The organism is Streptomyces sp. NPDC057743 (assembly GCF_042798755.1).
Taxonomy (GTDB): Bacteria; Actinomycetota; Actinomycetes; order Streptomycetales; family Streptomycetaceae; genus Streptomyces.
Map to the genome: position 1 here is coordinate 1 of NZ_JBHVJX010000051.1, position 46,087 is coordinate 46,087.

General features: G+C 70.5%; 33 protein-coding genes and 3 pseudogenes. 19 read left to right on the forward strand and 17 right to left on the reverse strand.

What is annotated here, in order from left to right; all coding sequences use genetic code 11:
* The first annotated feature begins 788 nt into the window (after nucleotides 1-788).
* The 3 genes from ACFVFQ_RS34860 (at nucleotide 789) to ACFVFQ_RS34870 (ending at nucleotide 7,506) form a co-directional block, all read left to right on the forward strand.
* Nucleotides 789-2,822, forward strand: a complete 2,034-nt coding sequence (locus ACFVFQ_RS34860) for a UvrD-helicase domain-containing protein (protein WP_383423971.1) — start codon at nucleotides 789-791, stop codon at nucleotides 2,820-2,822.
* A gap of 1,760 nt (nucleotides 2,823-4,582) precedes the next feature.
* The gene (locus tag ACFVFQ_RS34865; RefSeq protein WP_383423974.1) at nucleotides 4,583-5,290 is read left to right on the forward strand and encodes an ABC transporter ATP-binding protein; all 708 of its coding nucleotides are present in this window, start codon (nucleotides 4,583-4,585) and stop codon (nucleotides 5,288-5,290) included.
* Complete coding sequence (locus ACFVFQ_RS34870) at nucleotides 5,287-7,506, forward strand: hypothetical protein (protein WP_383423977.1); 2,220 nt, start codon at nucleotides 5,287-5,289, stop codon at nucleotides 7,504-7,506. The genes ACFVFQ_RS34865 and ACFVFQ_RS34870 overlap by 4 nt, the downstream gene beginning before the upstream one ends.
* Nucleotides 7,507-7,831: 325 nt before the next feature.
* On the opposite strand, the gene ACFVFQ_RS34875 is transcribed toward ACFVFQ_RS34870, so the two are convergent.
* Together ACFVFQ_RS34875 and ACFVFQ_RS34880 are read right to left on the reverse strand one after the other, a co-directional pair.
* Entirely contained in the window at nucleotides 7,832-8,332 is a 501-nt protein-coding gene (locus tag ACFVFQ_RS34875) for a hypothetical protein (RefSeq protein WP_383423978.1), read from the reverse strand.
* Nucleotides 8,272-8,667 carry a hypothetical protein gene (locus tag ACFVFQ_RS34880; RefSeq protein WP_383423980.1) on the reverse strand — a complete coding sequence of 132 codons (396 nt, stop codon included), beginning with the start codon at nucleotides 8,665-8,667 and terminating at the stop codon, nucleotides 8,272-8,274. The genes ACFVFQ_RS34875 and ACFVFQ_RS34880 overlap by 61 nt, the downstream gene beginning before the upstream one ends.
* A 169-nt stretch (nucleotides 8,668-8,836) precedes the next feature.
* Here ACFVFQ_RS34880 and ACFVFQ_RS34885 point away from each other — a divergent pair.
* A pseudogene (locus ACFVFQ_RS34885) lies at nucleotides 8,837-8,908 on the forward strand.
* Nucleotides 8,909-9,040: 132 nt separating this feature from the next.
* On the opposite strand, the gene ACFVFQ_RS34890 reads toward ACFVFQ_RS34885, so the two are convergent.
* The 3 genes and pseudogenes from ACFVFQ_RS34890 to ACFVFQ_RS34900 form a co-directional block, all read right to left on the reverse strand.
* Nucleotides 9,041-10,561, reverse strand: coding sequence for an acyltransferase domain-containing protein (locus ACFVFQ_RS34890; RefSeq protein WP_383424045.1), 1,521 nt, complete (start codon nucleotides 10,559-10,561; stop codon nucleotides 9,041-9,043).
* Between the two features lie 77 nt (nucleotides 10,562-10,638).
* Nucleotides 10,639-11,070, reverse strand: a pseudogene (locus tag ACFVFQ_RS34895) (aminotransferase class I/II-fold pyridoxal phosphate-dependent enzyme); the annotation flags it as partial.
* Between the two features lie 316 nt (nucleotides 11,071-11,386).
* A complete protein-coding gene (locus ACFVFQ_RS34900; RefSeq protein WP_383423983.1) occupies nucleotides 11,387-11,737 on the reverse strand; it encodes an ArsR/SmtB family transcription factor in 351 nt (116 codons plus the stop codon).
* Between the two features lie 94 nt (nucleotides 11,738-11,831).
* On the opposite strand from ACFVFQ_RS34900, the gene ACFVFQ_RS34905 reads away from it, so the two are divergent.
* The 3 genes from ACFVFQ_RS34905 (at nucleotide 11,832) to ACFVFQ_RS34915 (ending at nucleotide 14,867) form a co-directional block, all read left to right on the forward strand.
* Nucleotides 11,832-13,034 (forward strand): MFS transporter, encoded by a 1,203-nt coding sequence (locus ACFVFQ_RS34905; protein WP_383423985.1) that lies wholly within the window; start codon nucleotides 11,832-11,834, stop codon nucleotides 13,032-13,034.
* 161 nt (nucleotides 13,035-13,195) lie between these two features.
* Nucleotides 13,196-13,711 (forward strand): GNAT family N-acetyltransferase, encoded by a 516-nt coding sequence (locus tag ACFVFQ_RS34910; RefSeq protein ID WP_383423987.1) that lies wholly within the window; start codon nucleotides 13,196-13,198, stop codon nucleotides 13,709-13,711.
* 82 nt (nucleotides 13,712-13,793) lie between these two features.
* Entirely contained in the window at nucleotides 13,794-14,867 is a 1,074-nt protein-coding gene (locus tag ACFVFQ_RS34915) for an oxidoreductase (protein ID WP_383423990.1), read from the forward strand.
* A 14-nt stretch (nucleotides 14,868-14,881) separates the two neighbouring features.
* Here the strand turns inward: ACFVFQ_RS34915 and ACFVFQ_RS34920 are convergent.
* Nucleotides 14,882-15,155 (reverse strand): annotated as a pseudogene (locus ACFVFQ_RS34920) (phosphoserine transaminase); the annotation flags it as partial.
* Between the two features lie 313 nt (nucleotides 15,156-15,468).
* Between ACFVFQ_RS34920 and ACFVFQ_RS34925 the strand changes: the two are divergent.
* Both ACFVFQ_RS34925 and serB read left to right on the forward strand, forming a co-directional pair.
* On the forward strand, nucleotides 15,469-16,440 hold the full coding sequence (locus ACFVFQ_RS34925; protein ID WP_383423993.1) for a LysR family transcriptional regulator: 972 nt from the start codon (nucleotides 15,469-15,471) through the stop codon (nucleotides 16,438-16,440).
* Between the two features lie 44 nt (nucleotides 16,441-16,484).
* Nucleotides 16,485-17,705: a phosphoserine phosphatase SerB gene (gene serB, locus ACFVFQ_RS34930; RefSeq protein WP_383423994.1), complete on the forward strand. Its 1,221-nt coding sequence runs from the start codon at nucleotides 16,485-16,487 to the stop codon at nucleotides 17,703-17,705.
* A gap of 108 nt (nucleotides 17,706-17,813) precedes the next feature.
* Here the strand turns inward: serB and ACFVFQ_RS34935 are convergent, their stop codons facing one another.
* From ACFVFQ_RS34935 to ACFVFQ_RS34955, 5 genes are all read right to left on the reverse strand, one after another.
* On the reverse strand, nucleotides 17,814-18,515 hold the full coding sequence (locus ACFVFQ_RS34935) for a hypothetical protein (RefSeq protein ID WP_383423997.1): 702 nt from the start codon (nucleotides 18,513-18,515) through the stop codon (nucleotides 17,814-17,816).
* A complete protein-coding gene (locus ACFVFQ_RS34940) occupies nucleotides 18,512-18,919 on the reverse strand; it encodes a hypothetical protein (protein ID WP_383423999.1) in 408 nt (135 codons plus the stop codon). The genes ACFVFQ_RS34935 and ACFVFQ_RS34940 overlap by 4 nt, the downstream gene beginning before the upstream one ends.
* 105 nt (nucleotides 18,920-19,024) lie before the next feature.
* On the reverse strand, nucleotides 19,025-21,337 hold the full coding sequence (locus tag ACFVFQ_RS34945) for a glycoside hydrolase domain-containing protein (protein WP_383424000.1): 2,313 nt from the start codon (nucleotides 21,335-21,337) through the stop codon (nucleotides 19,025-19,027).
* A gap of 188 nt (nucleotides 21,338-21,525) precedes the next feature.
* Nucleotides 21,526-21,726 carry an MbtH family protein gene (locus ACFVFQ_RS34950; RefSeq protein ID WP_383424002.1) on the reverse strand — a complete coding sequence of 67 codons (201 nt, stop codon included), beginning with the start codon at nucleotides 21,724-21,726 and terminating at the stop codon, nucleotides 21,526-21,528.
* A 53-nt stretch (nucleotides 21,727-21,779) separates the two neighbouring features.
* On the reverse strand, nucleotides 21,780-25,724 hold the full coding sequence (locus ACFVFQ_RS34955) for an amino acid adenylation domain-containing protein (RefSeq protein WP_383424005.1): 3,945 nt from the start codon (nucleotides 25,722-25,724) through the stop codon (nucleotides 21,780-21,782).
* A gap of 250 nt (nucleotides 25,725-25,974) precedes the next feature.
* Between ACFVFQ_RS34955 and ACFVFQ_RS34960 the strand changes: the two genes are divergently transcribed.
* On the forward strand, nucleotides 25,975-26,787 hold the full coding sequence (locus tag ACFVFQ_RS34960) for a BTAD domain-containing putative transcriptional regulator (protein WP_383424007.1): 813 nt from the start codon (nucleotides 25,975-25,977) through the stop codon (nucleotides 26,785-26,787).
* Nucleotides 26,788-26,838: 51 nt separating this feature from the next.
* On the opposite strand, the gene ACFVFQ_RS34965 is transcribed toward ACFVFQ_RS34960, so the two are convergent.
* A complete protein-coding gene (locus ACFVFQ_RS34965; protein ID WP_383424009.1) occupies nucleotides 26,839-27,603 on the reverse strand; it encodes a PIG-L deacetylase family protein in 765 nt (254 codons plus the stop codon).
* A 205-nt stretch (nucleotides 27,604-27,808) separates the two neighbouring features.
* On the opposite strand from ACFVFQ_RS34965, the gene ACFVFQ_RS34970 reads away from it, so the two are divergent.
* The 6 genes from ACFVFQ_RS34970 to ACFVFQ_RS34995 all read left to right on the forward strand — a co-directional run bounded on the left by ACFVFQ_RS34970 (nucleotide 27,809) and on the right by ACFVFQ_RS34995 (nucleotide 34,999).
* Entirely contained in the window at nucleotides 27,809-28,558 is a 750-nt protein-coding gene (locus ACFVFQ_RS34970) for a GntR family transcriptional regulator (RefSeq protein ID WP_383424013.1), read from the forward strand.
* Nucleotides 28,559-28,882: 324 nt separating this feature from the next.
* A complete protein-coding gene (locus ACFVFQ_RS34975) occupies nucleotides 28,883-30,562 on the forward strand; it encodes an APC family permease (RefSeq protein WP_383424016.1) in 1,680 nt (559 codons plus the stop codon).
* Nucleotides 30,563-30,815: 253 nt separating this feature from the next.
* Nucleotides 30,816-30,983 (forward strand): SPOR domain-containing protein, encoded by a 168-nt coding sequence (locus tag ACFVFQ_RS34980; protein ID WP_383424018.1) that lies wholly within the window; start codon nucleotides 30,816-30,818, stop codon nucleotides 30,981-30,983.
* Nucleotides 30,984-31,046: 63 nt separating this feature from the next.
* Nucleotides 31,047-31,475: a (deoxy)nucleoside triphosphate pyrophosphohydrolase gene (locus ACFVFQ_RS34985; RefSeq protein WP_037810643.1), complete on the forward strand. Its 429-nt coding sequence runs from the start codon at nucleotides 31,047-31,049 to the stop codon at nucleotides 31,473-31,475.
* Nucleotides 31,476-31,714: 239 nt separating this feature from the next.
* On the forward strand, nucleotides 31,715-32,176 hold the full coding sequence (locus tag ACFVFQ_RS34990; protein ID WP_383424021.1) for an ATP-binding protein: 462 nt from the start codon (nucleotides 31,715-31,717) through the stop codon (nucleotides 32,174-32,176).
* A gap of 171 nt (nucleotides 32,177-32,347) precedes the next feature.
* Complete coding sequence (locus tag ACFVFQ_RS34995; protein WP_383424047.1) at nucleotides 32,348-34,999, forward strand: SpoIIE family protein phosphatase; 2,652 nt, start codon at nucleotides 32,348-32,350, stop codon at nucleotides 34,997-34,999.
* A gap of 212 nt (nucleotides 35,000-35,211) precedes the next feature.
* Here ACFVFQ_RS34995 and ACFVFQ_RS35000 read toward each other — a convergent pair whose 3' ends face one another.
* From ACFVFQ_RS35000 to ACFVFQ_RS35020, 5 genes are all read right to left on the reverse strand, one after another.
* Nucleotides 35,212-36,603 (reverse strand): amidohydrolase family protein, encoded by a 1,392-nt coding sequence (locus ACFVFQ_RS35000; protein ID WP_383424023.1) that lies wholly within the window; start codon nucleotides 36,601-36,603, stop codon nucleotides 35,212-35,214.
* A 120-nt stretch (nucleotides 36,604-36,723) separates the two neighbouring features.
* Complete coding sequence (locus tag ACFVFQ_RS35005; protein WP_383424025.1) at nucleotides 36,724-37,521, reverse strand: succinate dehydrogenase/fumarate reductase iron-sulfur subunit; 798 nt, start codon at nucleotides 37,519-37,521, stop codon at nucleotides 36,724-36,726.
* Nucleotides 37,518-39,440, reverse strand: coding sequence for a fumarate reductase/succinate dehydrogenase flavoprotein subunit (locus tag ACFVFQ_RS35010; RefSeq protein WP_383424027.1), 1,923 nt, complete (start codon nucleotides 39,438-39,440; stop codon nucleotides 37,518-37,520). The genes ACFVFQ_RS35005 and ACFVFQ_RS35010 overlap by 4 nt, the downstream gene beginning before the upstream one ends.
* A 51-nt stretch (nucleotides 39,441-39,491) precedes the next feature.
* Complete coding sequence (locus tag ACFVFQ_RS35015; RefSeq protein WP_383424030.1) at nucleotides 39,492-40,319, reverse strand: hypothetical protein; 828 nt, start codon at nucleotides 40,317-40,319, stop codon at nucleotides 39,492-39,494.
* Nucleotides 40,320-40,337: 18 nt separating this feature from the next.
* Nucleotides 40,338-40,637: a hypothetical protein gene (locus ACFVFQ_RS35020; RefSeq protein ID WP_383424033.1), complete on the reverse strand. Its 300-nt coding sequence runs from the start codon at nucleotides 40,635-40,637 to the stop codon at nucleotides 40,338-40,340.
* 385 nt (nucleotides 40,638-41,022) lie between these two features.
* Between ACFVFQ_RS35020 and ACFVFQ_RS35025 the strand changes: the two genes are divergently transcribed.
* The 3 genes from ACFVFQ_RS35025 (at nucleotide 41,023) to ACFVFQ_RS35035 (ending at nucleotide 45,996) form a co-directional block, all read left to right on the forward strand.
* Nucleotides 41,023-43,404 (forward strand): ABC transporter family substrate-binding protein, encoded by a 2,382-nt coding sequence (locus ACFVFQ_RS35025; protein ID WP_383424035.1) that lies wholly within the window; start codon nucleotides 41,023-41,025, stop codon nucleotides 43,402-43,404.
* A gap of 186 nt (nucleotides 43,405-43,590) precedes the next feature.
* Nucleotides 43,591-45,498 (forward strand): translational GTPase TypA, encoded by a 1,908-nt coding sequence (gene typA, locus ACFVFQ_RS35030; RefSeq protein ID WP_383424037.1) that lies wholly within the window; start codon nucleotides 43,591-43,593, stop codon nucleotides 45,496-45,498.
* Between the two features lie 120 nt (nucleotides 45,499-45,618).
* A complete protein-coding gene (locus ACFVFQ_RS35035) occupies nucleotides 45,619-45,996 on the forward strand; it encodes an antibiotic biosynthesis monooxygenase family protein (protein ID WP_383424039.1) in 378 nt (125 codons plus the stop codon).
* Nucleotides 45,997-46,087: the final 91 nt, after the last annotated feature.

A 46,087-nucleotide genomic window follows, 5' to 3' on the forward strand; every position in this document is an offset into this window, starting at 1 on the left:
AAGGATCAGACGAAGGCCGCCCTCATGTCCGCTGAACTGCGAAAACGCTGATCAAGTTCGAGACACGTTCGAGACTGGGACTCAAAAAACAAGCTAAGTAAGCTGCAGTCGGTGCCAGATGGCGATCGGGCGCCCGCCCGTGTCGTGCTCGGGCGGGTCCGGGAGGGAGCCCGCGCGACTGCGGGCGATCCGGCGGGCGGTCCATGCGGCCGGGGTGTGTGCAGCACGTCGTCCGGCGGGGTGTGTCCCGCCTCTCTTCGGTCGTTCGGGCGGTTGATTTCGGCCGTGGCGAGGAGCGAGCGCTGCGTCATCTGGCCCGCCCAAATCTTCGTGTGCGCAAGCGGCATCGTCCCGCCCGCCAGGGCCCGGAACGACATCTCCCGGTGTACGTCGAAGAGCGGGCCGCCCGCGAGTATCTGCCAAGTAGGCGGTCGCCTCTCGGTGTTTGGGCACGAGCTCCCCAGGTCCGTCGGGGCTCGGCCCGGCCCCGGTGAGTTCGCGGCGTCGACGCCGGTGTCATCGTACTCGCGTTTCTCAACAGCGCACAGTTGCTTGCCTTGATCACTTCATCGAGGCGGAAAGCGCGTATGCCAGAGCATGCTGTCGCAGAGAGCTCGTGGCACGGTCGGTGAGTGTGTAGCAGGCATCTGTGGGGCTGGTATGCGCTCTGTCGCTCCCGCCGCTGACCGTCCTACGATCGTCACTTCGCGTATGACGGCGGGGGGCTGGACATGGCGGCAGGGGGATCGGCGTCGCGACGGGCGCAGGAGGCGCGGCGGCAGGAGCGGGTGCTGCGAGAGCAGTGGCGGGCGGCCTGTCAGCAGGCTCGCCAGTGGGAAGCGGCAAGTGAGGGCGAGCGAGGCGTTGTCGCCCAGCTGCTCGTGCTGACCGCGCGCGGATGGCGACTGCTCGTGGACCGGCGCTGGCCAGGAACTCGCACATCGAACGCGGACATGTTGCTGGTGGGACCCGGCGGTGTCTTCGTCATAGACGTAAAGAACTGGCGCTCTGCCCCAGAGGTCGCGGACGGAAAACTGTGCGCCGGAGGCGAGCCGCGGGACGACCAGGCAGTCAAGCTGCTTGCTGTCACGAAGGCTGTCGAGGGCGCGGTGGCATCCCTTGGTATGTCCCCCGTGGCAGTCCAGCCCCTGATGGTGTTCGCAGGGCAGCGCATCGATGCCGACCTTGGCAGGATACGACTCCTGGGTGAGCAGGAAACCGGTCCCTCACTGCTGTCACAGCGGCTCAGGCTACGGCCGGAGTCGGTCCGCGCCATCGCCGATCATCTGGAGCGGGTCTTCCCGGACTACGAAGGGGCGACGGTCACCCAGCAGGTGCTGCCGGCGTCGCAGCGACCCCAACACGATGCCTCTGATGGGCTGTTCGACCTGCAAGGGTTGCGCGACGCCGCCTTGGAGGAGGGGATGCGGGCGCCGATCGAGCAGTGGATGACCTTCCTGCACCCCGACCAGGTCGCGCTGGTGCGACGCAACTGGTCGGGCCCGGCACGCGTCAGCGGTCCGGCAGGTACCGGTAAGACAGTGGTTGCCCTGCACCGCGCCGCCTACCTGGCCAGGCGCACGACCGGCCGCATCCTGTACGTCACCTTCGCCAACAACCTGCCCCGCGTGCAGAGTACGTTTCTCAAGACCATGGCTCCGGCCGTCGCTGACCGGGTGACCTTTAGCAGCCTGCACTCCTGGGCGCAGGAGTTCTTGCAGGAGCGCGGCGTCCCGGTGAGGCTGCACGGTGACAAGGCGGAAACGGCCTTCAGCCTCGCCTGGAAGCACGTTGGGCGCGAGAGCCGTCTGGTCGAGATCGATCCGGCACCGGCCTACTGGCGTGAGGAGATCGACTACGTCATCAAGGGGCGTGGCCTCACTACGTTCGAGGAGTACGCGGCCGTCCCCAGGCGACGGCGGAAGGCCATCCTGCGCCGGGCCCACCGGCAAGCCGTGTGGGAGCTGTACGAGGCATACGAATCGTTGCGCGGCGAGCGTGGTGTGCATGACTTCAATGACGTCCTCTCGCTCGCCCTCACCGAAGCAACACGCCATCGTGACCGGCCTTTGTACGAGGCCGTCATCGTCGATGAGGTGCAGGACCTCACCCTTGTCGGAGTACGCCTGCTGCACGCGCTCGTTGGCGACGCGCCCAACGGCCTGCTGCTTGTCGGCGACGGCCAGCAGGCCGTGTACCCAGGCGGCTTCCGGCTCTCCGATGCGGGCATCGACATCCGCGGCGATCGCGGACAGGTCTTGCGCACCAACTACCGCAACAGCAAGCAGATCCTGGACACCGCCCTCACCGTCGTGGCCGACGACGCGTTCGAGGACCTTGACGGCCTGACCACGCCAGGCCGTCGCGACGTCGACCTCACTTACCACGATGGGCACGTGGCCCGGGTCGCCAGGCCCACGGTGGACGCTCACGACAAGGAACTCCTGGACGCCGTGCGGGCCCTGCCCGACGGTGCGCGCGCCGACACCGCGGTCCTGTGCCCCTCTATGCGGGCCATCGGCCACTACCAGCGCCTGCTCACCCAAGCGGCCATTCCGGTATGCCTGTTGGAGCACTACGACGGCCACGCCGTCGACGCGGTCAAGCTAGGCACCTACCGCAGGGCCAAGGGCCTGGAGTTCAAGAACGTCTTCCTGCCTCAGCACGACACGAAGCTCCCACGCGAGACGGTGGCTGACGCCGCCGACGGCACGAAAACGCCAGAGACGGCTCAGGAACGCGAGCAACTGCTGCGCAGCCAGCTCTTCGTGGCCATGACCCGGGCTCGCGACCTGCTCTGGCTCGGTAGCGTCACCGGGTAGGGGCGGGGCCAGCGCGGTACGCGCCCGGGCTCCGTTCTGTCGGAGTACGCGCCGCATCAGAGGGCGAGCTTCGAAGGTGTGCTGGGCCTCCGCGCGCGGTCCTACCTGGCTCACCGTGCAGTCTAGGTTCGCCGCAGCGGCCGTGCGGTCCCGTGGCGGGCGGGGCCGTGCCGGTGGTGTGCGGCGGGATACTGGGCAGTCACCTAAGAAGGGTGATCCCCAAGAGGCCAGCGGTGATGACCGAAGCAACTGTGACCATCGGGCACCATTTGGAGAATTCGTAACTTTCCCGCTTGATCCCTCTGCGCTGCTCGTCAAGGTATTTGAGATATGGCTTCCTGTAAGGGAGTAGACCAATCGTGAGGCCGTCCATACGAATGAATAAAGGACTAGCATGTGCTCGGCGCTCCAGTGCTGATATTGCATGCGGCCCACTATGATCAAGCCGATACAGCATCCAACGGAAACTGTGAAGCGCAGTGCCGTCGCCTTGCGCATCTTCACGTACTTATCTATGGCGAAGCAGAAGGTGAAAGTGGCAAAAGCTGCCATGAGAAGCAAGTAGGGGAAGGGGAGGCGAGCTAGTACGTCCGATCCTTTCGGAGGTGTGCCCAGGCTGACAGTGGGGGTGTCCCGCTGTCAGCCTGGGGCGTTCTTTGCGGCATGCCTGTCTGGTTCGAGCGACCTGCAGCCCGAACAAGCCTGTGACCGGCGATGTGAGATCGTGCGCGAACCCCGTGATTATTGCGCCGATCTCGGTGCCCTTCGTGACTTCCCGAAGTCGGCCAAAGCTTCAATCTATTTGGGTCGATTGAAGGGAAGCGGGCCTAGTTCGAAGCTGCTTCCGATGGATTCTCTGAATTCGCGACTATTCATTCCGTAGCCACGTCCAGTGAAAAGGGCGTTGAGTCCGGCAAAGCCGCCAGGGGGGGGCAAATCCAGGGGGCGTGCGGAGTCGAGATGGAGGGCGGGATGAAGGGGAGTCCTGGCGAGCCGGCTGCACCGGAAGAGCTGGCCCGCTTTGAGGCCGAGTTGGCGCGGTGCAAGAAGGTTCGTAGAGCCGCCACGGCTGCACTGTGGTGCGCGGCTTCCGGGGCGCTGAGGCCCATTGCGGATGCCACGCCCACGACAAGCTCCCGGGAGCGGCGTCTCGACCAGGGAGAACGTCTAAAATCAGACAACGATCACTGTTCTGTCTTCTGGTGCAACACGGTCAACTGCCCCGTGTTTCGGATTCCTTGGCGTTTTTGGTGACGTACCGGTCAGGCCGTTTCGGGCATGCATTCTTTTTTCGTCTTGCATGTGAAATATCATGATTCATACCTTGTGGCGCGATCAAGGGGCATGACGCCGAGCTCATGCCCATGCGAGGGGAGGATCCGCCAGGGATGGAGAAGACGATCGTTGGGCTAGCCGTGGCAGGTGCGGCGCTGATGAGGGCCTCGCCGGCCTTTGCCGCATACGAGAGCCACTCGCCGTCCTCCAGGGCGGGGTCATGGAGGCACAGGAACGACACCCAGGTCGCGGTGATGATCCATAAGTCCCCTACGAAGGCTCACGCGGTGACAGACCTGCGGACCTGCAACTGGGTGCCGGACAACGACGACCAGTGCAGCCGCTGGGAAATCCGCGGCTGATCCTCACCGTGCGCGGCCTGGCCGGCGGGCCGCGCGGTGAGAGAAGGCGTATTGGCAGGGTGGGAATGGCGGTGTGTGCCTCCCACCCTGTCGGTGTTGTGAGTGGATGTGAGAGAGGAACCAGTGGGGCAACACAACGGTGAACGGGCCGGCGAGTGCGTACTCAATATCAGCGGGCTTCACTATGCGATAGCTGATCGTGTGCTGCTGGCCGGGTTGGACCTTCAGGTTGGAGCGGGGGAGTCGGCCGCAGTGGTCGGCCCCAGCGGCAGTGGCAAGAGCACACTGCTCGGCTGCATATTGGGGCTGATTCGACCGTCTCAGGGGCGAGTTGAAGTGGCCGGCCGGGATGTTGTTCGGATGCGGCAGCGTGCTCTGGAGCGTCATCGCAGCCGTCACATGGGGGTTGTCTTCCAATTCGGCGAGTTGCTGCCGGAGTTGACACCCGTGGAAAACGTCGCCTTGGCGGCTTTGTTGGGCGGAGCGCCGACCGGAGAAGCCTACGAGCGTGCGGAGGGTCTCCTGCGCGACCTGGGCGTTCCCTTCGATGGCGTGCCGACCGGTCAGCTTTCGGGTGGGGAGCGACAGCGGACCGCAGTGGCCCGCGCGCTGATCAACCAGCCCAAGATTCTGTTGGCGGACGAACCGACCGGCGCACTCGACCGTGCCACCAGGGATGCCGTCTCGGGGCTGCTGTTCGACGTTCCACGACGCTGGGGTTGTGCGCTGGTGGTGGTAACCCACGACGTCGAAGTCGCGGAACGCGCCGACCGTTGCCTGGAACTCACCGGTGCCGCACTCGCGCCGCGGACGGCGGGAGAGCATTCGTGAAGCACAACTCCCTTTCCTGGCAACTGCTGCGCATGGGACGAGCGGCCGGAAAGCGAGTCGGCGGCGGCCGTGCGCGTGCGGTGGCGCTTCTGCTCGCCACGGCCGTCGTGGCACTCGGACTGACGTCGGTGGTGGCAACCTACGCCGCGTACGACGGAATTGAGCAGCGGACGAACGCCCGCAGCGTTCAGTTCCACGACGCCCATCCGGACCGGCCGGTTGCGGCCCTGGCGAAGCCGACCTTTGACGAGATCGGAGGCAGACAGTTCAGCCTGGTCTACGCGCGCCCGCTTTCCGGGCACGCGCCGCTGCCTCCCGGCGTCGACCATTGGCCCGCGCCGGGCCAGGCGCTGCTGTCCCCCGAACTCAAGCGCCTGCTCCAGGAAGAAGGCGCACCAGACAGGTACGGCACGGTCGCCGGCATCATCCGCAACGAGGGCCTGGCGAGCCCCGGCGAGCGATACGCCTACGTCAACCCCACAGACCGGCAACTCGACAAGCAACGGGCCTTTCCCATCGTCGGCTTCGGCTCCGGAGGCATGCCGACCGGTGATGTGCGGTTCATCGCCGATCGTGGCAAATTCCTGACTGCCCTCTACCTGCTCCTGCTGCCTGCCGCTGTACTCGTGATTGTCGCGGTGCGCATGGGTTCCGCCGGGCGGGACAAGCGCACGGCTCTGGTGAGTGCGCTCGGTGGAGGCTGGCGCCATCGCGCTCTGCTCAATCTTGGTGAAGCTGCCGTCCCCGTGGTGTCGGGTGCTGTTCTAGGGACACTGCCGGCGCTGGCCGTGCAGGCCATCGGGGATGTACGGCTGCCGTGGATCAACTACTGGTTGTCGTCCTCGGATCTGCGTCAGTGGTGGGGAGCCGTTGCCGCCTCCGGCCTCGCGGCCGCCATCGGAGTGCTGCTCCTGGTGTGCCTGGTGCACCGCCCCGCAGCGCGCCGCAGGTCTCGTTCGACGAGGCTGTCGGCCGGCAAGACCCGCGCGTTGCATTGGGCGGCCGTTGCCTGCCCGATCCTGCTCTTCGCCACTGTCTGGGGGCCGGCGCAACTTGACCCCTCGCACTACGCCGACCTGCGGATGAAGCTCTACAACGCCGGCGTTGTGGCGGTCATGGCGACGCTGCCGTGCGCTGTCGCGGTGGGAGCCGCAGCTCTTGGGCCTTCGCTGGCCCGCTGGTCGCGCCGCACGGGCGACGCCGGTGCCCTGATCTCTGGCCGCCATACCGCGGCGCACCCCGGTGTGGTGGCACGCTTGGTTGCCGGGGTCAGCATCGCCCTGGTCCTGGTCAGCCAAGTGCAGCTCAAGAACGCCCAGTTCGGGGAGAACGCGAAGGCAGCCCAAGCCACGGCGGACCGCGTCGGCCACAGCGTGCTGCTGGTGAACGTCACGGGTGACGTACCACGTAAGCGCCTGAAGGACGTACTCGGACATCTTCCGGCCGGGACGGAAATGTTCGCCGTATACCGCCCGAAGAATCCCGATGCCTCGGTGCCCGCCCGTATCCAGGGCCGGTGCCAAGCCCTCCGGACCTTGCAACTCCCTTGCTCTTCGCAGTCCACGACCGTCACGTCGCGTAGTGCCGATCAACGCCTGACCGAGACCTTGCGATGGGTGAGCCCGGTCATCGACCGCGTTGAGGTGCAACAGGCACCGCCGCTTCCGAACGACTCTTCCACCGCCCCCGAGAGGCTGGTCCTCGTCTCTGCCAACGGCCAGGATCTCCCTCAGGAGAGGATCAGGCAGCTGCTGCGGGACGAACTCCCGGTCGCTGCGGCGATTGCTGATCCCCCGGGAGCGGAGTGGCTGGTCGGAGCCAGGGAAGCGGTCGCGCACGGTAAATGGGTAGTGTTCTTCGGCGTGCCAGGCGTGCTCATCGTCGCCCTGGCAGTCGCGCTCGCCAACCTGGCGGAGTTCCTGAGGTTCAGCCGCAAGGTCGCACCACTGAGCGTGCTCACCGGCCAGCGGAAGATCTACTACTCCACCGCCGCCTGGGCGCTCCTCGGACCGCTGTTGGCCTCGATCGTCTCCAGCGTCATCGCGGCAAGCTGGCTGGCCGCACCACAAGAAACCCCGGCCGACGGCATCGAGTTGTCGAACGGCGTCCTCGCCACCACGGCAGGCGCTCTTGCCGTCCTCGCCCTCTTCACCTGGTGGTGGGGAGCGCGAGCCGCCGTCCGGCAATCGCGCGAATGGCGCCCTTACGGGGAATGACGCACCGCTGTCGCGGGACCAACGGATGGCAACCGCATCCAGGCAGGACAAGAGTGGCTGTCACCAGGTCCCGCGCCAGTGCGGCAGGCCGAATCCCCCGGCTCACCAGGAACTCCGCCCTGGCAGCGTGAGGTCTCGTGCTCCGGTCCACCGCCAGTCTCCGTCTCAGTTGTCCAACAGGGCTTCGTATGTGCGGCGTTGAAGGCGTCGTCGGCGCACCTGGCGTGGCCCCGCGGACCTGGACGCAGTTCTCGCTCTGGCCTTCGTAGCGCTGCTCCCGATCGAACTCCGGTTGCGCACCATGGAGAGTCGCGTCGATGACGTGCTATCCGTGCGTGCGGTTGCGGGCCGGTCGGTCGTCGCTCGGGGGACCTCCTCGTGGAGGAGCTGGGTGAGCGTGGCCAGTTGGGGGTTCGCGCGGTCGGTGCGCCAGATTAGGCCCAGCTGCGAACGGGAGGTAGCGCACGTCACTGCGGTTGGCGCGCTCGGGCAGGGGGCGGCAGACCAGCATGGTGTGGTCGTCGGTGGCCACGAGTGCGAGGCCCCCTTGGGCGCTGGTGATGCTCTTGGTGGAGCGGATGGGGGCGCCGGCGGGCGTGGCGCGCGGTACGCGGGCGACCATCCAGTAGTCGGGGGCGTCCCCGGTCGGGAGGAGGATGTCCAGGCCGGCCAGCGCCTCGACGTGCACGCGGTCGGAGTCGGCCAGCGGGTGGGACGAGGCGACGGCGAGGAGCCGGTCCTGCGGTGGGAAGCGGAAACCGATGGTCAATTCGGCCTCCTGCATCGGGAGTTCGACCACGGCGGTATCGAGCTTGATGTCGAGCACGGCCGAGGACGGGGAGCCCAGCGGAGGGGCCGAAGTCGACGGAACGCCTCGGTGACTTCCTCGTAGATGCTGCCGTGGAAGCCGATGCGCAACTGGCACAGGGTTCCGCGGCCGGCCCGCTCGCGGGCTTGGGAGAACACGGTGAGCAAGGACTCGTAGGTCGGGCGTACCTCGTCGACGAACTGTGCGCCGAGCCGGGCCAGTTCCACGCGCCGGCTGGTGCGCTTGACGAGCCGCACGTCGACACGTCGTTCGAGGGCCGCGCCGATGCCCTCAGATGACCGGCTCACGCCCTGCGCGGCCGGGGGCGGAGAGGGGAGAGCCACGGTGGTCATCCGCGTGATGCCCCGTGGCGGCCTTCGGTGCCTCTTGCCGTCAGGAACGTCAGCCTGCTGGGCCTGTGCGTCGTAGACGCCCGGCCGGAAGCTGGGTGGACGGAGCAGCCGCCTCGATGCGATATGATCATGGTGCAACTTCGGCCCGCGGACAGCGGGTTGGGGGCGTGCGTCTGTGGTCCAAGGAAAGACGTCCACCAACCGGTGGGAGATGCAGGTGCAAGGCCTGCCGGGCGCTCCACCGACAAGGTCCCTTCCTCATCCGAGGAGGGGACCTTCGTCGTTGGCAGTCACCATCCGGCCCCGTCATCGGAGGGCGGCCGGGTAGGTCGGTGGTTATTCGGTTTGGCCTCCTTGGGCGTGAGTTGTTGCGTCAAGAAGTCTCGTTGGGGAGTCCCGTGGAGAGGGGGCGGGTGGGTGTCGTGGGGTGGGGGTGGTGGGAGTGGAGGAGGGTTGTGATGAGGTCTACGACCTTGTTGAGGGTTTGGGGGGTGGTGGGTGTGGCACCGTCGAGTTCGGGCAGGCCGTAGTGGAGCAGGGCGCGGGAGAGCAGGTCGGACTGCTCGGCCTCGCAGATGCCCAACTCGGCGCCCAGTAGGGCGTATGGGGTGATCAGGCCCTCGGGGAGGGACAGGGTGCGGGCGTAGAGCGCCCGGACCGTCGTCATCAGCTCCCCGCGGTCCGGCACGGCGGTGAGCGTGGGTGCCGATCCGGCGGGCGCGGGGCCCGATGCGGCCGACGGCTTCGGCGATCCGGCGGTCCCGGCGGCGCCGGATGCGTCGCGGAACGCCGTCACCCGCCGGCTCACCAGTTGGACGACATCGCGACCCGCCGCCGCCCAGAAGGCGGCGAACTCCCGCTCCGTCAGCTCGGGGGCCAGCCGCGCCCGTAGCGGCTGGAGGCAGTCGCCCACCGCCAGCCCGGCCTCCCTGAGCGCGGTCAGCGTGTCGGGCAGCCGTAGTTCGTCGCCGTGTCCGGTGTAGAGGGTGGGCAGCACGGTGACGGAGTGGTCCGCGCCCTCCTCGCTCAACGTCCGGTGCACCAGGCAGGAGAGGGTGGCGCCTCCGCCGGTTTCGACGAAGGTCCGCTCGCCGTGCCCGTGCAGGGTCCGTACCGCGTCGGAGAAGCTCTTGGTGAGGGGCGGGTCGGTGAGGTTCCCGGTGGGGTTCTGGGAGGGGGTTGTTGGGTGGGTGAGGTGGTTGGCCAGTAGGTCGGGTAGGGGCTCCGTGGGTCCGTAGCGGCGTCCGAGGAGGGGGGAGTGGACGGGCGCCGTCAGTGGGTGTTGGGGCAGGTCGCGGACGGCCGCCGCGAAGCGGGGCGCCATCGTTGCGGGCGAGGGGGTGTGCGGCGCGGCGAGTTCGGCGTAGCGGATGCCCAGTCGGTCGGCCACCGCCTTGACCTGGTCGATCGCCTCGCGCGGCCCGCTGAGCACGGTCCGCGCGTCGTGGTTCTCCGAGGCGACGGACAGCAGCGGATGGTCCACCAGGCCCACGAGGTGGGCCGCGCGGTCCGGGGAGATGGAGAGCGTGAGCGTTGCGCCGCTGGCGGCGTCCCGGTCGCGGAGCAGGTCGCTGCGGTGGATCACGATCCGCGCGCCGTCCCCGACGGAGTAGCCGCCCGCGGCCACCAGGGCGGTGATCTCGCCGAGGCCGTGTCCCATGAGCACGCCGGGGCGCAGCCCGTGGTCGGCCAGGATCCGGTGCGCGGCCAACCCCGAGCCGTAGACGGCTAGTTGGGTCACCCAGGGCTCGTCGGCGGCCAGGCGTGCGGGGTCGGCGGGTTCGTCGTCGAGCAGCAGATCGGAGAGGCGGCGTGCGGAGAGCTCCTCGGTGACGGCGTCGATCTCGTCGAATACGGCGCGGACTTGGGAGTACCCGTGGTGGGTCCGGCGCAGCGCCGGTCCGTCGAAGCCGCCCTGTCCGGGGAAGAGGAGTACGGGGCCGCCGGTGCCATCGGCCCCATCGGTGCCGCCGGTTGGCGTGCCCTGAGTGCCCTGGTCAGCGCGGCGTCGTTGGCCGCGTAGCCGGAGGGGAAGATCAGGGCGGCTTCGGTGCCGTGCAGCGCGGCCAACTCCTGTTCCAGCAGCACGTGGTAGTGGTTGTTGCCCGAGATGTTGCGGGAGCCGCCGCTGCCGGCACCGGTCTCGTCGATCGCCCGGTGCATCGCCTCCAGGACCAGCGGGTGCTGGCCCATGCCCAGGTAGTCGTTGCTGCACCAGACGTTGATCCGGCTGTCGGCGTCGGTGTCGTGGCGCAGGGCGCTGGGGAAGCTGCCGGCCTCGCGCTGGACGTCCAGGAAGGTCCGGTAGCCGCCGCGGGCCTTGAGACCGTCGATCTCGGCGGAAAAGAACCCGTGATAGTCGAACAACGATTCCTCCAGGAACACAGGAACATGCGAGCGCATGAACAAGGGAATGCCGCGCTCCACGTAACGGAGCAGGCGGTCGCCTCAAGGGAAAGTCAGTAACGGCGGACGGGAATCCGTTCCGCTGCCAAGAACGTATCCGCGGCGCCGGCCGCTGTGAAATGTCATGCCCCTTCCGCCTATACGGAAGGGGCATGTCTTGGGCGCCTGCGGCGGTGTCGGAGGTCGTGCGTCGGCGACTTATGTCGTCGGCGTATGGATGGTGCGCCTCGGTATTTCTGTCGCGTCCGCCGGATCATTAGTGTCCTGGACCGTGGACGGACATCGAAGGGACCGAAAGGCTGCGTTGCTCGGCTCAGTGCCCGGGTGCGGCCTCGTCGGCGTCGCCGGCGAGCGCCCGCTCGGCGCGGAAGCTGTCGACCAGGGTCTGCAACAGCCCCGGATAGCGGCCGTCCAGGTCGTCCCGGCGGAGCGAGATCCAGCAGCGGGTGCTCTCCGAGCGGGTGCGGGTCACCCCCGCCTCCCGGAGGGTCTTGGTGTGGTGCGATGCCGTCGACTTGGGGGTCTCGCCGCTCAACTCCCCTGAGGTGTACTCCCGTCCGTCCATCAGCCGGGCGACCATGCCGAGCCGTGTGTCGTCGCCGAGCGCGTGCAGCACGTCGGCGAGCCTGATGTCCTCCGTCGCGGGGTGTCGGTATCTGCGCACCTCGTCAGGATCGCACACTCGGTCGCCGGTGCGCCCCCTACCTGCTATGTTCAATGTTCTCGAACTTCGAATGATTGAGAGGAGTCGACGGCGCATGCGTCGCATCCTGCTGCTGGCCCTGGGTTCGTTCGCCCTCGGGCTGGACGCCTACGTCATGGCCGGTCTGCTGCCGGTCGTCGCCGGTGACCTTCATGTCTCGGCCTCGGCCGCGGGCCAGATGGTCACCGTCTTCACGCTCTGCTACGCCCTCGCGGCCCCCGTTTTCGCCACCGTGCTCGCCGGGCGGCCCGCTCGCGTGATCCTCTCCCTGGCGCTGACCGTCTTCACGCTCGCCAACGCGCTCTCCGCGCTGTCGACTTCGCTGACGATGCTGCTCCTCGCGCGCGCCATCGCGGGCATCGGCGCGGGCATCTACTCCCCGCTCGCCGCGGCCACCGCCGCCTCCCTCTCGCCGGCCGAGCGCCGGGGCCGGGGGCTGGCGATCGTCATGGGCGGCATGAGCATCGGCACCGTCGTCGGCGTCCCGGTCGGCGTGGTGCTCGCCCACCACATCAGCTGGCGCGGCACCCTCTGGCTGGTCACCGCGCTGGGCTTCATCGCCCTGCTCGGCGCGGCCACCATGCTGCCCAAGCTCCCGGCCTCGCCCCCGCCGGCGCTCAAGGAGCGCATCGGCGTGCTGACCAACCGCCGGGTCGCGCCCATCGCGCTGGTCTCCTTCCTCGCCGGCATCGCGAGCCTGGGCCTGTACACGTACCTGGCCTCCTTCCTCTCCGACTCCGCCGGCCTGTCGGACCCGACCGGGTACCTGTGGGCCTGGGGGATCGGTGGCGTGGTGGGCAGCCTGTGCGTGGGCCCGCTGGTGGACCGGACCAAGAAGGCGTACGGCATCGCCACCGTCATCTTCGTCCTGCTGGTCCTCTCCGAGGCCGTGCTGCCCGGCGTCGCCTCGACCCACTGGGGCCTGATCCTGCCGCTGATCGTCTGGGGTGCCTCCGGCTGGGCCCTCCAGGTGCCCCAGCAGCACGAGTTGATCGCGGCCGAGCCGGAGCACAGCTCCGTCGCCGTCTCGCTGAACAGCTCCGCCGTCTACCTGGGCAGCGCCGCGGGCTCCGCGCTCGGCGGTCTCGTCCTGGCCTCCGGTGTGTCCCCGTCCGGGCTGCCGTACTGCACGGCGGGGGTCGCCCTGCTCGCCCTGGTGCTGCATCTGACGCTGGTCCGGTGGGGCCGGCGGCGCTCGATGGCGGCCCAGGGTGTGGCGCCGGTCGCCGCGGGCGTCGAGGAGAAGGTCTCCGCGTAGTCCCACGGTCCGGCCGGGCCTTTTCGAAAAGTCGACCGCAGCCCCGAATGCGAGAAAAGCATTCGGGGCTGCGGTGAGTTTTCCTATCTATTCGGAATGCGTATAGGGGTTCTCGAATCGGTATTTCCGTCCGTCTCGGAAACCCCTTACGGTCTCCCACCATGAATACCGATCCACGGCCCGCCACCCTTGCCGACATCGACGAACTGATCAGGCTGCGCGGCTTTCTTCTGGATACCGGAACGGGGCACTACGTATCGCCCGACCCCGCGGCCGGCCGCGTCTGGCGGGAGCGCTACCGGGACTGGCTGCACACCCACCTGGAATCCTCGGAGCAGATCTACGTCGGGACCATCGGTTCGCCGCAGTGCCTCAGCGCCTGTGCCATCGCCGTCATCGACCATCGCGCGCCGACCCATGCGTACCCCGACGGCAAGGTCGGCTGGGTCCAGACGGTGGTGGTCGATCCCGTCCGGCGCGGCGAGGGCCTGGGCAAGGCCGTCGTCACGCACGTCCTGGACTGGCTGAGCGGGGCGGGCGTACCCGAGGCCGTACTCCAGACCACGCCCTCGGGTACCGGCCTCTACTACCGCCTCGGATTCCAACCGTCCGGCGAGGACCTGCTCTTCAAGCAGCTCGGCGGATCCGCCGAAGCCACCGGGCCGCGGTCGCTCTGACCCCCGTCACCCCGGCAACCAGCCCCACACCCACACCCACACCCCACCCCCACAGATCCACTGCGAAGGGAAACGGAACATCATGAAGGTCGCCATCGTCGGACTCGGCTACGCGGGGACCCGCTTCCGCACGGCATTCCGCAACGTCGCACGGGAGGCCGGCACCGCGCACCGGCTGTCGTTCGCGTACGTCGGACGCCACCGCACCACGGACGAGATCCCCTACTACCCCACCGTGACGGCGATGTTGGCGGGATTCCGGCCGGACGTCGTGGTCGTCAGCGTTCCCGAGCACGCCCGCGCCCAGATCTTCACCGAGCTGGCCGGCTACACCGGCTTCGTCGTCTCCGAGAAGAACCTCGCCACCTCGCGCGACGACCTCGACCTCGTCGCCAAGAGTCTCGCCGACGTCTCCGGCTTCAACCTGGACCTCGTCGAGCGCTACTCCGAGGCCACCAGCTACCTGCGCGCGTACGTGCGCGCGCACCAACTGGAGCTGGTGCGCGCGAACTTCATCTGGGGCAAGGACCGGATCAACGACCACCGGCCCACCTCCGGCGTGCCCAGCGAGGTGGTGCACTCCCTCGACCTGGTCCCGTGGATCTGTGGCGGCGGGCACCGCCTGGAGGTCGACACCGCCATCGGCACCCGCTCCGACTTCTCCGTCTCCGGCCCGGAGGTCCTGGACAGCGTGGCGCTGACGGCGCGGCTGGGCCCGGGCGCCGTCACCGGGTACAGCAGCTTCGTGCACATCACCCGCAAGCGGGAGGTCGACTTCGTCTTCCGCACCCCGGACGCGGAACTGCTCTACGCCAGCATCGTCTTCGACACCCCGGTCTGGGACGCGGACCACCTGCGCATCTGGCAGCGCCGCGACGACGGCGACGAGCTGATCCACGAGCTGCGCACCGACGGGGAGGCCGGCGACCCGGAGCTTCGTACCGTCATCAAGCTGGGGCGGCTGGTGCGGGACGTGACGCGGTTCGTCGAGGACGGCACCCGGCCCGAGGTGCCGTTCGCCTCGCTTGCGGACTCGCTCTCCCTCCAGCGGCTGCTCAACGACGTGGAGGGCCGCGCGCGCACCGTCGGCCCGGTGGCGTACTTCCCGGACGGCCGGGCGGCCCTGGCGGAGGTGGACTGGGAGCGGCTGGGCTGAGCGTCAGCCGGTCTGTACGTCTGGTTCTTGCGGGAGTTGTCGATCGCGGTCGGCAGCGAGAAGAACGCGGGGATGTGCCGTCCGCTCGCGTGGACGCGGGCGGCCCGCTCCAGCGCGGCCGGTGAGAGCGCCGCCGGCCACAGCCCGCCGTCCGCCGCGAAGGACTTCTGCGGTGCGAAGTGGGAGACGTCCGGCTCGGCGAGGTCCACGCAGTCCGCCGGCGCCCGAGGTGGCGTCCACGACGACCCGTGCTCCCTCGTCCGCGCCGGCCAACCGCTCGATCAGGGCGTCCAGCGCCACGGTGCGTACCTTGGAGGGACCCGCACCGAAACGAGGGTCAACGGGCCTGAGGGCAGCGGGGATCCGGAGTTCAGCCATGCCGCAAACGTAGGCGGTCCACCGGGACCGAGGGCCCCGCATGCCACTGCAAGAGACACCGCCCCTGGCCGAAAGTGACATCGCGCCCCCGCTTCCGGTGTCTCCTTGGGCGCACCGCGCTGCTCCTTCCGTACGCACCGCACCGCCGCCCGACGGCCCGCGCCCTAGGCTCCCCGACGTGCCGCTTCACCAGCGGCGATGCCCCGATCCCAAGGAGCCTGTGGTGAACACAACGGTGAACACAACAGATGTGGGTATCCGGCACCTGCGTGCCTTCCTCGCGGTCTGCGAGTCCCTGAACTTCACTCACGCCGCCGACGCACTGGGCACCAACCAGCCCAGCCTCACCCGTCGGATCAAGCGCCTCGAAGAGTCCCTCAGCACCCGGCTGTTCGACCGCACCACCCGCTCGGTGCGCCTGAGCCCCGAGGGCCGGCGGCTGCGCGACGAACTCGCCCCTCTCCTTCCCCGTCTGGAACAGGCCCTCTCCTTCCGTACGGACCGGACGGCGCCGCTCCGCTTCGGCTTCACCTGGCTGCTCCCGGACGGCTGGGTCCAGGACGCCGTTGCCCGCTTCGAGGAGGAGACCGGGGCCGAGGTCGAACTCGTGCGCCGCGACGAGCGGTACGCGGGCGTCGACCACGGCACGGTCGATGTGGCCCTGCTGCGCGGCACCGTGGACACCACCGGCCTGCGCGTGGTCCCCCTCCAGTCCGAACGCCAGGTCGCGGCCGTCCCCTCCACATCGCCGCTCGCCCGCGCCGCCGGCCTGAGCCCCCAGATGCTCGCCCCGCACCCCCTGGTGGTCAACACGACGTGCGGGCCGGCCCAGTTCGACGAGATGCACGCGACCCACGGGGACCATGAGGGCTCCGGTGGTTCCGGGGGCCCCGAGGGGCACCGCTCCTCGCCGCTCATTCCCTGCAAGAACTTCGACGAACTTCTCGAACTGGTCGCCGCCGGCAAAGGCAACGGCATCGTCCCCGAACCGGCCCTCCGCCGCCGTCTGCACCCCGCCGTACGCTTCGTCCCCCTCACGGGCGCCCCTCAGGTACCCGTCTCGATGGCCTACCCCCTCCAGGGCTGCCACCCCCTCGCCCAACGCTTCACCGTCGCCGTCAAGGAAGCCCTGGCGGAACACAGCCGTGGGCAGACGCCGCCGCTCTGTCCGCTTCGCGCGCGGGCGGCGGCCTGAACCGGCCCGCTGCCCGACCGCCAGCCGAAAGGACCTCCCGCACCATGCCGGATACCGACGGCAGTCCCGACACCCTGTACGTCACGATCCACGGCCCGCACCATCCCGACCGCCAGTCCGATCGCCGCGCTCCTCGTCAACGTGACCTCATCGGCAGCCTGTTCAGCCAGCTCGCCCGCTTCGACGCCACCGTTGTGGACGTGGAGCAGGTCCAGCTGCGCGGCCGCCTCGCCCTGTGTGCCCAGTTCGCCACCCCGTCCCGCACCACCGTGACCGAGCGCGAACTCCAGTCCGCCGTACGGCAATGGGCCACCACCCAGCAGGTCCACGCCGAACTCACCCAGGCCGCCCCCACCCGTACGGCATCCCGGCGCAGCCACGTCACGGTCGTCGGCCACCCGCTCACCGCCCGCACAACTGCCGCACTCACCCAGGCCCTTCACGACGCGGGCGGCACCATCGAGCGCATCACCCCGCTCGCCCGCCGCCCCGTGACGGCCGTCGAGTTCGATGTCACCGGCGTACGGACCCACGTCCTGCGCGGCGTCCTGTCCGCCCGCGCCCGCGACTTGGGCGTCGACCTCGCGGTCTGTGCGGCCGGGCTCTCCCGTCGGGCCCGCCGTCTGGTCGTCATGGACGTCGACTCCACCCTCATCCAGGGCGAGGTGATCGACATGCTCGCCCGGCACGCCGGCCGGGAACCCCAGGTCGCCGCCGTCACGGCCGCCGCCATGCGCGGCGAACTCGACTTCGAGGCATCGCTGCGCGCCCGCGTCGCCCACCTCGCCGGCCTGGACGCCACCGCCCTGGACGAGGTCCGGCGCGCCGTCGAACTGACCCCCGGCGCCCTCACCCTGATCCGTACGCTGCACCACCTCGGCTGCCGCGTCGGCGTGGTCTCCGGCGGCTTCACCCACATCACCGACCACCTCGCCCGGCGCCTCGGCCTCGACTTCGCCCACGCCAACACCCTCGAAGTCGCCGACGGTCGGCTCACCGGCCACCTCACCGGCCCGGTCATCGACCGCCGGGCCAAGGCCGAACTCCTCATCCGTCAGGCCGAACGGGCGGGCATCCCCCTGGCCCACACCGTGGCCATCGGCGACGGCGCCAACGACCTCGACATGCTCAACACGGCCGGCCTCGGCGTGGCCTTCAACGCAAAGCCCGTCGTCCGGGGCGCCGCCCCGACCACCCTCAACGTGCCGTTCCTCGACTCGCTCCTCTACCTCCTCGGCATCCCTCACGAGGAGCTGTGGGGATGAGGGCGTAGCCGGGAGCGGGAGCGAGCAGAGCCGACGGGGTCGGTCCCGTGATCCGGGACCGACCCCGTCGGCTTGTGTGGCGTTGGCGCCCCGGGTGGGGGCGGGCCGTTACGCGGCCTGGCGGCGGGCCAGGGCGTCGGCGGTGGGGCGGCGGCCCGGGGCGAAGGCGTCGACGGTGCCCGCGCCGCTGCCCGGTTCGGCGTCCCAGGAGCGGATCTTGGCGGCGACCCGGGCCAGCTTCGCGTCGCCCGGACCGACGTCGATCTGGAAGTGCGACTGCTTGGGCTGCGGTTCGTCGCCGCCCCAGCGCACGGTGCCCTCGCAGTCGGCCAGGATGTCCCGGATGACGGCGACGTCCTCCGGGAAGAAGCAGTCCCGGGCCCCCAACGGGTAGGCGTCCGGGCGGACCGTGAAGGCGGTGCCGGAGAGGGCGTTGCTCTCGAAGCCCGCGGCCACCGCGCGGTCGACGGTATGCCCGGTGACGTCCTTCCCGGTCAGGCGGTGGTCCACCTCGTAGTGGAAGCGGCGCAGCGCGTACAGCAGCACGGTGGCGACGTCCCCGGTGCGCAGCTCCACGGTGAGGTTGCTGCCCTCCACGACGTGGTGGGCGATGCCGTCGCCGGTGATGCGCCAGCCGTTGGCGCTGGTGTCCCCGCGCCAGTCCTGCTTCTTCTCACCGGGGGCCGCCTCGGCGGCCAGCGCCGGGGTGGCCAGGGCGGTGGCGCCGGTGGCCAGGAGCAGGCCGCCGCCGGCGACGCCGAGCCCGCCCTTCAGCGCGCGGCGCCGGGAGAAGACCTTCGTATCGCTCATTCCACTTCCTGTTCCGGTCGGTTTTTCCGTTGTGTGCGTGCTTGATGTAGGGCCATGCCGAGGCAGACCACCACGGTGGCAATTCCCAGGTAAATCAAGGGATTTACGTAAGCGGGGACAAGCTCGTAGGTGGCGTTGCATTTGTTGGAGAGGGGGAACAGGCTGCCGGGCCCGGCGGCATCCGGGTCCCATTGCTGACCGTGATTCAGTCGGCAGGTCTCCTCGATGTCGAACGGAGAACCCTCGAACACGCCCCAGGCGTACATGGAGATAGTGCCGAGCAGGCCGCAGAAGGCCCCCTCGACCCAGCGGCTGACCCGCACGCTCAACCAGGAACGGGACAGGATCCGACACGCCCAGTACAGGCACACCAGCGCGACGACCGGTATCGCCAGCAACTGCACTGTCCCTACTGCTCTTTCGAGGAAATGCAAAGGTGGAAAACCTCCAACGACCAATGAGTGCGGTCCCGGTGCGTCAGTGGTCGTGCGCCGGGACCGCACCTGCTTCTATTCCAGGCCGACCCGCTCCACCAGCGCGTCCGCGAACCCCTGGCAATATTCGTCGAGTTTGCCGGACGGCAGCATGGAGGGCGTCGGCACCCCCTTGACCTGGTTCTCGATGATGCCGGTCCGCATCGTGGTGACGAGGCCGTCGCTGCTGGTCAGCATCGAGTGAGCGGCGGCCTTGGCCTTGCCCGCGGTGCCGCCGAACCGGTCGTTGAAGAAGTGGGAGAACCTCTTGAGGAACCGCCCGCCGTCGCCGTAATGCGCCTCAACGGCCTGCGCGATGTTCTTCTTCTTGGTCTTGCAGTCCTGGCCGAGCAAATAGCCGTCGGTGTCCTCGATCAGGTCGGCGTAGCCGAAGGATGAACGGACGCCCGGACGCGCCAACTTGTCCTGGCAGTACTTGTAGCCCGAGGAGTAGTTGTCGGAGTCCCGGCGCCATTCCGCGTACAGCGTGTAGAGGTCTCCGGCCCACCCCATGATTTCGCCGTAGTAAGCGAATTCCGGGCCGCCGACCTTGGCTTGGCCCTCCGCGGCCGCCATGATGTGCTGCGGGTCGAGCGTGTACCCGGTGGACGGGTCGTTGAACTCCTCCAGCACCTCCATGCCCTTGCCCTTCGCGTACGCGATGAAGCCGGCATCGGCGGGGTTGAGCAGGGTCTGCCACAGGGTGCCGTTGTACTTCTTGGACCGGCAGAACTGCATCACCAGTCGGTTCGGGTCACCCTTCCCGTACGCCTTGGCGAGGTCGTAGAGCTTCGAGACGTAGGCGACGAAAGCGCCCGCTGGATTGGCGGACTTGTCCACCGAGGCGACGCCCGGGTCGGTGTCGGGGCGCCAGATGTCCTTGTCCAGCGGGAAGGAACCCCCGTTGGGACCGTTGAAGGAGAATTCCTGGATCTGGTTGAGCGACCAGTTGTCGGGGTTGGGGAACCCGAGGTTTCCGGAGAAGCCCCAGGACATTCCGGAGACGAACGACCAGCGCGCGTAGGTGTGTTTCGACACCTGCGCGCACACGTTGCGCGATCCGTAGACGCCGTGCAGGTACTTCTTGCCCCGGCTGTTCAGCGCGGCGACGACCCCGTTGAAATAGGGGACGATGTTGCTGGCTATCTGCTCGGTGGTCGCGTCGTAGTCGACGGCGAAGTAGATGACCGTGCCGGCGCCGAACCCGAGGCCCTCGGCGGTGTCATGGGCCCGCAGGCCGTGCTGGTATCCGTAGGAGTAGCGGAAGTCCTCCAGGTCCCGTGCGCCGTACTGCCAGATCGGGAAGACCTTGAGCTTGGCGGAGAAGATGTCCGCGAGCTCCTTCTTGGTCATCGGCTTCTCGGTGTTGTAGCCCGGCGGTTCGGCGAGGTAGCGGCCGATGATGCGGTAACCGGCGGCGTAGAGGTCCTTCGCCCGGGCCGCGGTGATCCGCCGGCTGGTGTCGCAGCCGGTGCCCTTGCGGTCCGGGTCGCCGGTGGAGACCAGCAGCTGCGCCCACGTCGCGAAGTCGCCGCGCTTGGACTGCGGGAGGTAGGAGAACCGCTGGAAGGCCTGGACGAATTGGGTGAGCTTGTCGTCCCAGGTGGACTTGAAGGTGGTCTCGTAGCTGCCCACCGGCTCGTTGAACACGCAGGCGGCGGAGAAGAGTTGGACCCAGATGCCGCTGTCGCCCTGGCCGATGTTGTGCTTCTTCAGGCCGTTCTTGGTGCTGGGGCCGAAGTTGCCGGTGGCCTGCTCGTCGGGGACGCCCAGCTCGTACTGGATGGCCTTCATCAGGGCCTTCTGCACGTCACGGGAGAAGTGGCCCTCGGCGGGGATGAGGTAGAAGTTGGAGCGGCCGTAGTAGCGGCCGTTGAGCCACTGCTGGATGGACCGCACCTTCTTCGTCCCGCCGGCCTGGAGCACATAGGCGTCCATGGTCAGTAGGGCCTTCATGACCTTGGCCTGGACGGCGCCCTTGAGGGCGGGGTTCAGGCCGGCGTCCTCCATGAGCTTGGCCACGGCACCCTGGGTGTTGAGGGTGAAGTTCCCGTTGATGTCGCCGGCGTGGTAGCCCTTGCAGAAGCAGGCGGCCTGGACGATCTTGATGAGGTTCTTGTTCTTCTCGTCCAGCTTGATGCCGCCGCGCGCGTCGATCTTGCCGATCGTGGACGGACCGAAGCTGTCCGACAGCGCGGTGATCCCCAACTCGTGCTGGAGGGCGCGGGTCAGCGAGAACATCGTCGGCCAGCCGGTCTTGCCGTTCTCCGGGCACGCGTTGTACCCGGCGACGTTCTTGTAGGTCGCGTTGACCCACTTCTGGGCCTTGAGGACCATCTCGTCAGCCATGGCGGCGGTTGTCCTTTTCATTCATGTGCGTTGGTGCCTACGCGCCTGGGCGGGGCGGTGGAAGGGCAGGGCTGGGCGACCACCGTGCGGGAGCGCGCTCTCGGGGCGCTCTCCGGGCGCCCTCCGCCCGGTATCGACCCGCTCTCCACCGGCTGCCGCGCCGGTGGAGAGCGGCGGCTCGTCCCGGATCAGGCGAGGCTCTTGGGGCGCAGATCCGACCAGTTGTGGGCGATGTGGGCGAGGCACGCCTCGCGGCTGTCCGGGCCGAGCGCCGTTCTCCAGCCGGCGGGGCGGTCGACGAAGGACGGCCACAGGGAGTGCTGTCCCTCGTCGTTGACCAGCACGTAGAAGCTGCCGGTGGGGTCTTCGAAGGGGTTGATGCGGGTCATGGGGAGGTGGCCTCTCTTGGGGCAGGGGGTGGCGAACTCGGGTGGGTGGCCGGTCAGTTCTGGTCGGCGCGCCAGGCGAGGCGGTCGGACACGATCCGGGCCAGCTCCCGCGCCTGGTGCTTGACGAAGTAGTGGCCCGCGCCCGGGAGGACGGACAGCTCGACCCCGGAGGCGAAGTACTTCCAGTCGAGATGGCCGCTCTCGAAGCCCTCGGTGGCCTCGTCCGCGTCGCCGATCACCACGTGCACCGTGGACTCCAGCTGGCGCTCCCAACCGGTGCGCGCGGCGGCCTGGAAGCGGGCGCCCTGCACCATGTCGTGGCGCACGACGCCGAGGACGGTGCGCAGGTCCTCGTCGTCGAGGGCGCCCTCGAAGCCGCCCAACGAGCTGAGATAGCCGTGCAGTTCGGCGTCGGTGCGGGTCAGTGCCGCGTCCAGCAGGGATTCCGGGTCGGGGTCGGGGAGCGCCGCGCCGACGAAGACGAGCTCGGGCGTTCGGCCCCGCCGCTCCAGTTCCCGCGCCACCAGCATGGTCAGCGTCGAGCCCGCGCAGTGCCCGTAGAGGGCGAGCGGGCCGGTGACCGACGCGGTGATCTCCGCGACGATGCGGTCGGCCGCCTCCGCCCAGCTGAGCAGCGGCTCATCGGGCACGGAGGGGTCGTGGCCCGGCAGTCCCGCCGCCAACAGCTCGATGTGCGGCGGCAGTTGCTCGGCGAGCGGCTGGTACGCGGTGGCGGCGCCGCCCCCGTAGGGGATGCACACCAGCGTCAGCGCGGCGCCCTGCCCCCGGTGGGGCGTCAACCGGTTCAGTACGGGGCGCTCGCCGCCGGTCTCGGCCAGCGTCCGCAGGCGGGCGGCGAGCGCCTCGGGGGTGGGGTGCTGGAAGACGTCGACCACCGACAGCCCCTGGCCGAGGCGGCGGGCGATGCGGACCGCCTTGAACGAGTCCCCGCCGAGGTCGAAGAAGGTGTCTTCGATGCCGATCCCGGTGGCGCCCAGCAGCTCGCCGAACGCCTCGACGACCTGCTGTTCCAGCGCGTCGCGCGGCGGGGTGGCGGTGTGCGCCCGGGGCCGGGTGGGCTCGGGCAGCGCCCTGCGGTCCAGCTTTCCGTTGGCGGTGAGCGGGAGTTCGGCGAGCGTCACCACGGCCGCGGGGACCATGTGGGAGGGCAGCCGCTCGGCCAGGGCGGCGCGCAGCTGGGCCGGTTCGCAGGCGGTGCCGTCCTCTGGCACCGCATAGCCGGTCAGCGCGGCGTCGCCGACCGCGTCCTTGCGGACCACCACCCGGCCGTCCCGCACCCCGGGCAGCGCCCGGAGCGCCGCCTCGATCTCGCCCGGCTCGATGCGGAAGCCGCGGACCTTGACCTGCTCGTCCGCGCGGCCCAGGTACTCCAGGCGCCCGTCCGCCGTCCAACGGGCCAGGTCGCCCGACCGGTAGAGGCGCGATCCCGGCGGGCCGTACGGGTCGGCGACGAAGCGCTCGGCGGACAGTTCGGGGCGGTTCAGATAGCCGCGCGCCACCTGCTCGCCCGCCACGTACAGCTCGCCGGTCGTCCCCACGGGCGCCGGCTGGAGGCCGCTGTCCAGCACGTACACCCGAAGTCCCGGCAGCCCGGCGCCGATCAGGCTGCCCGGTTGCTTCGCGGCGGTGACCGGGTCCAGCGCGACATGGCTGACGTGGACGGTGGTCTCGGTGATGCCGTACATGTTCACCAGGACCGGGGTGTCGCCGTGCCGCGCGTACCAGTCCGCAAGCCGACCCAGGTCGAGGGCCTCGCCACCGAAGACGACGTAGCGCAGCGCGAGTTGGTCGCCGAGGTCCGGGGCGTCCTGGTCGGCCTGCATCAACTGGTAGAAGGCGGACGGGGTCTGGCTGAGGACGGTGACGCGCTCGGCCACCAGCAGGGCGAGGAAGTTCTGCGGGGAGCGGCTGTCCGCGTACGAGACCACCACCAGTCGGCCGCCGTGCAACAGCGGGCCCCACAACTCCCAGACGGAGAAGTCGAAGGCGTAGGAGTGGAACATGGTCCACACGTCGTCGGCGCGGAACGCGAAGAGGCCCGCGGTGCCGGTGAACAGGGCGGCCACGTTGCGGTGCGGCACCACGACGCCCTTGGGCCGGCCGGTGGAGCCCGAGGTGTAGATGACATAGGCCGGGTGGTCCGGCGTCAGCGCGCGGCTGCGTTCGTCGGCTTGGAGATCGGCGGTGGACAGCGACCCGGTGGCGGCGCGCACCCCGGGGTCGTCCAGCAGCAGGACGGGCAGGTCGGACGCCGGGAGTCGGCCGGCCGTGGCGCCGTTGGTGAGCAGGAGCTCGGGGGTCGCGTCGCCGAGGATGTAGGCGATGCGGTCGGCCGGGTAGTCGGGGTCGACGGGCACGTAGGCCGCCCCGGCCTTCACCACCGCGAGCAGCGCGACGATCAGCTCCGCCGAGCGCGGCAGGGCGACGGCCACGAACCGCTCGGGGCCTGCGCCCCCTTCCACGAGCAGCCGCGCCAACCGGTTGGCGCGCGCGTTCACTTCCCCGTACGACAGCGAGAGGCCGTCGCAGGTGACCGCGGGGGAGCCCGGGGAGCGCCGGACCTGCTCCTCGAAGAGCTCGGCGAGCGTCGCGGGCGGCACCTCGTCGGCCGGCTGCCCGCCCGGGCTCCACTCCGCCACCAGTTGCTCGCGTTCGGCGGGGGCGAGCAGGTCGGCCCGGCCGACCGGCTGCGCGGGGTCGGCGACGGCCCGCCGGAGGAAGGCGGCGAAGTGGTCGCGGTGGCGCCGGACTTCGTCGGCGTCGTAGACCGCCGGGTTGGCGTCGAGGTGGATGCGCAGGGCATCCGGCAGGTCGTAGACCGCGAACATCAGGTCGTCGACCGGGCCGAGGGCGAGGTTGCGCAGGGTGCCGCGGTGGCCGCCGAACGAGAGGTCGTAGTCGAAGCGGAGCACATTGATCTGGGGGCCGAAGACGCGCCCGGCGTCCCCCAACCGCCCCAGGTCCCGGCGCAGGTCCTCGTACCGGTAGCGCTGGTGGCGCAGCGCCTCGCCGGCCTCCCGCGCCACCTGTCGGACGAGGTCGGCGAGGCTCGTCTGCGGGCGGACGGCCAGCCGCAGCGGGATGATGTTCGACGCCATGCCGGGGGTGCTGCGCACCGCGGGGCCGCGGGCGGGGACGGGCAGCCCGAGCACGATGTCGTCGGCGCCGGTCAGCCGGTGGACGTAGGCGGCGGTGACGGCGATGACCGCCCGCGGCCAGTCGGTGCCGAGCCCGGCCGCCAGCTCGCGCAGCGCGGCCCGCTCGTCGGCCGGCACCTCGAAGGTCTCCCGCACCAGTGCGCGGGCGAGTGGCGCGGAGCGCTCCGAGAGGCTGACCACGTCCAGCAGGCCGGCCATCCGCTCCCGCCAGAACTCCCGGTCCACGGCGAGGTCGTGGGAGTCGCGGTAGGCGCGGTCCTCGTCCACCAGGTCCCGCAGCCGACCGAAGGGGGAGGCGGGCACGGGCTCGCCGGCCGCGAGCGCGGTGTAGACGGCGGCGACCCGGCGGGCCACCAGCGAGGTGCTCAGCCCGTCGAAGACCAGGTGGTGCCAGCGCTGGTACCACAGGTGCCGGTCCGGTGCGACGGTGAGCACGGCGTGGGTGAACAGCGGTCCGCGGCGCGGGTCGAGGGGCCTGGCCAGGTCGGCGCGCAGCCACTCCTCGGCGGCGCCGTCCGGGTCGGCCGCGGCGCTCAGGTCGAGCAGCTCGACCGGGATGTCCCGGGCGCCCGGGGGTAGTTCGACCCGCTGCGAGGGGCCGTCGTCGCGCTCCGTTCCCCGGGCGTGCGGCGCCTCGGCCTCCAGGAGGGTGTGGCGCACGGCGTCCCTCAGGAGCGGGACGTCGAGGGGGCCGGCGATCTCGACGCAGTCCGCGATCGCGTAGACCGGATTGTCCGGGGCGAACTGCTGCGCGTACCAGATCCCCGACTGGGCGGCGGTCAGAGGCAGTTCGGCGTCCCGATCAGTTGCTGTTCCCATGCCGGGAAGCCTGCGGCGCGGCGATCTCGGCCCGCTCTCGACCCCCTCTCCACCCTCTGGTGATCATGGAAACAAAGGTCGCAAGCCGCATCACTCGATGAACTAGAGGACATTGCACATAAGGGCTGCATAATCTACGGTCATTACGAGCAAAGGGGAGGCAAAGCGACAAAGCCTCCGCGGCGCCTGAAAGAGCACCACAGCACTGAGGCCGGCACCCGCTTCACGCCGGCTGACGGGGGATTCGCACATGACCATCGGCATGCCCGCCCAGCGCGCGGGCGACCACATCCGCATCCGGATCGGCCTGTTGGGGCCCGTGACCGCGGCCACCGACCGGGAATTCCTCGCCATCCCCGGCGAGCGACAGCGCAAGGTGCTGGCCTCGCTGGCGCTGAGCCCGGGTCAGGCCGTCCCGGTTGACCGACTCATCCAGGACTCGTGGGGCGAGGAGCCGCCCCGCACCGCGGCCGGACAGCTCCAGACCAGCATCTGGATGCTGCGCCGCGCACTGACCGACGCGGGGGCGCCGCACGGCGCGGTGCTCTCCCACGGCTCCAGCTACCAACTGGATCGCACCGCCTTCGTCTTCGACACCGAGGAGTTCCGCGCCGCGGTGCGCGAGGCCGGCGCCCTGCAGCGACAGGGCCTGCCCGAGCGGGCGGCGGAGCGCCTGAACGCGGCGCTCGACCTGTGGCGCGGCCCGGCCCTCGCCAACGTGACCAGCCCGTCCCTGCAGGCCCGGGCGCTGCGGCTGGAGGAGGAGCGGCTCGCCGCGCTGGAGCAGCGGATCTCCCTGGACATCGAGGCGGGCCGCTACGAGCACGCCATCGGGGAGCTGTACGACCTGGTCTCCCAACACCCCTTCAGGGAGGGCTGTTACGCCGACCTGATGCTGGCGCTGTACTGGTCGGGACGGCAGGCCGAGGCACTGGCCGTCTTCCGGGACGCCCGCACCACCCTCTCCGACGAGCTCGGCATCAGCCCCGGGCCGCGCCTGACCGGGATCGAAGACGCCATCCTGCGCCAGGACTTGGCGTCCCTGACACCCTGCGGCGTCTGACCCGGACCCCCGGCCGGCCGCTGCGCACCTGCCGCGCAAGCCGGCCAGGCCCTAATGCGCAAACACCTCGAACAGCACCGCCGGCCGCCCCCGATGACGGGCGGCCGCCCTGCGCAGCGAGCGGTTGAGGAACTCGTCGGCGTAGTCGTGCGGGTCCTGGTCGGGGGTGGTGGTGAGGGCGGCCAGGTAGGTGGCGTGGGCGGCCAGGGAGGCGATGGCGCGGGGGACGCCGGGGCCCACTTCGACGGCGTGGGTGGGGCGCGGGGAGCCGGCCACCGCGGTCCAGCGGACGCCGGGCCAGGGGTCGAGGCCGTCGGTGTCGGCGAGTTCGGGGAAGATCCAGCGGTTGCCGGCGTCGGCGGCGGCGTCCAGGACGGCGCGGCCCACCACCCGGTGGTCGGGGGTGTTCCACTGCGTGCCGAACCAGGTGTCGCGGTGATTGAGCGTCAGCAACAGCTCCGGGCGGTGCCGGCGGACCGCGGCGGCCAGATCGCGGCGGAGCGCGGTGCCGGCCTCGATGACACCGTCGTGGTGGCCGTCGAGGAACTCCACGCGGTGGACGCCGACATGGGCCGCCGCGGCGCGCTGCTCGGCCTCGCGGAGCGCGGCGCACGCCGGCGGCGCGAGGCCGTCGATGCCCGCCTCGCCCCGGGTGACCAGGAGGTAGCTGATCTCCCGCCCGGCATCGGTCCATTCGGCGATGGCCGCCGCGGCGCCGTATTCGAGGTCGTCGGGGTGGGCCACGACGGCCAGCGCCCGCTGCCAGTCGTCGGGCATCGGGTGGAGGGAGCTGACGGCGGCGTTCTCGATCGGCATCGCGGCCCCTTTCGTGCGCGGTCACGATGCTGACACGGTTGGATACGGACAGTGGCGAAGAGTGGGGTGGGTCGGACGTTCGAGTGGGGTGCGGGGCGGGGGTGAGCTGCGCACATCACTTTTGGTGAAGGCTTGCGGAGAGGTTGCGGCCGACAACGCGCGGTTGCCACGCTGTTGCTGACCGTCAAGCTGTTGGGAGGGGCACGTGCCTTTCGGTGAGCAGCCCGCGTACCTCCGCGTCGCCGGTGACCTGCGCCAGAAAATCGTCGACGGGGTGCTGGCCCCGCACACCCGCCTCCCCTCCCAGGCCCGCATCCGCGAGGAGTACGGCGTCTCGGACACCGTGGCCCTGGAGGCGCGCAAGGTCCTGATGGCCGAGGGCCTGGTCGAGGGCCGCTCCGGTTCGGGGACGTACGTACGCGAGCAGCCGGTGCCGCGCCGGATCGCCCGCGGCGGCTTCCACAGCCGGGGCTGCACGCCGTTCCGCCAGGAGCAGACGGACGAGCGGGTGCGGGGCACCTGGGAGTCCAACAGCGAGCAGGAACCGGCCAGTTCGGCGGTGGCCGCCCGGCTGCGGATTCCGGTGGGCGCCAGGGTGATGCGGACCCGCTACGTCTTTCGCGCGGAGGGGGAGCCGTCGATGCTCTCCACCTCCTGGGAGCCGCTGGAAATCACCGGGCGGACGCCCGTGATGCTGCCCGAGGAGGGGCCGTTGGCCGGGCGCGGGGTGGTCGAACGGATGGCGGCCATCGACGTGGTGGTGGACAACGTCGTGGAGGAGGTCGGAGCGCGGCCGGGCCTGGCCGAGGAGGCGATGGCGCTGGGTGGGGTGCCCGGCCATGCGGTGTTGGTCGTCTCCCGGACGTACTTCGCCGGCCGTCGACCGGTCGAGACGGCGGATGTGATCGCGCTCGCCGCCCGCCATCGGGTCGCATACCACCTGCCGGTGAAGTAGCGGCGACTTCCGGGCGCCGCGGACATCCTGGCTGGCGCAGGGGCTCCGAGAGGTGCCCGAAAAACTCCCCGTGTTCGCCAAGTCGACGCCCTGTATGGGGATCCCATGCCATCCTCAGGGCCGACAGGCCGCGAATTCTGGCCGACTTCCCTGTCCGATTTGGCGTAATTCTTCGGGGATTGTCGCCCGAGGAGCGGTGTTGGAAACTTCACAGACCCTCAACTCGGCGGGATTTTTTCATCTGTGTGGGAACCGGATCTTCGGTTTCGCTCATACGATGGCGAAGTTTGTGCACGGCACGGGGGAAGACCAGGAGACCAGCACGTGAGCACGACGAAGACAACGAGTGCGGAGCAGGGTTCGCACTCGAACTACCGTCGGTCCCTAGGGACCATTGCCCTGACCGCCACTGGTCTCGGATCGATCATTGGTTCCGGCTGGCTGTTCGGGGCCGAGCGCGCCGCGGCCATCGCCGGCCCGGCCGCGATCCTTGCCTGGGTCATCGGCGCGGTCGTCGCCCTGACCATCGCGCTGACCTACACCGAGCTCGGCTCGATGTTCCCCAAGGCGGGCGGCATGGTCCGCTACGGCCAGTACTCGCACGGCTCGCTTGCCGGGTACCTGGCGGCCTGGGCCAACTGGATCGCCATCGTCTCGGTGATCCCGGGTGAGGCCACCGCCTCCGTCCAGTACATGAGCAGCTGGAACTTCGGCTGGGCCAAGGCGCTCTTCGACGGCAAGGAGCTGACCGGCTCCGGCGTCGCGGTGGCCAGCGTCCTGCTGATCTTCTACTTCTTCATGAACTGGTTCGCGGTCTCGCTGTTCGCCAAGACCAACACCGCGATCACGGTCTTCAAGGTCGTCGTGCCGATCCTCACCGCGGGTGCCCTGATCCTCGCGCACTTCGACACCGGCAACATCGACCGCGCCGGCGGCTTCGCCCCCAACGGCTGGAGCTCGGTCTTCAGCTGTGTGGCGCTCTCCGGCATCGTCTGGGCCTACAACGGTTTCCAGTCGCCGCTGAACCTCGCCGGTGAGGCGCGCAACCCGGCCCGCTCGCTGCCCAAGGCGGTCGCCTTCTCGATCGTCATCGCGCTGGTCATCTACCTCGCGCTCCAGGTCGCCTTCCTCTTCGCGGTCCCCTCGGGAGACCTGAGCCAGGGCTGGGGCGGGCTCAACTACCACTCCCCGCTCGCCGAGCTGGGCCTGGCCTGGGGCCTGAACTGGCTGGCGCTGCTGCTGTACGCGGACGCCTTCGTCTCGCCGTCCGGCACCGGCATGATCTACGCCGCCACCACCTCGCGCATGATCCAGGGCGTCCAGGAGAACGGTCACCTGCCGGGCGTCTTCGGCAAGGTGGACGCCAAGACCGGCATCCCGCGCCCGGCGCTGCTGCTCAACCTCTTCGTCGCGTTCCTCTTCCTCGCGGTGTTCCGCGGCTGGGGCTCGCTCGCCGAGGTCGTCTCGGTCGCCACCGTCATCTCGTACATCACCGGCCCGGTCGCCGTGATGGGTCTGCGGCGGCTGTCGCCGCAGATGAAGCGGCCGGTGAAGCTGCGCGCGATGCCGGTCATCGCGCCGATCGCGATGATCTTCGGCTCGCTGGTCCTGTACTGGGGCAAGTGGCCGCTCACCGGCAAGGTCATCCTCATCATGGCCGTCGGCCTGCCGGTCTGGGCCTGGTACGAGATCGGCCGGCCGTGGAAGCAGGGCCGCAAGCCGCTGCCGGAGCTGCTGCCGCACCTGAAGGCGGGCGCCTGGATGGTGATCTACCTCCTGGTCATGGCGGCCGTCTCCTACCTGGGCGGCAAGGAGTTCGGCGGCAAGGGCTACCTGCCGCAGGGCGTCGACCTCGCCGTGGTCGCCGCGATCGCGCTGGCCTTCTACTTCTGGGGCGTGCGCAGCGCCTGGCGCAACCCGACGCTGATCAAGGTCGAGGCCGAGATGGCCGCGGCGCAGGACGCCGCCGAGGCGGCCGACGGCAAGGCCCCGGCCGGCGCCTGAGCGGCGATACGCGGCCCGCTCCGGCCCCTGCCATACGGACATAACTGACCCGAATTCCTCGGGTTTCCGGCCACTCCCGGTCGCATCTGGACTCCCAGGGCGCCCGGGAGTGGCCGGTTCGGTCTCTCTTTGTGTAAATCCATATCCGGTGCGTAAAGGTCGGGCGTAGGCTCGGGCATATGCGGATTGCGATTTCGGCATCAGCACAGGAGGGGCGCGCCGCGGCGCGCTGCGCGGCGGACGGAGGGGCGCAATGACCGAGAACGAGACCGCGTTGCCCTGGCTCGTCATCCGCCAGGACGAAGGCGGCAACCGCTATCGCGTCGGCCGCTATGCCACCCGAGCGGAGGCGGAGCGGGTCGCCGAGCGCCTCGACACCCGCGGCAATCGGCGGCTTTACGCGGTCGAGCGGGCCTCGTAGGGGGCATCGTGCGGCGCGCGGAGCGGGAAGCGGGAGGCCGGCGGGGGACGTAGGCTGCCGCGCATGACGACGGTGCGCGTAGTGGTGGGCGGTGCGGTGTGCGAGCGGGGGCGGTTGCTGGCCGCCCGACGGAGCGCGCCGCCCGCGTTGGCCGGCCGCTGGGAACTTCCCGGCGGCAAAGTGGAGGACGGCGAGACGCCGGAGCAGGCGCTGGTGCGCGAGCTGCACGAGGAGTTGGGCGTCGACGCCGCCCCCGTGGAGCGCATCCCCGGCGAGTGGGTGCTGCGGCCCGGCTACGTGCTCCAGGTGTGGACCGCCCGGCTGGTCTCCGGCCGGCCCGAGCCGCTCCAGGATCACGACGAGCTGCGCTGGCTGCGCCCCGGCGAGGAGCGCGAGGTCGACTGGCTCGACCAGGACCGCCCGGCGGTCGCCGAGGTGATGCGTCGGTTGGGCAGTCGGCCCGCGGTGGGCATCCCGGGCGCGCGGCTGTAGCGCGGGGGTCCGGCGCCGGGCGCGCCCTGATGGGCGGTGGGTCGCGCACCGCCCCGGACCGGCCGCCGGCACCCGCCCGCCCAGGGCGTGCGCCACCGCCACGACGGCCCGTCGCGAGATGCGCCATTTGTGCCATAGTGCCCGATTGAAGGCGGTACTTGCCGCTTGATATCGGGTATGTCCTGGTTGGCCCTCTTCGGTGTGGGCCGGGTACGACGGGGGACCCCTCGGCCTGGGAAGTGATCGGCGTGAGCGACGGCGCAGCGGCAGAGGTCCCTCAGTCCGGTCCCACCGATCTCCGCGGGCGCGGCCGGAACTGCGGTGCGCCGAGCGCGGAATGGAGCCTCCCGGCCGACCCCGGCGCGGTGCGCACCGCCCGCACCATGGTCCGTCAGGTGCTCGACGACTGGGGGTTGGACGGCGCGGCCGACGTCGCGGTCCTCCTGGTCAGCGAGCTCGTCACCAACTCCCTGCGGTACGCCAGCGGCCCCATCGGCGTGCGCATGGTGCTGCTCGGCGCCGGCGCGCTGCTGGTCGAGGTCTCCGACCCGCTGCCCGATCCGCCCCAAACCCGCACCGCCGCCCCCGACGACGAGGGCGGCCGCGGCCTCCAGCTCGTCGCGCACAGCGCACGTCGCTGGGGCACCCGCCAGGGAAAGAGCGGGAAAACCGTGTGGTTCGAGCTGGCGGTGGCTGGTTAGGAGTGATGGGGGGTCCTGATCGTTGCCATTTCATCGACATTTTGTAGATGGCCTGCGATCGAGACTGTGCTGTGATCGTGAAGACCGTGTTCCGGATAGCCGACGTACTGGAATACTCGGCAGGTCCGGTCCGGGCACGATGAGCTGGAGGGGACGGGGCTCGTGAGTGAGATGTCATCTGGCGGGGTGGTACCCGCACGCAGCGATGGCCTGGAAGACGCGTACGGTCCGAGGGACCCCCAACGCCGTCACCATGCCCACGAGCCGCAGGGCCCGCCCGTGTGGCAGAGCAGCCGGCCCGGCTCCATCTACGACTACATCAAGGTCGCCTCGTTCTCGCTGGGCCCCGACGGGTGCATCGATCAGTGGAGCGAGCGCGCCGAGCAGATGCTGGGCATCCCGGCCCGCTACGCCCTTGGCAAGGACCCCGTCGAGGCGTTCGTCCCCAGCGAGTTCCGCGAGACCGGGCGCCGCAAGGTGTCCGAGATCCTCGACGGCCGGGAGTGGACCGGACTGGTGCCCTACCGCCGGGAGGCGGACGGCGCACCGGAGGGGCTCGCCGAGATCTATGTGATGCCCACCGAGAACGAGGACGGCGCACGCGGCGCGGTCTGCCTGGTCGTCGACGTCCGGGCGCTGCGCGGCATCGAGACCGACCTCGCCGCCGCGCAGGCCGTGTTCGGTCAATCCCCCATGGGCTTCACCCTGTTCGGCACCGACCTGCGGCTGCTGCGGGTCAACCAGCGCTTCGCCAGCGTCTTCGGCGGACCGGTCAGCAAGTACCGCGGCGGCACCCCGCACGACTTCCTGCCCCGCCCCGAGGCCGACCGGATGACCGCCGCGCTGCGCCGCGTACTGGAGACCGGCGAACCGGTCAGCGAGATGCAACTGGTCGGCGTCGTCCCCGGCGAGGAGGACCGCCGCCGCTGGTCGGTCTCGCTCTACCGGCTCCACGGCGCCAGCGGCCGCCCCATCGGCGTCGCCGCGCTCGCCTCCGACGTCACCGGCCGCCGCCGCGCCGAGCGCGAGGCCGCCAACGCCCGCCGCAACCTCGCACTGCTCAACGAGGCCGGCGCCCGGATAGGCAACTCCCTCGACCTGGAGACCACCGCCCGCACCCTCCTCGACGTCGCCGTACCGCAGTTCTGCGACCTGGCGTCGGTCGACCTCTACCAAGGGCTGCTCTCCGGCGACGAGGCACCGCCCGGGATGAGCGACGGCAGCGCGGAGCTGCGCCGGGTCGCCTTCGCCAGCGCGGTCTCCGACGCCCCGCTGCCCGGCGGGGTGCCCGGCGAGGCGGCCGTCGCGGTCGGCGCCGTGCACCGCTACCCCTTCAACTCCCCGTGCGCGGCCGCCCTGCGCACCGCCCAGGCGCAGGTCATCCCCGGCCGGGACGGCGACGGCGGGCCGGAGCTGGGCGCGGTGGTGCACTCCACCCTCGCGGTGCCGATGGTCGCCCGGGACACCGTCGTCGGCCTGGTGCGCTTCTCCCGCACCAAGGGCAGCGAGCCGTTCGGCGAGCGGGACACCGCGCTGGCGGTCGAACTGGCCGCGCGCGCCGCGGTCTGTATCGACAACGCCCGGCTCTACCGCCGGGAGCACGAGCGCGCCCTGATACTTCAGCGCAGCCTGCTGCCGCCCGGCGACCCGGAGGCCGCCGGGCTCGACATCGCCTGCCGCTATCTGCCCGGCACCACTGCCACCGAGGTCGGCGGCGACTGGTTCGACGTCATCGAACTCCCCGGCCACCGCACCGCGTTGGTGGTCGGCGACGTGATGGGCCGGGGCCTGCGGGCCGCGGTCGCGATGGGTGAACTGCGCACCGCGGTACGGACGTTGGCGCTGCTCGACCTGGAGCCGGCCGAGGTGCTGGGCGCGTTGGACGAGATCGCGCAGGGGCTGGGCGGCAGCGGGGACCGGGGCGCGGGCGCGCGGTCCGGGCGCGGCCGCCCGGCGTCCCGGGCCGGCCAGGACCGCCCGGCCCGGGACGCCGACCTCTCCGAGGTCTACCTCGCCACCTGCGTCTACGCCGTCTACGACCCGATCACCCGCAGGTGCACCTTCGCCAACGCCGGCCATCTGCCACCGGTGTTGGTCGAGGAGGGCGAGGAGGCGATGCTGCTCGACGTCCCGCCGGGGATGCCGCTGGGCGTCGGCGGGGAGCCGTTCGAGGAGATCGAGGTCGAGGTGCCGGACGGCGCGCTGCTCGCGCTCTACACCGACGGCCTGGTGGAGTCCCGGCACCACCCGTTGGACGAGGGGCTCCAGGCGTTCCGGCGCGCCCTGTCGGACGCCGACCGGCCGCTGGAGGACGTCTGCGACCACGTCCTGGGCGCCCTGGACACCTCGCACGGCGAGGACGACATCGCGCTCTTGATGGCCCGGGTGCACGGGCTGCCCAAGGACGCGGTGGGCGACTGGAGCCTGGCGCCCGAGCCGCGTTCGGTGTCCCGGGCCCGGGAGTTGGCCCGTGACCAGCTCACCGACTGGGGGCACTCGGCCCTGGTGGACACCACCGAGCTGCTGGTCAGCGAGCTGGTGACGAACGCCCTGCGGCACGGCCACGGCGAGATCCGGCTGCGGCTGCTGCTGGACCGGACCCTGGTCTGCGAGGTCTGGGACGCCGACCTCGCCCAGCCGCGGCGCCGGCGGGCCCGGGACACCGACGAGGGCGGCCGCGGCCTCCAACTCGTCGGCCTGTTGAGCGAGCGCTGGGGCAGCCGTCGCACCCCGCGCGGCAAGACCGTCTGGTTCGAACTCGCCCTCCCGGACGGCGACTCCACACCGGTGGACCCGGCGGAGGCCCTGCTGAGCCTGTTCTGAGACGCCGGGCGCGGGGGCGTCGCCCACGGAGGCGTTGCCCACGGACGGGCGCGGCGCCCACGAGGGCGGTGGCGTCCACGAGGGCGGTGGCGTCCACGAGGGCGGTGGCGTCCACGAGGCGTCCACAGGGGCGGCGGCGGGGACGGCCGCGCACCTACCCTGGGCGAAAGGGGGGCCATCGGCCCCGTAAGGGACCTCCCGTACGGGCCGTCTCACGCCTCCCGGACGCGCCGGGCGGCCAACTCCGCCTCGCGGACCACGCGTTCGACGTCCACATGCGGCAACGTGCCCCCCGACACGCGCAGATGGCCGTCGATGAAGACCTCGCTGACGTTCGGCGGCTGGCCGTTGAGGACGATCTGGCTGGTCCAGTCGGTGCGCGGGGCGAAGTTGAGCGTGCCGGGGTCCAGGACGACGACGTCGGCGCGCTTGCCGGGCGTCAGCGAGCCGATCCGGTCCGCCATGCCGATGGCCTCCGCGCCGCCCAGCGTCGCCATCCGCAGCACCGCCGGGAGGGTCGGGTGGATCCCGGCGTCCTCGTGCCGGGCCCGCTGGAGGCCGACCGCCGCCTTCATCAGGTTGAACATGTCCGAGGTGTCGTTGGTCCCGCCGTCGTGGCCGAGCCCCGCCTTCACCGCGTGCCGGTGGAACGCCGGCAGTGGGCAGATGCCGGACGCCAGCCGCATGTTGCTCAGCGGACAGTGCGCGATCCTCACGTCGTGCTCGCCGGTCAGCGCGATCTCCGCGTCGGTGAGATGGATCGCGTGGTTCATCAGCAGGTCCGGGCCGAAGGCGCCGACCTCGCGCAGCGAGCGGATCGGGTCGTCCTTGCGGTCGTGGCGGCTCTCCAGGACGTGGGAGTTGACCATCACGCCCAGGTCCCGGGCGAGTTCGTGGAGCGTCCGCAGCTCCTTCAGCCACGGCATTCCCGCGTGCACGGCCACCTGGACGGAGGCCAGCGGCAGCGGGTCCAGGAAGTCCTTCTTCACCCGGGGGATGAGGTGGGCGTTGGCGGCGCTCTGGGTCGCGGCGTAGACGAAGCGCAGCCCGGAGTCGTCCAGCGCCCGGACGTACGTTGCGCTGGTGTCGTAGGGGAGCGGGTGCACCCAGTCGACGACCGTGGTGACGCCGGTCCGCAGGACGTCGAGCGCGGCCAGGTGGACGAAGCGGTACATGTCCCGCGGGTCGATCCTGGGCAGCGCGGTGCGCTCGCAGTCGCGCAGCCAGCCGGTGACGTCCTCGCTCGCGCAGCCGCCGCGGATGCTGGACTGCCACAGGTGGTTGTGGACGTCGACGAAGCCCGGCAGCACGATCCGGCCGCGCACGTCCAGGACGCGGGCGCCGGCCGGGGCGGTCAGGCCGCGTCCGACGGCGGCGACGGCGCCGTCCCGGAGGAGCACGTCGACGCCGTTCTCCCACTGGCCCAGCGGACCGTCGCCCACCCGGGGGTCCATGGTGAGGACGAGGTCCGCGCCGCGCAGCAGCGTGGTGCGCCGGCCGCCGGGGGCGTGGGGCGGGCCCGCGGGGCGGTCCAACTCGGGGAAGCCGGCGGCAGCGGCCAGCGGGACGGTGCTCAGTCCGGCCAGCACGCGCCGTCGGCTCATTCTCGGAAGATTCATTCCGTTCTTATACCGCGGGCGTTCGAATCCGCGGTAAGGACGTTTTCGGTCACCTGATGCAACGTCAGAAAATCGGCATCGCCGGCCACTTGATTGCGGTCCGGGTCATTCCGTGCGGCGACGGATCTTGTTCCCGAGCCACACCAGAGGGTCGTACTTGCGGTCCGCGGCGCGCTCCTTCAGCGGGATCAGCGCATTGTCGGTGATCTTGATGTGCTCGGGGCAGACCTCCGTGCAGCACTTGGTGATGTTGCAGTAGCCCAGCCCGTGCTCGTCCTGCGCGGTGCGCTTGCGGTCCACCCCGAGGGCCGGCGCGGCGTCCAACGGATGCATGTCCAGCTCGGCGATCCGCATCAGGAACCGCGGACCGGCGAACACCGGCTTGTTCTCCTCGTGGTCCCGGACGACATGGCAGGTGTTCTGGCACAGGAAGCACTCGATGCACTTGCGGAACTCCTGCGACCGGTTCACGTCCTCCTGCCGCATCCGGTACTCGCCCGGCCCCAGCTCCGCCGGCGGCACGAACGAGGGAATCTCGCGCGCCTTGGTGTAGTTGAAGGAGACGTCGGTGACCAGGTCGCGCAGGACCGGGAAGGTCCGCATCGGCGTGATGGTCAGGGTCTCGGTGCGCTCGAAGACCGACATCCGGGTCATGCACATCAGCCGCGGCCGACCGTTGATCTCCGCGCTGCACGAACCGCACTTGCCCGCCTTGCAGTTCCAGCGGACCGCGAGGTCGGGGGCCTGGGTCGCCTGGAGGCGGTGGACGATGTCCAGCACCACCTCGCCCTCGTTCACCTCCACCTCGTAGTCACGGAGTTCGCCGCCGTCCGCGTCGCCCCGCCACACCCGGAAGTGCGCCTGGTAGGCGCCGGTCCGCGCCTGTGTCTGCCGCTCGCTCACCGGCTCAGCTCCTCGTCCGTCAGATACTTCACCAGCTCGTCCTTGTCGAAGAGTTCGAGGAGGTCGCGCCGGATCGGTGGGGTCTCCCGGCGGGAGAGCCGGATCTGTCCCAGCGCCGGGTTTGGGCCGTCCGACTCGGGCCGCGCGTCGGCGAGTTCGCAGACCAGGTTGACGTTGCGCCAGCGCCGGTCCATCTCCGGGTGGTCGTCGCGGGTGTGGCCGCCGCGGCTCTCCGTGCGCTCCAGGGCGGCCCGCGCCACGCACTCGCTGACCAGCAGCATGTTCCGCAGGTCCAACGAGAGGTGCCAGCCCGGGTTGTACTGCCGGTGGCCCTCCACCCCGGCCCGTCGCGCCCGCGCCCGCAACTTCGCCAGCCGCTCCAGCGCCTCGGCCATCTCGCCCTCCCGGCGGATGATGCCCACCAGGTCGTTCATCGACTGCTGGAGCTCCTGGTGCAGCGCGTAGGGGTTCTCCGGCCGGTCGCCGCCGTCCTCGGCGCTGAACGGGCGCAGCGCCTCCGCCTCGGCCGCGTCGATCCCGCGCTCCTCGGCGGGCGGCCGGCGGTGCAGCGCCGAGACGTACTCGGCCGCGTACAGCCCGGCGCGGCGGCCGAAGACCAGCAGGTCGGAGAGGGAGTTGCCGCCCAGCCGGTTGGAGCCGTGCATGCCGCCGGCCACCTCGCCGGCGGCGAACAGCCCCGGCACCCCGGTCGCCGCCGCGGAGTCCGGGTCCACCTCCACCCCGCCCATCACGTAGTGGCAGGTCGGGCCGACCTCCATCGGCTCGGCGGTGATGTCCACGTCCGCCAGCTCCTTGAACTGGTGGTGCATGGACGGCAGTCGGCGCCTGATCACCTCGGCCGGCATCCGCGTCGACACGTCCAGGAACACCCCGCCGTGCGGGGAGCCGCGGCCCGCCTTGACCTCGGCGTTGATGGCCCGGGCGACCTCGTCGCGGGGCAGCAGCTCGGGGGGCCGGCGGTTGCGGTCGGGGTCGTCGTACCAGCGGTCGCCCTCGGCCTCGGTCTCGGCGTACTTCTCCTTGAAGACGTCCGGGACGTAGTCGAACATGAACCGCTTGCCGTCGCTGTTGCGCAGCACCCCGCCGTCCCCGCGCACCGACTCGGTGACGAGGATGCCCTTCACCGACGGCGGCCAGACCATCCCCGTCGGGTGGAACTGGACGAACTCCATGTTGATCAGCGGCGCCCCGGCCAGCAGCGCCAGCGCGTGCCCGTCCCCGGTGTACTCCCAGGAGTTGGAGGTCACCTTGAAGGACTTGCCGATGCCGCCGGTGGCCAGCACCACGGCCGGCGCCTCCAGCACGAAGAAGCGGCCGGACTCCCGGTCGTAGCAGAAGACGCCACAGACCGCGCCGTCCGTCTTGAGCACCCGGGTCACCGTGCACTCCTGGAAGACCTTCAGTCCCCCCTCGTAGGAGCCGGAGACCCGCTCGTCCTCCTGTTGGAGCGAGACGATCTTCTGCTGGAGGGTGCGGATCAGCTCCAGGCCGGTCCGGTCGCCGACGTGTGCCAGCCGCGGGTACTCGTGGCCGCCGAAGTTGCGTTGGGAGATCCGGCCGTCCGCGGTGCGGTCGAAGAGCGCGCCCCAGGTCTCCAACTCCCAGACCCGGTCCGGGGCTTCGCGGGCGTGCAGTTCGGCCATCCGCCAGTGGTTGAGGAACTTCCCCCCGCGCATGGTGTCCCGGAAGTGCACCTGCCAGTTGTCGTGCTCGTTGGCGTTGCCCATGCTGGCCGCGATGCCGCCCTCGGCCATCACCGTATGGGCCTTGCCGAACAGGGACTTACAGATCACCGCCGTCCGCATCCCGGCCTCGCGGGCCTCGATGGCGGCGCGCAGCCCTGCGCCGCCCGCGCCCACCACGACCACGTCCCAGGTCTGCCGGTCCACATGCGCCATCCGTGGCACACCTTCCCTCGAAGTTCCTTGGTTTTCCTCGGAGTTGCCCCGTCAGAAGAAGCGTGGGTCCTCGAACGCCCCGCTGGCCAGCAGGAAGACGTAGAAGTCCGCCAGCGCCACGCTGATCAGGGAGGCCCAGGCGAGCAGCATGTGGCGCGCGTTGAGCCGGCTGACCCAGCCCCACAGCCGGTAGCGCACCGGGTGCTTGGAGAAGTGCCGCAGCCGGCCGCCGACGATGTGCCGACAGGAGTGGCAGGAGAGGGTGTAGGCCCAGATCAGCGCGATGTTGGCGAGGAAGACCAGTGAGCCCAGGCCCATGTGGCCCCAGTGGTAGTGCGCGTCGCGGAAGGTCAGCGCGGTGTCGTAGGTGAGGACGCCGGCCACCAGCACCGCGAAGTAGAAGAAGTAGCGGTGGACGTTCTGCAGGATCAGCGGGAAGCGGGTCTCGCCGGTGTACTTCTTGTGCGGCTCGGCGACCGCGCAGGCCGGCGGGGAGGCCCAGAAGCCGCGGTAGTAGGCCTTGCGGTAGTAGTAGCAGGTCAGCCGGAAGCCCAGCGGGAAGATCAGGATCAGCAGGGCGGGGGACAGGCCCCACCAACTCCCGAAGAGGTCCCAGTTGGGCCCGCCGTGCATGGTGCGGCAGTTCTCCGCCAGGCACGGCGAGTAGAACGGCGAGACGTAGGGGGCGTGGTAGTAGTCCGCGTTCGCGAACGCCCGCCAGGTCGAGTAGACGACGAACGCGAGCAACCCGGCGGCGGTGCCGGCCGGCGCCAGCCACCAGCGGTCGGTGCGCAGGTGGCGGGCCGGGATGGCGGCGCGCGAGGCATCGCGCACGCCGGTCGGCCCCGATTGCGGTGCGGGTTCGATGCCAGTGGCCAACGTATTCGTCTCCGTCCTTTAGGGCGCGTGCCGGTCCTTGGCGCCCAGGCCCTCGTCCTCGGCGTCCGTCCACAGCGCGGAGTTGTAGGGGGTGTCCGGGATCGTCACCATCTCGTCCCCGCCCTCGGTGCCCGGGGCCGGACGGGCGCCGGCCAGGCCCTGCTTCAGCAGCGCGAGGCTCTCCCGCAGATGGTCCGTGTCGCTGCGGACCCGGCGGACGTCCAACCCCCCACCGATCCGCGTCTCCAGCTTTCCGACCGCCTGGACCAGGGCGTCCAGGCTGCGTTCCACCGCCGTCAAGTCGTCCTGTACCGACATCACATGCCCTCACTTCGTGACGTGTGGTGGGCGATCTCATGCGCCCGAGAGTGTCGCGCGTCACAGTAGGGCTTGGGAAGGGGGCAGACGCGAGTACGACTCGAACCGGTGCGTTGCGATCGGACGCCGCTCACCATGTGTCGAACTCCGGTACGAGCGGGGCGGGATGAGGGCGCGCGCCGCGGCCCGCGCGCCCCTGGGAGCGTCGGCCGGTGGACCGGGGGTTGCGCCGGGCGGGTGGCGTTGACCGGACCCCCGACGTGTCGGGCGACCCGGAAGCGGACGGTCACCTTCAGTAGGGAACCCATAGATGTGATGAGCCGCAAAGTCGGCCGGACGTGTTGCTGCGGGTCGGTGCGGCGCGGGCGAGCCCGGAGGGAAAGTCATGACCGACCACGTCAGCCCAGGCGGCGCGGTGTGCCGGAGGCGCCGCTGTGCCGCGCTCGTCGCGGTGGGGGCGCTGCTCCCGCTGCCGGTACTGGCCGGATGCAGTCAGGGCGACACCGCGCCCTCCGTCGCCCAGTCCCAGGACATCGCGCCGGCCCCGCGCGGGATGGTCAAGGACGGCGGCACGGTCCGCTGGGCGATTGACGGACTGCCCAGCACCTTCAACGCCTTCCAGAGCGACGCCGACGCGGCCACCACCCGGGTCGCCGGCGCCGTGCTGCCCAGCCTGTTCACCCTCGACGGCAGCGGCCGGCCGCAGCGCAACGCCGACTACCTCACCGCCGCGGACATCCAAGCCCGCGAGCCCCGACAGGTCGTCACCTACGAGCTCAACCCCAAGGCGCGGTGGAGCGACGGACGGCCGCTTTCCGCCGCGGACTTCATCGCCCAGTGGCAGGCGCTGCGCGGCAAGGACAACGCCTACTGGACGGCCCGCAACGCCGGTTACGACCGGATCGCCAAGGTCGAGGCCGGCGCCAAGCCGCACCAGGTCAAGGTCACCTTCGCCCGCCCCTACGCGGACTGGCAGGCGCTGTTCACCCCGCTCTATCCCAAGAGCGTGATGGGCGAGGCGAACGCCTTCAACGACGGGGTGCGGGAGAGGCTCCCGGTCAGCGCGGGGCCGTTCCTGGTGCGCAAGCGGGACGCCGACCGCGGCACCGTCACCCTGGTCCGCAACCCCAAGTGGTGGGGCGACCGGGCCAAGTTGGACCGCCTGGTGCTGGAGGCGCTGCCCCGGGACAAGCGGGCCAGGGCACTGGCCGCCGGCTCCGTCGACGTCGCCGCGGTCGACCAGGGCGCCGCCAAGCGGGTCGCCCAGGCCGCCGCGCCGGCCACCGTCAAGGCCGCGGACGGCAAGGCCGCCGACCGCACCGGCACCGCCCGGCAGGGCGCGCTGCGCGGCTACACCATTCGCAAGGCCCTGGAGCCCGCCTACACCCAACTCGCCCTCAACGGCAGCGCCGGGCCGCTCGCCGACGACCGGGTGCGCCGCGCGGTGGCCCGCGCCATCGACCGGCAGGCGCTCGCCGACACCGTCCTCAAGCCGCTGGACCTGCCCGCCAAGCCGCTCGGCAACCACCTGCTGCTGGCCGGCCAGCACGGCTACGAGGACCACAGTGACGCGATCGGCGAGGCCGACCCGGACGCGGCCAAGAAGCTGCTCGCGGACGCCGGTTGGAAGCCGTCCACAGGGGGCGGGTCGCAGCCGGCGGGCGAGGAGCAGGCCGGCGTCGGGCGCGCGGTGACACCGGACCGGCGGGACGACGGGGACGGGGCCGGCAGCGAGGACCCGGACGTGGACCGGCCCGGCGACGGCACCTCCGTCGACCAGTCCGGCGACGCCGGGACCGACGACCGCCACCCGCAGCGGCCGGGCGCGGGCGAGGCCGGGGCCGAGGCCAGGGCGGACCGGGACGGCGCCCGCCCGGCCGCCGCCGAGGCGCCGCTGTCCTTCGCCGGGGCGGTCGGCTCCGAGGTCCAACAGGCCGCCCTGCTGCGGCAGAGCGCGGCGTTCTACAAGGCCGGCGCCTCCGAGGAGCAGGCGGTGGCCCACGGGGACACCCAATCCGCGGCGTACGGGAAGTACCGGCAGTACAAGCAGCGGGCCGCGCAGGCGCTGGGCGCCGCCGAGCTGATCGAGACCGGCCAGGCCCCGCATCTGCCCGGAGCCGCCGCCGGTCACGCGGCGGCGCTGCGGGCGGGCAACGGCCTGCTCGCCGCCCAACAGGCCGACACCGGGCGCTCCCCGGAGGCGGCGGCCGGCCGGGCCCCCGGTCGGGCGCCGGTGATGAAGAAGGACGGCCGGCCGCTGGCGCTGCGCTTCGTCCTCCCCGACGGCCCCGGCTCCGAGCAACTGCGCACCGTCGGCCGGCGGATCGCCGGGATGCTGAACCGGATCGGGGTGCAGACCGCGATCCAGCGGGTCCCGGACGCCAGCTACTTCAAGGACCACATCGCCTCCGGCGACTACGACCTGGCCCTGTACTCCTGGCCCGGCACCGCCTACCCGGCCACCGACGCCCGGCCGATCTTCGCCAAGCCGGAGCCGGCGCCGGACGGCTCGCTGACCGTCGAGCAGAACTACACCCGGGTCGGCACCGACCACATCGACCAGCTCTTCGACCGGGCCGCCTCCGAACTCGACCCGGACGCCGCGCACACCCTCGTCGAGCAGGCCGACGCCCGGATCTGGGCCGCCGCCGGATCGATCCCGCTCTACCAGCGGCCGGAACTGGTGGCCACCAGGAAGTCGCTCGCCAACATCGGCGCGTTCGGCTTCGCCACCCCCCGCTTCCAGGACATCGGTTACACGAAGTAGAGGTCCCACCAAAGCCGAAGTTCGAGGGGAAACCGCAGGTCAGAGTGGGTTTGTACGGGCTGGGGCGGCCGTTGCCGCCGCAGCCCCGTACCATGGGGTGAGGCCGTGGCGTGTCCAGCCCGGCAGGGCCCGCGTAACTACCGAGGTACGCGCAGCCGACCACTCACTCCAGGAGTACGCCGCAATATGGCCACGCGCCACGACATCCGTAACGTCGCCATCGTCGCCCACGTCGACCACGGCAAGACCACCATCGTCGACGGCATGCTGAAGCAGGCCGGTGCCTTCGCCGCCCACCAGCTCGAATCGGTCGACGACCGGGTCATGGACTCGAACGACCTGGAGCGTGAGAAGGGCATCACGATCCTCGCCAAGAACACGGCGGTGAAGTATCACCCCAAGGACGGCGGGGATGTCATCACGATCAACATCATCGACACCCCCGGCCACGCCGACTTCGGTGGCGAGGTCGAGCGTGGTCTGTCGATGGTCGACGGCGTGGTCCTGCTCGTCGACGCGTCCGAGGGCCCGCTGCCGCAGACCCGCTTCGTGCTGCGCAAGGCGCTCCAGCAGCGCCTCCCCGTCATCCTGTGCATCAACAAGACGGACCGCCCGGACTCCCGGATCGACGAGGTCGTCAACGAGACGTACGACCTCTTCCTCGACCTGGACGCGGACGAGGACCAGATCGAGTTCCCGATCGTCTACGCCTGCGGCCGTGACGGCATCGCCTCGCTGACCAAGCCGGACGACGGCACGGTCCCGGCCGACTCCACGAGCCTGGAGCCGTTCTTCTCCACGATCCTGGAACACGTCCCGGCCCCGACGTACGACGAGGCCGCTCCGCTCCAGGCGCACGTGACCAACCTGGACGCCGACAACTTCCTCGGCCGTATCGCGCTGCTGCGCGTCGAGCAGGGCGAGCTGCGCAAGGGCCAGACCGTGGCCTGGATGAAGCGCGACGGCTCGATCCAGAACGTCCGCATCACCGAGCTGCTGATGACCGAGGCGCTCACCCGCAAGCCCGCCGAGATGGCGGGCCCCGGTGACATCTGCGCCGTCGCCGGTATCCCGGACATCATGATCGGCGAGACCCTGGCCGACCCGGAGAACCCGGTCGCGCTGCCCCTGATCACGGTCGACGAGCCCGCGATCTCCATGACCATCGGTACCAACACCTCGCCGCTGGTCGGCCGTGGCGGCACCGGCAAGGGCGCGGACGCCAAGGCCGCGGTCAAGGACCGCAAGGTCACCGCCCGCCAGGTCAAGGACCGCCTGGAGCGCGAGCTGATCGGTAACGTCTCGCTGCGCGTCCTGGACACCGAGCGCCCCGACGCCTGGGAGGTGCAGGGCCGCGGTGAGCTGGCGCTGGCCATCCTGGTCGAGCAGATGCGCCGCGAGGGCTTCGAGATGACCGTCGGCAAGCCGCAGGTGGTCACGCAGGAGATCGACGGCAAGGTGCACGAGCCCGTCGAGCGCATGACGATCGACGTGCCCGAGGAGCACATGGGCGCCGTCACGCAGCTCATGGGCGTCCGCAAGGGCCGGATGGACAACATGTCGAACCACGGCTCCGGCTGGGTCCGCATGGAGTTCGTCGTCCCCTCCCGCGGTCTGATCGGCTTCCGCACGGAGTTCCTGACCCAGACCCGCGGCACCGGCATCGCGCACTCCATCCACGAGGGCCACGAGCCCTGGTTCGGCACCCTGGCGACGCGCAACAACGGCTCGCTGGTCGCCGACCGCGCCGGCGCCGTCACCGCGTTCGCGATGACGAACCTCCAGGAGCGCGGCGTGCTGTTCACCGAGCCCGGCACCGAGGTGTACGAGGGCATGATCGTCGGCGAGAACTCGCGCTCCGACGACATGGACGTGAACATCACCAAGGAGAAGAAGCTCACGAACATGCGGTCCTCGTCGGCCGACTCGTTCGAGGCGATCGTCCCGCCGCGCAAGCTGTCGCTGGAGCAGTCCCTGGAGTTCTGCCGCGACGACGAGTGCGTCGAGGTGACCCCGGAGGCCATCCGCATCCGCAAGGTCAACCTGGACGCCCGCGAGCGCGCCCGCGCCGCGTCCCGCGCCAAGCACGGCTGACGCCGAAACGGCACCCCGAGCGCCCCGTCGGACCCCGGTCCGGCGGGGCGCCGCCGTATCCGGGCACGGGGGACGGCCGGCGGCCGGGGACTGTCAGTGGTCGGTGGGAGGGTTGGTGGCATGACGGAGAACCACGTGACGGAGCACGCGACGACCGACCCCGCCGCCGCGGTCGGCACCCGGATCGAGGCCGGACAGGACCTCGCCACCCTCATCAACGTCTTCACTGTGCGGCCGGAGCGGCAGGCGGAGTTGGTGGCGCTGCTGAGCCAGGCCACCCAGGAGGTGATGCGCCAGATACCCGGCTTCGTCTCGGCCAACCTCCACGCCAGCACCGACGGCGAACGGGTCGTCAACTACGCGCAGTGGGAGAGCGCGGACGCCTTCCGCGCCATGCTGGTCAACCCGGTGGCGCAGGAGCACCTGACGCGCGCCGCCGAGCTCGCGGAGTCCTACGAGCCGCATCTCTACACCGTCGCGGCCGTGCACCACATCTAGGCCCTGTCGTCAAACTCCCGCCTGCCGTCCGGCGCCCGGCACGCACTCTCGCCGCACCGGGCGACGACCCCAGTACGTCCAGTACAGGGGC

What these genes read in the sequence shown, in the direction of transcription:
- ACFVFQ_RS34880 (WP_383423980.1), bottom strand. Translation starts at nt 8,667, where the DNA reads ATGACCACCGTGGCTCTCCCCTCTCCGCCCCCGGCCGCGCAGGGCGTG.
- ACFVFQ_RS34905 (WP_383423985.1), top strand. Translation starts at nt 11,832, where the DNA reads ATGCGTCGCATCCTGCTGCTGGCCCTGGGTTCGTTCGCCCTCGGGCTG.
- ACFVFQ_RS34910 (WP_383423987.1), top strand. Translation starts at nt 13,196, where the DNA reads ATGAATACCGATCCACGGCCCGCCACCCTTGCCGACATCGACGAACTG.
- ACFVFQ_RS34915 (WP_383423990.1), top strand. Translation starts at nt 13,794, where the DNA reads ATGAAGGTCGCCATCGTCGGACTCGGCTACGCGGGGACCCGCTTCCGC.
- serB (WP_383423994.1), top strand. Translation starts at nt 16,485, where the DNA reads ATGCCGGATACCGACGGCAGTCCCGACACCCTGTACGTCACGATCCAC.
- ACFVFQ_RS34935 (WP_383423997.1), bottom strand. Translation starts at nt 18,515, where the DNA reads ATGAGCGATACGAAGGTCTTCTCCCGGCGCCGCGCGCTGAAGGGCGGG.
- ACFVFQ_RS34945 (WP_383424000.1), bottom strand. Translation starts at nt 21,337, where the DNA reads ATGGCTGACGAGATGGTCCTCAAGGCCCAGAAGTGGGTCAACGCGACC.
- ACFVFQ_RS34950 (WP_383424002.1), bottom strand. Translation starts at nt 21,726, where the DNA reads ATGACCCGCATCAACCCCTTCGAAGACCCCACCGGCAGCTTCTACGTG.
- ACFVFQ_RS34955 (WP_383424005.1), bottom strand. Translation starts at nt 25,724, where the DNA reads ATGGGAACAGCAACTGATCGGGACGCCGAACTGCCTCTGACCGCCGCC.
- ACFVFQ_RS34960 (WP_383424007.1), top strand. Translation starts at nt 25,975, where the DNA reads ATGACCATCGGCATGCCCGCCCAGCGCGCGGGCGACCACATCCGCATC.
- ACFVFQ_RS34965 (WP_383424009.1), bottom strand. Translation starts at nt 27,603, where the DNA reads ATGCCGATCGAGAACGCCGCCGTCAGCTCCCTCCACCCGATGCCCGAC.
- ACFVFQ_RS34980 (WP_383424018.1), top strand. Translation starts at nt 30,816, where the DNA reads ATGACCGAGAACGAGACCGCGTTGCCCTGGCTCGTCATCCGCCAGGAC.
- ACFVFQ_RS34985 (WP_037810643.1), top strand. Translation starts at nt 31,047, where the DNA reads ATGACGACGGTGCGCGTAGTGGTGGGCGGTGCGGTGTGCGAGCGGGGG.
- ACFVFQ_RS34995 (WP_383424047.1), top strand. Translation starts at nt 32,348, where the DNA reads ATGTCATCTGGCGGGGTGGTACCCGCACGCAGCGATGGCCTGGAAGAC.
- ACFVFQ_RS35000 (WP_383424023.1), bottom strand. Translation starts at nt 36,603, where the DNA reads ATGAGCCGACGGCGCGTGCTGGCCGGACTGAGCACCGTCCCGCTGGCC.
- ACFVFQ_RS35010 (WP_383424027.1), bottom strand. Translation starts at nt 39,440, where the DNA reads ATGGCGCATGTGGACCGGCAGACCTGGGACGTGGTCGTGGTGGGCGCG.
- ACFVFQ_RS35020 (WP_383424033.1), bottom strand. Translation starts at nt 40,637, where the DNA reads ATGTCGGTACAGGACGACTTGACGGCGGTGGAACGCAGCCTGGACGCC.
- ACFVFQ_RS35025 (WP_383424035.1), top strand. Translation starts at nt 41,023, where the DNA reads ATGACCGACCACGTCAGCCCAGGCGGCGCGGTGTGCCGGAGGCGCCGC.
- typA (WP_383424037.1), top strand. Translation starts at nt 43,591, where the DNA reads ATGGCCACGCGCCACGACATCCGTAACGTCGCCATCGTCGCCCACGTC.
- ACFVFQ_RS35035 (WP_383424039.1), top strand. Translation starts at nt 45,619, where the DNA reads ATGACGGAGAACCACGTGACGGAGCACGCGACGACCGACCCCGCCGCC.